Below are 55,410 nucleotides of genomic sequence, written 5' to 3' on the forward strand. Positions count from 1 at the left end.
TGCAACAAATGTGGGAGCCGGCGTTGCCGGCGATGCGCCGCGCGGGCGGCGCTCGGTCTCAAGAGCGCTGCAAGGATCAAGGTATGCACCTGTCAGCCCTGACCCGGTATCCCGGCAGACACCTTGCGGCCACCATGATCCAAAAGACAAGCTACCCACCCTCAAACCCGCTCAGCCATGGCCGCCAGCGCCACCGACATGGCCGCAGTGCGGGTCTCCACCCCGAGCTTGATGTAGACATGCTCCAGGTGCTTGTTCACCGTGCGCGGGCTGAGCTGGAGGATGTCGGCGATATCCTTGTTGGTCTTGCCGCAGGACACCCAGCGCAGCACCTCGACTTCACGCTCGGTGAGCTGGAAGCGCCGCGACAGCGTGCCGTAGGCCGGGGCATGGTCCAGGCCGATGGGCTGCGACGCCTGTCGCGCCGCCTGCAGGATGCGCGCGGTACGCAGGTGCGAGGCGACCCGGGCGAGCACTTCCGCGCAGTGGATCGGCTTGGTGACGTAGTCGATGGCGCCGGCCTCGAAGCCCTGCACCACATGTTCGCTGTCGGTCAACGCAGTCATGAACAGCACCGGAATATCGGCGGTGTCGGGCTGCTGCTTGATCCGCCGGCAGGTTTCGAAGCCATCGAGCCCGGGCATCATCGCGTCGAGCAGGATCAGGTCGGGGCGCCTGCGTTGCAGGCGGGTCAGCGCGCTGTGCCCGTCCAGCGCCACCAGGACCATGTAGCCCGCCGCGTCGAGGGCGTCGGAGAGCAGCGCGAGGTTGTCCGGGGTGTCGTCGACGATCAGGATCACGCCGTTGTCAGCGGGTGAGGTCAGGGCGCTCATTGAGGGCCTCCTTCAGTTGCAGGCTGAGTTCATCCAGGCGGAAGCCCTTGGCCAGGCTGCGCAGCCTGGCGATAAATGCGGCGCTGTCGCCAGCGTCGCGTTCGAGCAGGTCGAGCTTGTGCTGGATGCCGCGCATGTAGCCAAGCCCGCACAGTTCGTAGAGTTCTTCGAGGTCCTTGCGCGGCGGCAGCGTTCCGGTCGGCGGACTGGGCGCGAGGCTCAACGGACGGCGCTGCCACTGCAGGCACAGATGACGGGCGAGCAGGTCGAGCAGTTGCTGCAGGTGCACGGGCTTGGCCAGGTAGTCGTGCTCCATGGTCGGCAGGTCGCCGTCCTTGTCGTCGGTAAAGGCATTGGCGTTGGCCGACAGGACGATCACCGGTGCTCGCGACAGGGCGTTGCGGCGAATCAGGCGCAGGGTCTGCCAGCCGTCCATGTCGGGCATCGACAGGTCCATCAGGATCAGGTCCGGATGGTGCAGGGACACCTGGCGGATGGCTTCCTGGCCGTTGGCCGCTTCGAGCATGTCGAAGCCCAGCGGGCCGAGCAGCCCGGCGATGACCTTGCGGTGCTCGATATGGTCGTCCACCACCAGGATGCGCTGGCGCTCGCCTTCGTAGCCCACCACGTCATGATCGACCGCGATGACCGCCTTGGGCACCCGCACTTCGGAGAGGAACAGGCGTACCTGAAAGCGCGTGCCTTCGCCGAGCTGGCTGCTGACCGAGAGTGCCCCGCCCATCAACGCGGTGAGCATTCGGGTGATGGTCAGGCCCAGGCCCACGCCCTTGTCCTGGCGGTCCAGGCCACCGCGTTCGAAGGGCTGGAAGATCCGCTCGATCTGTTCCGGGGCGATGCCGATGCCGCTGTCGATTACTTCGAAGATCGCCGTTTCGCGGCGGTAGCTGACCCGCAGGCAGACCTCGCCGCTGTCGGTGAAGTTGACCGCGTTGCCGAGCAGGTTGATGAGGATCTGCCGCACGCGCTTTTCGTCGCCACGCACCACCGCCGGCATGCGCCCGACCAGGTCCAGGCGAAAGTCCAGGCCCTTTTCCCGGGCGGTGCCGGCGAACATCTGCTCCAGGTCGTTCAGGAACTGCTGCAGAAGGATCTCCGACGGTTCCAGGCGCAGCTTGCCGGCTTCGATCTTGGCCACGTCGAGCAGCCCGTCGATCAGCGACAGCAGATGCGAGCTGCTGCGCAGGATGGTCGCCAGCGGGTCCTGGTGCTGGGGCGGCGTGGCCGGGTCGCGCTGGAGGATCTGGGTGAAGCCGAGGATGCTGTTGAGCGGCGTGCGCAGCTCATGGGACAGGCCGGTGACATAGCGGCTCTTCGCGGCGTTGGCCGCTTCCGAGGCTTCCTTGGCTTCCTGCAGGGCCTGGTCGGTCTTGTCGTGGGCCTCGATTTCCTGGATCAGCAACTGGGTCTGGCGTTCCGACTCCTCCAGCGCCACCCGGCGGCTTTCCCGGGTCAACACCACCCACCAGGCGAGCACCCCGGCGAACACGCAGAAGGTCAGGAACGCCTTGAGGAAGGCCAGCAACAGCGTGCGATGGGCCTCTGGCGACTGATCGATGAGGCCGTGGGCGACCTGGCTGTAGATCAGCGCCAGCGCGCCGGACAGGGCCAGGACCAGGATCGCCAACAGTCCCAGGTATTGCGCCAGGCGCGTATGCAGGTAGCGCCGGGGCAGGCGCGGCAACAGGCGGCCGAGCAGATCCTCGAACTGCATCGACAGGCGCGCCCGTTGTTTGCACTGGTCGCCACAGCGCGCATCCAGCGAGCAGCACAGCGAACAGATCGGCGAGCGATAGGCCGGGCACCAGGCCATGTCAGCGGTCTCGAAGGCGTTGTTGCACAAGCCGCATTGCAGGTTGACCTGGGCCCCCTGGGGGAACAGCAAGGCGTCGGGACTGCTGCGGGCGATGTAATAGCGGCCACGGGTCAGCCAGGCGATCAGCGGCGCCACGACCAATGCGATAAGCAGCGAGACCAGGGGCGGCGCCGCCTGGGCCAGTTCGCCGAACAGGCCGAAATGGGCGCCGAACGCCACCAGCGAGGCGATGCACATGGCACCGACGCCGACCGGATTGATGTCGTACAGGTGCGCACGCTTGAACTCGATATGCCGCGGCGACAGCCCCAGCGGCTTGTTGATCACCAGGTCGGCCACCAGCGTGCCGATCCAGGCGATGGCGATATTGGCGTACAGCCCCAGCACCTCTTCGATCGCCTCGAACACCCCCAGCTCCATCAGTACCAGGGCGATGATCACGTTGAATACCAGCCAGACCACCCGCCCTGGATGGCTGTGGGTGACCCGGGCGAAGAAGTTCGACCAGGCCAGCGAGCCGGCGTAGGCGTTGGTCAGGTTGATCTTGATCTGGGAAATGATGACGAACAGGGTCATCGCCGCCAGCGCCCATTCCGGCGAGGCAAACACATAGCGGAAGGCGACCAGGTACATCTGCGTAGGCTCGATGGCCTTGTCGATGGGGACTTCGTGCTGCAGGGCGAGAAAGGCCAGGAAGGCGCCGGCCATGATCTTCACCGCGCCGGGAATGATCCAGCCGGGGCCGGCCATCAGCAGCGCCGCCCACCAGCGCTTGCGATTGGCGGCGGTTTTTTCCGGGAGAAAGCGCAGGTAGTCGACCTGTTCACCGATCTGGGTCACCAATGACAGCGCCACGCTGAAGGCTGCACCAAACAGCAGCAGGTTGAAGGTGCCGCCTTCGCCCTCGCGGCCGGCAAAGCCGGTCAGATCGCTCAGCACCCCGGGGTTCTTGCAGATCACGAACACGTAGGGCACCAGCAGCAGGGTCAGCCACAGCGGTTGCGACCACATCTGCAGGCGGTTGATCAGGGTGATGCCGTAGGCCACCAGCGGGATCACCACCACCGAGCAGATGACATAGGCCAGGGCCAGGGGAATGCGGAAATAGAGCTCCAGGGCCAGGGCCATGATCGCCGCTTCGAGGGCGAAGAACAGGAAGGTGAAGCTGGCGTAGATCAGCGAGGTGATGGTCGAGCCGATATAGCCGAACCCGGCGCCGCGGGTCAGCAGGTCCATGTCGACGCCGTAGCGGGCGGCGTAGTAGCTGATCGGAAGGCCGGTGAGGAAGATCACCAGCGCGGCGGCGACGATCGCCCACAGGGTGTTGTTGAAGCCGTAGCTCATCACCAGCGCACCGCCGATCGCCTCCAGGGCCAGGAACGACACAGCGCCCAGCGCGGTATTGGCGATGCGCAGCTCGGACCACTTGCGAAACGCCTTGGGCGCGAAGCGCAGGGCGTAGTCCTCCATGGTCTCGTCGGCGACCAGGCTGTTGTAGTCGCGGCGGATCTTGACGATGCGTTGGGAGCCTGAAGGTCGCACGGGGGCCGATTCCTGGGGAGCTGTGGGTGGTCGAAGCAGCAACATCCATGCCCGAGGCTGTCCATCCTGGCCTCATCGCTGGCAAGCCAGCTCCCACAAGGACCGCGTCGAGCCTCACTCTTGTGGCTGTCCCGGGACCCTGTGGGAGCCGGCATTGCCGGCGATGAGGCCATCAGCCTCGACATCGATCTTTCGGGTCTGTGTTGTTCTTGCCGACCTCATCGCTGGCAATGCCAGCTCCCACAGGTTCTGTGCCTGGCCTGGCGCCTGCGGTCGGCCGGGATCCCTGTGGGAGTCGGCTTGCCGACGATGAGGCCGGTAGTCATCTCACGGGCGCCAGCATGCCTCGGCGCGCCCGTTCTGGCGCTACGTCAAATGACGTATGCCGTTACGTCATGCTGCGTATACCCCCGATCCGACACCGACTTCATGCTGGTCCCGACTCGCAACAAGGCGCCGCCAGAGCGCTGCCGAGAACGACGACCTACTCAGGAGCCGGAACCATGGATTCACCACAGACCGCTGTAAAACGCTTTCTCCCTCGACGGCTGGGCCTGGGCGCTGCGGCGCTTTCATTGATCGCCGCCAGCGTGTTCGGGCAAATGGCCGTCGCCGACGAGGCCAACACTACCGGCCTGGCGGTGACCGCGACGGAAGTAACGGTCGGCCAGCTGCACTCGGCGACCGGCACCATGGCCATTTCCGAAACCGGTTCGATCCAGGCCGAGCGCCTGGCCATCGAGCAGATCAACGCCGCCGGCGGGGTGCTCGGCCGGCAGATCAAGGTGATCCAGGAAGACGGCGCTTCCGACTGGCCAACCTTCGCCGAAAAGGCCCGCAAGCTGCTGGCCGGCGACAAGGTGGCGGCGGTTTTCGGCTGCTGGACCTCGGCCTCGCGCAAGGCGGTGCTGCCGGTGTTCGAGAAGGAAAACGGCCTGCTCTACTACCCGACCTTCTATGAAGGCCTGGAACAGTCGAAGAACGTCATCTACACCGGCCAGGAGGCCACCCAGCAGATCCTCGCCGGCCTCGACTGGATCGCCAAGGAGAAGGGCGCCAAGACCTTCTACCTGATCGGCTCGGACTACATCTGGCCGCGCACCTCGATGAAGATCGCCCGCAAGCACATCGAGAACGTGCTGCACGGCACGGTGGTCGGCGAAGACTACTACCCGTTGGGCAACACCCAGTTCGGCTCGCTGATCAACAAGGTCAAGCTGAAGAAACCCGATGTGGTCTTCGCCGCCGTGGTCGGTGGCTCCAACGTCGCCTTCTACAAGCAGATGAAGTCGGCCGGGGTGACCGCCGCCAAGCAGAACCTGCTGACCCTGTCGGTGACCGAGGACGAACTGCTCGGCATCGGTGGCGAGAACATGGAGGGCTTCTACGCCTCGATGAAGTACTTCCAGAGCCTGGACAACCCCAACAACAAGGCCTTCGTCGAGGCGTTCAAGGCCAAGTACGGCAAGGACGCGGTGATGGGCGACGTGACCCAGGCCGCCTATCTCGGCCCGTGGCTGTGGAAGGCGGCGGTGGAGAAGGCCGGCAGCTTCGATATCGACAAGGTGGTCGCGGCTTCGCCTGGCATCGAGCTGACCACTGCCCCCGAAGGCTACGTCAAGGTCCACGACAACCATCACCTGTGGAGCAAGACGCGCATCGGCGAAGTCCAGGCCAACGGCCAGTTCAAGGTGATCCACGAGTCGGACCTGATCGAACCCAATCCTTTCCCCAAGGGCTACCAGTAAGCGCAACGACGAGCTTCAGGCGCGCGGCTTGCGCCTGAAGCCTCTTGCCTCCACCACATCCCCGAGGAGGGACCACCATGCAATGGCTATCTGATTTCGGTGCCATCGCCGCCATGCAGGGGTTCAACGGCCTGTCCGTATTCTGCGTGCTCCTGCTCATGGCCCTGGGACTGGCGATCATTTTCGGCCAGATGGGCGTGATCAACATGGCCCACGGTGAATTCCTCACCATTGGCGCCTACACCACCTACGTGCTGTCGACCCTGGTCAAGAACTACCTGCCGTCGATGCAGCCGTACTACTTTTTCTTCGCCATCGCACTGTCGTTCCTGGTGGCGGCGGCCATCGGCTGGGTCGTCGAGCGGGTGATGATCAGCCGCCTGTACCAGCGTCCGCTGGATACCCTGCTGGCTACCTGGGGCCTGTCGCTGGTGATGCAGCAGGCCTTTCGCTCGATCTTCGGCGCCCGCGAGGTCAGCGCCACGCCGCCGGACTGGCTGATGGGTGCGGTGAACCTGACCGACACCATCGAGATCCCGCGCAACGGCCTGTTCGTCATGGCCCTGACCGTGCTGCTGACCGGCACCATCTTCCTGATGCTGTACCGCACCCGCTGGGGCCTGCAGGTGCGCGCCACGGTGCAGAACCGGGTCATGAGCCGCGCCGTCGGCATCAATACCCGCCAGGTCGACCGCATGACCTTCGCCCTCGGCTGTGGTGTGGCCGGGGTGGCCGGGGCGGCCTTCACCACCATCGGCTCGACCGGGCCCACCGCCGGTTCGCTGTACATCGTCGACACCTTCCTCACCGTGGTCTTCGGCGGCGCGCAAAGCCTGCTTGGCACCATCGCCTCGGCCTTCGCCATTGCCCAGACCCAGTCGGTCTCGGAGTTCTTCATGAGCGGTTCGATGGCCAAGGTGCTGACCCTGTCGACGGTGATCCTGATCCTGTTGATGCGCCCGCAAGGGTTGTTCTCCAGCAAAGTTCGCAAATAGGGGCGCGCAGATGAACGCATTGGACAAACTCATGGGCGGGCGCCAGGGCACTGTCGGCCTGCTGATCCTCGCCGCGCTGATCCTGGTGGTGTTTCCGCTTGTGCTCGACGCCTTTCGCCTGAACATGGTCGGCAAGTACCTGACCTACGCCTTCGTCGCCGTGGGCCTGGTGCTGTGCTGGGGTTATGGCGGCATTCTCAGCCTGGGCCAGGGGGTGTTCTTCGGCCTCGGCGGCTACTGCATGGCGATGTTCCTCAAGCTGGAAGCCAGCGATCCGGAGAGCACGAAGATCCAGTCGACCCCGGGCATTCCGGATTTCATGGACTGGAACCAGCTCACCGAGCTGCCGGCGTTGTGGGTGCCGTTCCACAGTTTCGGCTTCACCCTGTTCGCCGTGGTGGCGGTGCCGGTGATCCTGGCGCTGGTGATCGGCGCGGCCTTGTTCAAGCGCAGGGTAGGGGACGTGTACTTCTCCATCGTCACCCAGGCCATCGCCCTGATCCTCACCGTGCTGATCATCGGCCAGCAGGGTCTGACCGGCGGGGTCAACGGCATCACCGACCTCAAGACCCTGCTCGGCTGGGACATCCGCGGCGACGGCGCCAAGTTGTTGCTGTATTTCGTCAACGCCGCGCTGCTGCTGGGCTGCATCCTGATTGGCAAGTTCATCCTTGCCTCCAAGCTCGGCCGCTTGCTGATGGCCATGCGCGACAAGGAAGAGCGGGTACGTTTTTCCGGCTATGACGTGGCCAGCTTCAAGATCTTCGTCTATTGCGTCGCCGCCGGCTTCTCGGCCATTGGCGGGGCGATGTTCGCCTTGCAGGTCGGCTTCATGTCGCCGTCCTTCGTCGGCATCGTGCCGTCGATCGAAATGGTGATCTTCGCCGCAGTCGGCGGGCGCATGTCGCTGCTCGGCGCGGTATACGGCGCGCTGCTGGTCAACTACGGCAAGACCTACTTTTCCGAATCCTTCCCGGAACTGTGGCTGTACCTGATGGGCGGGCTGTTCATCGTCGTGGTCATGTACTTCCCCAACGGCCTCGCCGGCTTGTGGGAAAGCCATGGGCGCAAATGGCTGGCGGCGTTCGCCAAGCGGCCGCAACCCGCTGTCGCAGCGGTACCTGCCAAGCCTGCGGCGCAGCCCGTCGCCAAGGTCGACAGCCCTTCCACCCACAACTCGCTGGAGACCCAGCCATGACTGCTACCGCTGGCTTCCATATGCCCAAGCCGGTACTGGCCATCGAGGGCCTGACCGTGTCCTTCGACGGTTTCAAGGCCGTGGACAACCTCAACCTGTACATCGACCGCAACGAAGTGCGTGTGGTCATCGGCCCCAACGGCGCGGGCAAGACCACCGTGCTCGACCTGATCTGCGGCAAGACCCGCGCCACCGGCGGCAGCATCCAGTTCAAGGACCGCGAGCTGACCCGCATGAAGGAGTACGACATCGTCCGCGCCGGGGTCGGGCGCAAGTTCCAGACCCCGTCGATCTACGACAACCTCAGCGTGTTCGAGAACCTCGAGATGTCCTTTCCCAAGGGACGCACGGTGTTCGGTGCGCTGTTCTTCCAGCGCAGCCGCGAGGTGACGGCGCGGGTCGACGAGGTGGCGGCGCAGATCTTCCTTGCCGATCTGCTGCAACAGCAGGCCGGGCTGCTGTCCCACGGCCAGAAGCAGTGGCTGGAGATCGGCATGTTGCTGATGCAGGACCCGGAGCTGCTGATGCTCGACGAGCCAGTGGCCGGCATGAGCGTCAGCGAGCGGGCGCAGACCGCCGAGTTGCTCAAGCGCATCAGCCAGGGCCGTTCGGTGCTGGTGATCGAGCACGACATGGAGTTCGTCAAGAGCATCGCCCACAAGGTCACGGTGCTGCACCAGGGCAAGGTGCTGGCCGAAGGCAGCATGGAGTCGGTGCAGAGCAACCCGAAAGTCATCGAAGTCTATCTCGGCCACTGAGGAGCAGCGCATGTTCACCATCAACCAGCTGGCCTGCGGTTATGGCCAGAGCCAGATCCTGCATGACCTCGACCTGGCCGTGGAAAAGCAGGAAATCGTCGCGGTCATGGGCCGCAACGGCATGGGCAAGACCACCCTGTTCAAGAGCCTGATGGGCATCCTGCCGCAGTGGCACGGCCAGGTGGCGGTCGACGGCGTCGAGGTCTCGGCCATGGAGACCCATGCCCGGGTCGAGCACGGCATGGCCTATGTGCCCCAGGGGCGGATGATCTTCCCGTCGATGACCGTTCTGGAAAACATCCAGACCGGCCTGCCGGCGTCGGCCCGGGGCAAGGTGCCGGAAGACCTCTACGCGCTGTTCCCGGTGCTGTTCGACATGCGCGGACGGCGCGGCGGCAACCTGTCTGGCGGCCAGCAACAGCAACTGGCGATCGCCCGGGCGCTGGCCACCAACCCCAAGGTGCTGCTGCTCGACGAGCCTACCGAGGGCATCCAGCCGTCGATCATCAAGGACATCGCCCGCACCCTCAAGGAGATCCGCAGCCTGCGCAACCTGACCATCGTGGTCTCGGAGCAGGTGCTGTCGTTCACCCTGGAAATCGCCGACCGCTTCCTGGTGATCGAGAAGGGCCGCTTCGTCATCGAGGAAACCCGGGCCAATGTCGACGAGGCCAGCATCAGTCGCTACCTGTCCGTCTAGCCAGCCCCTCTTACCGCAGCAACAGATCGATCCTCTCAACCAAGGAGAACACCCCATGACCGACGTGCTGATCAAAGTCGACCTCAACCAGCCTGCCACCGAGAACGAGCAGGTGCACAACCGCTGGCACCCGGACATCCCGATGGCCTGCTGGGTCAAGCCGGGCGACGACTTTATCCTGGAAACCTACGACTGGACCGCCGGTGCCATCAAGAACGACGACGATGCCAGCGACGTACGCGATGTCGACCTGTCCACCGTGCACTACCTGTCCGGCCCGGTCGGTGTGCACGGCGCCGAGCCTGGTGACCTGCTGGTGGTCGACCTGCTCGACATCGGCGCCCGGGCCGACTCGCAATGGGGTTTCAACGGCTTCTTCTCGCGGCAGAACGGCGGCGGCTTCCTCACCGATCACTTCCCTTCGGCACAGAAGGCGATCTGGGACTTCAAGGGCATGATGACCAGCTCCCGGCACATTCCCGGGGTCGAGTTCGCCGGCCTGATCCACCCCGGCCTGATCGGCTGCCTGCCGGACCACAAGATGCTCGCCGACTGGAACCGCCGCGAGCAGGAACTGATCGATACCGAACCGGGCCGGGTGCCGCCACTGGCCAACCCGCCGTTTGCCAAGACCGCGCACATGGGCAAGCTCAAGGGCCCGGAGCGCGATATGGCCGCGGCCACCGGCGCCCGCACCGTGCCGCCGCGCGAGCACGGCGGCAACTGCGATATCAAGGACCTGTCGCGGGGTTCGAAAGTGTTCTTCCCGGTGTATGTCGACGGCGCCGGGCTGTCGGTGGGCGACCTGCACTTCAGCCAGGGCGATGGTGAGATCACCTTCTGCGGCGCTATTGAAATGGCTGGCTGGGTGCATATGCGCGTCGAACTGATCAAGGGCGGCATGGCCAAGTACGGCATCAAGAACCCGGTGTTCAAGCCCAGCCCGATCGTGCCCAACTACAACAACTACCTGATCTTCGAAGGCATCTCGGTGGACGAGGCCGGGCAGCAGCACTACCTGGACGTCAACGTCGCCTACCGTCAGGCCTGCCTCAACGCCATCAACTACATGACCAAGTTCGGCTACTCGCCGGCCCAGGGCTACGCCTTGCTCGGCTCGGCGCCGGTGCAGGGGCATATCAGTGGCGTGGTCGACATTCCCAACGCTTGCGCGACCTTGTGGTTGCCGACGGAGATCTTCAAGTTCGATATCAACCCGAGTGCCAGTGGTCCGACGAAATTCATCGATGGCAGTGTCGATCTGCCGCTTGCGCCGGATAAGTAAGGAGTCTTGGGCCCGCTTTGTGGCCCTTCGCGAGCGCAATACCGTGGGAGCGAGCTCGCTCGCGAAGGGCTGCAAAGCAGCCCCAATGGCCATTCCGCTGAATATGAGGACTCCAACATGCCGATGTACGAATACGAATGCCCCCATTGCGGCGACTTCACCGCCTTGCGGCCCATGGCGCAGAGCGCGTTGCCTTGTGAATGTCCGGAGTGTGGCGCCGAGGCCATGCGGGTGATTCTCTCCGCGCCGGGGCTGGCGACCCTGGCCGGCAATACCCGCAAGGCCATCGCGGCCAACGAGCAAAGTGCTCATGCGCCGAAGACCCTTGGTGAGTATCAGGAGAGCCGTCGGCATCCAAGCGGCTGCGGGTGCTGTGGGCCGAGCAAGCAGCAGGAACCGACCAAGGCCAATCCCCATGCCTTGAAAGGCAAGGCGGCGGGGCGGCCGTGGATGATCAGTCATTGAGAATTTGGCGGATGCTGTTCTAGTTCCCGCCCCACCAGTACTGCGCAGTCACACCACCATCCATAAGGAAGTCGCTGCCGGTAATGAAAGTGCCTTCCGGCCCCATCAGCAGCGCCGCGACAGCGGCGACTTCATCCGGCGTGCCTGCGCGCTTGGCCATGGAGGACTCGATCATGCTGCGGTACCCGGCGCCGCGCGGACCATCGAGTTCATCGCGAGCCAGCGGGGTGAGGATGATGCCCGGGCTGATGGTGTTGACGCGGGCACCACGCTTGCCCCAGCGCACGGCTTCTGCGGCGACGCGCAGGGCGTTGCCGCGCTTGGACAACTGGTAGGCGTTGAGCGGGTCGGTCACGTGCTCTGGTTGCAGCATCGGCAGCGCCAGCAGTTCTTCGACCGGCGTCAGGGCCAGGGCCTTGTCCTGCTCGGGCGTCAGTGCCGGCAAGCGGTGACCGGACTGCGAGGCGATGACCACCGCCGATCCTCCCTTGGCGATAACCGTGCCGAACAGCTCCAGCACCAGCGCGGTGCCGTACAGGTCTACCCGCAGGATGGCGGCCGGCGGTGCCTGCGAAGGGGAGACACCGGCGGCATGGATAACCCCGGTGATCTCGCCAAGGGCGGTGGCGCGTTCAACCAGGGCTTGAACCGAATCACGGGAGGACACATCGACCAGCGCCGTGCTGACTGCAAAGCCGGCGTCACCCAGCACTCTGGCCGAGGCGTCGAGGGTTGGCTGGCGAAGGTCCGCCAGCAGTACATGCTTGCCGGCGCTGACCCTGCGCGCGATTGCCTGGCCGATCGAGCCGGCGCCGATTACCACCGTTACCTCTGTCATGTGCGTCTCTCCCTTCGGGGTTGGACGATCACTCTAGGGCAGAGGCGGGCGGTTGATTAGCCGGTCAATCCTGAGTGTTGTCATGAGCACCATTCATGAATGTGTGGGTCAGCCAATGACTCAGGTCTTACCTCAGAAATCCTGGGAAGTCGGGCGCAGCACGATCTCATTGATGTCGACATCGGCCGGCTGCTCGATGGCAAAGGCGATGGCCCGGGCTACCGATTCTGCCGGGATGGCGTTCTTGTAGAACTCCGCAACGGCCTCTGCGCTGGCCTCATGACCGCTACCGAATTTCAGCTCGGAATCGACCGCGCCCGGCTCGATGGTGGTGGTGCGGATGCTGCGCCCGACCTCGTGGCGCAGACCGTCCGAGATGGCCCGTACTGCGTACTTGGTACCGCTGTAGACCGAACCGCCCGGGCTGAACACCTTGATGCCGGCCACCGATGAAATGTTGATGAAGTGACCGGAGCCTTGCTGCTGGAACACCGGCAGGGCTGCCGCGATGCCGTACATCACGCCCTTGATGTTGATGTCGATCATGCGGTCCCACTCGTCGACCCGCAGTTCGGCGATGGGCGCGATCGCCATCAGGCCGGCATTGTTGATCATCACGTCAACCCGGCCGAAGGTGTCCGTGGCGTGCTGGACAAGGGCGACCAGGTCTTCACGGCGGGTCACATCGACCACCTGGGCCGTGGCTTTACCGCCTGCGGTGGTGATTTCATCGACGATTGCCTTCAAGCGCTCCTCGCGACGTGCGGCGAGTACCACCGATGCGCCCAGGCTGGCCAGATGACGGGCGGTGGACTCGCCCAGGCCGCTGCTTGCACCGGTGATGACGACGACCTTGCCTTGGATACCATTGCTCATTTTCGTGACCTCGTTGGGGGGGATGGCGCCGATTATGAGTTGTCATTTCGTCACACTGAATGGAATATTCAGGATTTGAAAATTCCATAATTCGGAACAAAGCCATGCTAAACCGGCTGGAAATGATCAGGGTCTTCCTCGCAGTTGCCGACTGTTCGTCTTTTCGCGAGGCCGCGAACCATCTGGCGACATCGCCGCAGAAGGTCACCCGGGCGGTGCAGGAGCTCGAACGGCTGATGGGCGAGCCGCTGTTTCACCGCAGCACGCGGCAGATGAGGATCACCGACTTCGGCAAAAACCTCGCCCAGGAGGCCGCCGCTGTGGTGGACAGCTTCGATCAGTTGTTTGCCCGGGCAGATACCGCTGGTGACGCAGAGGTCAGCGGGCGGGTAGGGCTGACGGCACCCCGTGCGATCGGCAAGTTGTACCTGGCGCGTTTTCTGGCCGAATTGCGCCGGCAGCATCCCCGATTGAGCATCGATCTTTCGCTCGATGACGAGTTGACCGATTCGGTGGCCTCCAGGATCGATATCGGAATCAGGGTGGGGACCGTGCGTGATCGCCGGTTCGTCGCCAGAACTGTGGCGAATGTGCCGTTGGCGGTCGTCGCTCCGCCCGGGCTGATTGCCAGTGCCGGTGTGCCGTCGAACATCGAGGCGCTCAAGACGATGCCCTTGTCCTTGCTTCAGGACCGCAGATCCGGGCGTGGCTGGCCGTGGTATTTCCGCAATGAAGAAAGCTTCGTTCCCGAGCAGCCTGGCTTTATCTGCGATGACCCGGAAACGGAGCTGGAAATGGTGCTGCAGGGGAGTGTGTTTGCGCAGATGCCCTTGTATCTGGCGGAGCCGCATCTGTCCGAGGGCGCGCTGGTGGAAGTAATGGCCGAGTATGCGCCGCGGCCCCTTGACCTGGTTCTGTATCGGACGCGGTCCGGACCGGCGCCGCGGCGGGTGAGGGTGGTGTATGACTTTTTGCTGGGGAAGCTGGGGGATCGGGGGTTGTTTCCGGGTGGATTCTGATCCTCGTACCGCCAGCGTTCAGCCGATCACAGCCTGGAAATGGTGTCCTTCAGAAATTCGCAAAACCACAGTTGCGCAGAGCTGTCGCCACTGTGTTCATGCCAGTGCAGGCTCACTTCGAATTCCGGAACGGTAAAGGGCAGATCCATGGTCTTCAGGCCATTGCGTTCGGCGTACACCTTGGCTACCCGTTCCGGCAGGGTGACCAGCAGGTCGCTGGACGAGATGATCTCCGGCAACACGCTGAAGTGCGGTACCCGCAAGCTGACGGTGCGTGCGATTCCGGCCTCTCGCAGACGATCCTCGACGAAATGGTGTCCGGTACCTGCCGACACCACCACATGCCGTTCGTTGACGAATTGCTCCATCGACACGCTCTCGCCGATGCGCGGGTGGTCGTCCCGCACCATGCAGACATAGCGCTCGATGAACATCAGTTCGCATTTGGCCTGGACCGGCAGGTAACTGCGATTGCACACCGCAGCGTCGATCTTGCCGGTGCGTAGCCACTCATCCATGCGATCGATCTCGATCTGGATGACCTCAAGTTCAACCAGCGGTGCCTTTGCCTGCAAGCCACGCAGAATGTGTGGCAGGAAGAACACCTCGCCCAGGTCCGAGAGCGCCAGGCGGAAGCGGCGGGTGGAGTTTTCCGGCTCGAATCGGCGGGTCAGCGCCACGGCACGTTCGATATCGGTCAACGAGGAACGGAAGGCGGCGTAGAGCTGCGAGGCGAGTACGGTGGGTTGCATGCCGTCGCGGGTGCGCTTGAACAGCGGGTCTCCCCATTGATCACGCAGGCGGGACAGGGCATAGCTGACCGAGGGCTGGGTGACATGCAGGCGCTCGGCCGCGCCGCTGACGCTGCCGGTTTCGTAAATGGTCACGAAGACCCGGACAAGGTTGAGATCGATCATGATTTAAATAGATGTGGTTTATTCTGGTTTCGAAAATATATCTATTTGATCTATCAAGCAACTGTCCATAACGTGGTACTCGATGGGGCTGACAGCCATGCCCCGCACAAAACAACAACAAGAGTACATGCCATGCAACGCATCAACGCTGTCGATATTCTCGACACCGCGAAGCTCAGTCGCTTCCATTTTCTGCTCGTATTCTGGTGCTCGTTCATCATGCTGTTCGATGGCTATGACCTGGTCATCTACGGCTCGGTGCTGCCGCACCTGATGACCGAGTGGAACCTGACGCCCTCCGAGGCAGGGATGCTGGGGTCCAGCTCCATGCTGGGGATGATGTTCGGCGCGGTTGCCCTGGGCACCACCGCTGACCGTTTCGGGCGCCGGCCGATCATCCTGTTCTGTGTCGCGCTGTTCAGCGTGGCGGCGTTCATCAACGCCTTTGCCTTCGATGCGACGACCTTTGGCATCTGTCGCTTCCTCACCGGGGTCGGGCTGGGCGGAGTGGTACCGAACCTGGTGACCATCCTCAAGGAAATGGCCCCCACCCAGTACCGTAATCGCCTGATCAACCTGATGCTCAGCTTCTTTGCTGTCGGCGGGCTGTTGTCGGCACTGGCGGGGATGTACTTGATTCCGCTGCTCGGCTGGCACTCGCCGTTCTACATCGCCGGCCTGTCGTTGCTGTGCCTGCCATTGCTGTACAAGACCCTTCCCGAGTCGGTGGCTTACCTTGTCCACCGCGACCGCCAGGAGGAGGTGGGCAGACTGCTGCAGGTGATCAATCCGGCACACCGGCCCGTCGGTCAAGTGCGCTACACGGTCGAGTCGGTGACCAATACCGCAGGAACTTCGCTGTCGTCGCTGTTCAGTGATGCCCGCGCTGTCGCGACGCTGATGGTCTGGATCGCGTTCGGCATGTGCATGCTGATGGTCTACGGACTCAACACCTGGTTGCCGAAACTCATGAACAGTGGCGGTTATCCGCTGGGATCGAGCATCGCCTTCCTGCTGGTAATGAATATCGGCGCCCTGGTCGGCCAACTGGCGAGCGGATTTGTCGCTGACCGTTGGGGCTGCAAGCCAACCTTGCTGCTGTTTTTCGCACTCTCTGCCGTATCCATCTCCCTGCTTGGCGTGCGGCCAGGCCCGGTGACCCTGTACCTGATACTGCTGGTGGCTGGCGGCGCCACGGTGGGCTGCCTGTCGGTGGTGCACACCCTGGCAGCGGATATCTACCCGGCCAATGCCCGTTCCACCGGGGTGAGCATGGCCGCGGCTGTCGGTCGCTGTGGTGCGGTTACCGGGCCGTTGCTCGGAGGGTATCTGCTCAGCCTGAGCCTGCCCTTCGAACAGAACTTCCTGCTGTTCGCCTTGCCTGGGGTGGTGGCAGTCATCGCCGTACTGCTGATCTCCCGACAGCACGCCGGCCAGGCTGAAGCCGGCGCCCGGGTCAAGCAAAGCGCCTGAACCTTCTCGCAATACCCGGCCAGGTTTGAAAGCTCGCCTGGAACCGGTCTTCGGCGTGGCGCCCGCGTCACGCCTTTTTTATCCCTGCAGGTTGGTTTGTCGCCGCATTCGCGGTGCGTCCGCCTGCGCTCGAAAAACGCGCAAACAACAATAATTCGGAGTGGATAGCATGATGACTATCGGTCGTTTCGGCTGGGCGGTGACAGGTTTGGCTGCGGTAATTTCCCCAGCGGGCCATGCGGATGCAATCAAGGACAGCCACCTGACGCTGGGCCTGCGCAACTTCTATTACGACCGTGACTTCAAGCAGACCGATGCCCCGAAATCCCGGGTGGGTAGCTGGAGCCAGGGTTTCGATCTGCAGTTCAAGTCGGGTTACACCGACGGCACAGTGCAATTCGGCCTGGACGCTTCCGGTCAATATGCCTACCGCCTTGATGGCGGAGGTGGGCGCGGGCCGGACACCGTGCTGCCCTATGACGACAGCAAGGGCAAGCCGGTACGCGATTACGGTCGTGCCGGCGTGACCGCGAAGATCAAGGTTTCGAGCACCGAAATGAAGATAGGCGAACATCGGCCCATGCTGCCGGTCGCTTTCTACGACGACTCCCGCCAGTTGGTCACCACCTTCGAAGGCGCGACGATCGAATCGAAAGAGTGGGCGAAGCTGACGCTCAACGCCGGCCGCTTCTGGAAAATCGCCACTCGCGAATCGTCGGACCGGGAGGATATCTACCTGTTCGGTCATCCACCGAGCCAGACCAGCGACGGGCTCAACTTTGCCGGTGCACGCTACGATTTCACGCCCGCCTTCAACACCACCTACTATTTCGGCCAGCTCGAGGATATCTACCGGCAGCACTATGCGGCGGCGGCCTACACCTGGGATATCGGTGGCGGGTACAGCCTCAAGAGCGATGTGCGCTATTACGACACCCGTAACGAAGGCGCCAGCCGCTCGGGCGATTTCGACAACCGTTCGCTGGGGCTGATGACCGCGCTGCGCAAAGGCGGGCATACCTTCACCCTGGCCTACCAACGGATGAGTGGTGATGACGCCTTCCCGCTGCTCAACGGCTATGCGCCGCAGCCGTTCCTGGTCAACTGGTCGACCATCGCCTTCTACAAGGCCGGCGAACGTTCCTGGCAAGCCCGCTACGACTACGACTTCGCAGCGCTAGGCGTACCCGGCTTCAAGGTCATGACCCGTTATCTGCGGGGCACCGATATCGACCGGGGAGCAGGCCAGCCGGACAACGTGGAAAGCGAGACCAACTTCATCCTGTCGTATGTCGTGCAAAGCGGCCCGCTGCAGGGCCTGGGGTTCGAGGGGCGCAACATCAAGGTGAAGACGCGCTACGGCGCCGATTTCGACGAGAACCGGCTGATCACCAGTTACACCTGGAAGTTCTGGTAAACGGTAGGGAGCGGGTTCGGCCCGCTCCCGTCCGCTGGAGGATCAAACTAGATATTGCTCGATTGCCTTTTCCCTCCAGACAATGCCTGCACCCGGCAGATCCGGGATCACTGCATTGCCCTCCACAAACTGCAACGTCGGCTCGATCACGTTGCCCGCAAGATCCAGTCGCTCAAGCCAATGGGCCACAGGCGTAGCTGCCAACAGGTGGGCGCTGAATTCCTGGAACAGGTGGCTGGACATCGGTACCCCGAACTGCTGCGCCAGGGCGCTTGCCCGCAGCCAGCCCGTCACACCGCCGATCTTCATCACATCCGGCATGGCCAGGCGACTGGCGCCTGCGCTCAAGGCCTTGAACATCTCTTCCGGACCCAGCCAGTTCTCGCCCATCTGCAGCGGAATATCCAGCGCAGCCTGGATACGCTGGTGGCCAGCGTAGTCGTGTTGCAGCGTCGGTTCTTCGATCCAGGCGACACCCAGCTCCTGCAATGCCTGCCCGCGTTTGATTGCGGCGGGCACATCCAGGCTCTGGTTGTAGTCGACCATGATCTGCACGTCATTGCCGACAGCGTTGCGGATGCTGCTTACCACCGCCAGGTCCTGCTCCAGGGTCGGGTAGCCAATCTTGGTTTTCACTCCGCCGAACCCGGCCCGGGCGGCTTCGACAGCCCGTTCGGTCGCCAGCTTTTCACCATCCAGGCTGTGGCTGTCGTAGCTGCGGATCGGGCGCGGACTGGCGCCGAGCAGGCGTACCAGCGGCAGTCCGTGTGCCTTGGCCAGGGCGTCCCAGGCGGCCATGTCGAGGCCGGCTGACGCCATGCGGATCAGTCCCGTGTACCCGGCCAGGCAAAACCGCTTGGCCAGCATGGCCTCCAGGTCCAGCGGTGCCAGCGGCTGCTTGACGATCAGTTGCGCCATATCGTCGAGCAGTTGCTTCAGCGCTTTCAGCGCCACCGGGGTGTAGGCGAACAGATAGGCGTGGCCGGTCACGCCGGCGCTGGTACCCAGGTCGATCAGCACCAGGGGGGCCGTGCCCACCGTGCCTACCGCGGTGTGCACCGGATAGGTCAGCGGGACGTTGACCGCGCGGGTACGCAGGCCGGTAATCAGCAGATCGCTCATGCAGGTGTTCCTTGGGGTCGAAGTGAAGCCGCGGGGAAGGGCAGCGCGCCTCCCGCAGGCTGGAGAAAGGCCGGGGAGAGCGAAGCGACGTTCGGGCAGCCGATCTGTGCCAGGGTGCGATCGATATCGGCCTTGAGCAGTTGCAGTACGTCGTTGACGCCTGTTTCGCCGCGGGCAGCCAGGCCATACAGCGTGGCGCGGCCGAGCAATACCGCCTCTGCCCCCAGGGCCAGCGCCTTGACGATGTCGGAGCCGCGGCGGAAGCCGCTGTCGATCAACACCGGTTTACCCGTCCGGGTCACCGACTCGGCGAGAACTTCCATCGGTGAGATCGCACAGTCGAGCTGGCGGCCACCATGGTTGGACAGGATCACACCGTCAGCGCCTTCGGCGATGCAGCGTTGGGCATCGTCCGCGCTGAGCAGTCCCTTGATCAGCAACTTGTGCGGCCACAGGTCGCGCAGCCAGCGCAGTGCCTGCCAGTCGAAACCCGCGTCCATCTGCCGGCTCATCAGGGCGGCCTGCAGTTCAAGGCTGGAGGTCTGGCTGCTGACGAAGTTGGCCAGTTGCGGCATGCCATGGCGCAGCAGGTCGAGTGACCAGCGCGGATGCAGGCAGCCATCGAGCACGACACCCGGCGTATAGCTCATCGGCATCTTGAAGCGGTTGCGCAGGTCACGCTCGCGGTAGCCGTTGACCGCAACATCGGTGGTCAGTACCAGGCTGGTATAGCCCGCATGCAGCGCCTTGAGGACCATGTCGCGGGCGATTTCACGATGGATCACATAGAGCTGAAACCACAATTCACCGTCGCACTGGCGCGCCAGATCCTCGATCGAAAGGTTCGAGGCGGTCGACAGCACGAAGGGAATGCCGGCGTTGCTTGCTGCCTTCGCCAGGACCAGGTCGCCACTGGGCCAGAGGGCACCGTTGAGGCCGGTTGGCCCGATCACAAGCGGTAGCGCCTGGGTTTTGCCGAGCACCTGCGTGGTGAGTGTGCGCTGGCTGACGTCGACCAGCCGCTGAGGTTTGAAGCGCCACTGCTCGAACACCGAGCGGTTGTGCTTGATGCCGTGTTCGTCCTCGGCGCCACCTTCGAGATAGTCGAACACCATGCGGGGCAGGCGTTTGCGGGCCAGTCGCCGGTAATCCTCGACGCTGAACAGATTCTGTTTGCTCATGACCCGGCCCTCACTGCTCGGGGCCGGTGGTGCTGACTTCGATCAGCACCGGGCTGCTGCAGGCCAGCGCTTCTTCGAGCGCCCCTCGCAGTGCCTCGACACCCTGTGCCCTGATTGCCTTGACACCGTAACCCTGGGCCAGCGCGCAGAAGTCGATCCCGGGAACATCCAGCCCGGGGACGTTCTCGGCCTGGAGCACCCCGGCAAACCAGCGCAGTGCGCCGTAGGTGCCATTGTTCATGATCACGAAGATCGCCGGGATGTTGTACTGCGCGGCCGTCCACAGGGCACTGATGCTGTAGTTGGCGGAGCCGTCGCCAATGACGGCAATGACCTGGCGGCCGGGTTCGGCCAACTGGACTCCGACGGCTGCCGGCATGGCGAAACCAAGGCCGCCGGCGGCGCAGAAGTAGTAGCTGCCAGGATGGCGCATGTTCAGCCGCTGCCACATCAGCGCGGTGGTCGACGTCGACTCATTGAGGAATACGGCATCGTCCGGCGCCATTTCGTTCAGCAGGTCGAACACGCTTTCCGGTCGCAGCGCTCCGCTGGCCTGCTCCACGGTGTCCGGTCGGGGCAGGGCAACGGGTAGTGGTTGTTGCCGTTCGCCGACAGCGCAGGCCAGCGCGGCGGCCATGGCACCGATATCGGCAACGATCGCATCACCCATGGGCGCTCGCGCCGCTTCGAGCGGGTCGCAGGTTACCGAAACCAGGCGCGTGCCAGCCTTCAGGTACTGGCCTGGATCGTACTGGTGGTAGCGGAACACCGGAGCGCCCAGCACCAGGACCAGGTCATGGCCCTCCAGCAACTGGGAGATGGCGGCGATTCCAGCGGGCAGCAGGCCCCTGAAGCAGGCATGTCGAGTGGGGAAGGGGCAGCGTGGCGCCGAGGGCGCTATCCATACCGGTGCTTTCAGGCGTTCGGCCAGGGTCACGCAATCAGCGTTCGCCCGCGCCGCATCGACATCCGGCCCCAGCACGATCACCGGGTTGCTGGCATGGGTGAGGGCATCAGCCAACTCGCGCATTTCTACGTCGTTGACCCGTACCGCCGTGCTCACCTTGCGCTCGAACAGGTGGTGCGACTGCGGGTCCGCGTCCCGGTCCCAATCATCGTAGGGCACGGAAAGGTACACCGGACCTTGCGGCGCCATGCTCGCCATATGAATCGCCCGGCTCACCGCATGGGGCACCTCGGCGGCACTGGCCGGTTCGTAGCTCCACTTCACCAGGGGGCGGGGCAGGTTGGTCGCATCGACATTGGTCAGCAGCGCCTCGACACCGATCATCGCCCTGGTCTGCTGGCCGGCCGTGACGATCAGCGGCGAGTGGGAGTTCCAGGCATTGCTCAGTGCGCCCATCGCGTTGCCCGTACCTGCTGCCGAATGCAGGTTGATGAACGCCGGTTTGCGGCTGGCCTGGGCATAGCCATCGGCGATACCGACGACCACCGCTTCCTGCAGCGCGAGGATGTAGCGGAAGTCGTCCGGGAAGTTCTTCAGGAAAGGCAGTTCATTGGAGCCGGGGTTGCCGAAGACGGTGTCGATACCCTGGTGGCGCAGGAGTTCGTAGGTGGTGCTGTGGACCGAAGCCATGGCGAGTTATCTCTTACCAAATGATGAAACCCACGATAAGATTGGCCAATAAATAGATCAAATAGATATAAGTTAAAACTATTTATAGATAGTGTTTATTTTTGTGCTGTTTTGCCAACCACGAAGAGAGGTTCTTGACCATGAACTACCTGTCCCCGGTACAAATCGACGCACTGTTCGCCGCGCAAAAAGCCTTCTTCGCCAGCCGAGCGACCAGCGATCTCGACTACCGCAAGCGGGCATTGGAAAAGCTGCGTGATGCCGTGCTGGACAATCGCGATCTGCTGTATCCGGCATTGGCGGCGGACCTGGGCAAAGCCCGCGAGACCGTCGACCTTGCGGAAATCGGCGAAGTCCTTCACGAGATCGAGTTCGCCCTGGCGCATTTGGACGAATGGGCGGCTCCGCAGGCGGTTCCCACGCCGGAGCTGATCGCACCGTCCGAGTGCTACATCGTCCAGGAGCCCTATGGCGTCACCTATATCATCGGACCGTTCAATTACCCGGTGAACCTGACCCTGACGCCACTGATCGGTGCCATCGTCGGGGGCAATACCTGCATCATCAAGCCGTCAGAGACCACACCGGAAACCTCGGCCGTCGTCGAGAAAATCATTGCCGAAGCCTTTGCACCCGAATACGTAGCGGTGGTGCAGGGTGGGCGGGAAGAGAACACCCATCTACTCAGACTGCCTTTCGATTTCATTTTCTTCACCGGTAGCCCGAGCGTCGGCAAGGTGGTGATGAGGGCTGCGGCAGAGCACCTGACGCCGGTGGTACTGGAGTTGGGCGGCAAATGCCCGTTGCTGGTACTGCCTGATGCCGACCTGGAGCAGGCGGTGGATCAATTGATGTTCGGCAAGTTCATCAACAGTGGCCAGACCTGCATTGCGCCGGATTATCTCTATGTGCACAGCAGCGTCCGGCAGGCGCTGGTGTCGCGGCTGGTCGAGCGTGTACAGCGTGAGCTGCCGGAGGTGGACGCCACCGGCAAACTGGTGACCGCCCGCCAGGTTTCCCGACTGATCGGCTTGCTGGAGCAAAGTCGCGGCAAGGTTCTGGTCGGTGCCCAGGCGGACATCGAGAAACGCGCGTTCAGCGCGACGGTAGTGGATGGCGTCGACTGGGATGACGCGTTGATGGCGGAAGAACTGTTCGGGCCGATCCTGCCGGTGCTGGAATTCGAGAATGAGGATGTGGCTGTCGACCTGATCAACCGGTACCACCCGAAACCGTTGGCGGTCTATGTCTTCAGCAAGGATGTGCAAAGAGCCAAGGGAATTATCGACAGGATTCAGTCAGGTGATGCACAGGTCAACGGCGTGATGGTGCATGCGTTTTCGCCGTATTTGCCCTTTGGCGGGATTGGTGCTTCAGGGATGGGGGATTACCACGGGCATTTCAGCTACCTGACGTTTACCCATAAGAAGTCGGTCCGGATTGTTCCCTAGCGGCCTCGGACGCCTGGACGCGGTGCGGAATGCAACGGGGGCTGATGGACGCCCCCGACCGATCCAGGCAAGGTCTTCAGTCTTTAAAAATCGAAGGTAAGTCCGGCATAGAGGGCTCGACCGTCGCCCGGTGAATGCAGAGCGGCGTCAGCCCCGTCAGGGTCATACCAGACGTACTCGTAGTAACGGTTGGTCAGGTTTTTCAGTTGCAGATCCACGCTCATGGTTTCGCTGAGCTTGTAGGTTGCGCCCAGGTTAATCAGCACGTAGCCGCCATAGGTGCCCTGGGTGTTCTCGCGTTCAAGGTAGTAGTTGGTCTGGCCGTTCGCCCAGGCTGTGAGTTGCAGCGCCGGAGTGGCCTGGTAGCTGATACCGCTGTTCCACAGGTGGTGCGGTACGTGATCGATTTCCTTGCCCTTGCTGCCCGGTAGTGTGCTGCTGGGCTCGAGGATTTTCGAGTATTGCCAGGAATAGGACATCCACACCTCCGTGCGCTCGTCCGGGTGCAGGTTGAGCTGCAGGTCGTAGCCCCAGCGCCGGGTCTCGCCGACGTTGTCGGATTCTCCGCTCGGATCATTGAGGCGGCGGCTGACCTCACCGCTCGCATCCTGGCGCCAGTAGGCCACGCGGCCATCGATCCAGCTGGCCGGGGTGAACTTGACGCCGGTCTCCCAGCCTTCGTTGATCGAAGGGGCGAGGTCCTCGTTGCGTGGCGGTACTTTGTAGGACGCGGCCCCGGTGCCCACCTGGAAGGTGCGGCCCCAGTTCGCATAGACACTGGCGAACTTCCAGGGCGAATAGACGATGCTGAGCTTGGGCTGCTTGATCAGCCCGTAGTCGTTGATGTCGTAATCCTGCCCGGTCATCCGGTTGGTGAAGTCGCCACTGATCCTGTCGACGCGCCAGGCCGGGACGATCTTCAGCGACTCGACCGGCTCGATTTCGGCCTGCACATAGGCGCCGACCGTGTTGAAGGCGAAGTCCTGGTCGCGGGTCTGCGCCTGGCGTACCCGCTGCAGGGTGCGATAGCGCTCGCTGCGGTTTTCCTGCTTCTGCAGATCGCTGCCGCCTTCCAGGGCGAAGGCATGCAGCCAGTCGACCTGGGGTCGCCAGGTCAGGGAGGTGATGGCGCCGTACTGGTCCTCGTAGGTGTCGCGCTCCTGCTGCGCGCTGGTGCGCCAGTACTGCGTCCAGCGACGATCGTCGAAGGTGTTGAGGTAGGTCTTGGCCGACCACGACAAGGTGTCGGCAAGATCGGTATCGAAATGCAGGCTGACCTGGTTCATCCGCCGGGTGCCCTTGTCCGTGGCGTTGTAGTCATTGGTCATGCGCGGGTGGTGGCGGGCGTCGTCCTCGGTGAGATAGCCGGCCTCCTGGGCTTCGGACTCGTAGTGGCGGGCGATCAGGCCCAGGCGGAAGCTGCCATCGTCGGGTGTGTAGAACCACTTGCCGCCGAAGCTGTAGCGTTCGGTGTCGGCATGGTCGCGGTAACCATCGATCTGCTGGCGGGCGAGGAAGTAGTTCTGCGTCCAGTTGCTGGTCTCGATGCCTTTGGCCAACTGCACTTCGCGGGCGTTGAAGCTGCCGTAGCGCAGGCGGACCTTGTTGTAGTCGCCGCCGGTGCGGGTGTTGATGTTGACGTTGCCGGCGATGTTGTTCAGGCCGTAGCGCGGGTCGCTGGTGCCGCGTACTACCTCGATGCTGTCGATGTCCATGGGGAACACCGAGTCGATGAAGGGCATGTTGCCGTCGTTGGTGTTGCTGGGGATGCCGTCGATCAGCAGTTTCACGGCATTGACTTCACCTTCGCCGTTGAAGCCGCGAAACGACAGCTTGCCGGAGGTGGTGCCCTGGTTGAACTCGGTGAGCATGACGCCCGGCGCACGGCGGAACAGCTCCCAGCTGTAGGCCACGGGCATCTTTTCGACGATGTCGCCGCCGAGGATGTCCACCGAGCTCAGGACACTGCTGGTGGCCAACGGGCCGGTGCTGCTACCACTGACGGTGACGGCGCCAAGCGTCAGGGTGGAGTTATCGCTGGACAGTGTTTCGGCTACGGCCTGGGACAACGGGCTCAGGCTGGAAACACAGGCAAGGGCAAACGCGGGCAATACAGCGCGTGCGGTACTACGGAACGCAGGCATGGACAAAGCTTCCTGGCAGAAAAGTCGGGCACGGTCATCACGCGCGTTGTGCACGGGACCGCCGGCGAACATCAGTGATTGCCGTGTCCGGCATCCTTGTCGACCTTGACCGTGCCCTGGAACAGCGCGAACTGCTTGACCCGTTCTGCTGGCTGGCTCGCTTCGGCGTTGCGCACGGCCTGGCTCAGTCAAGTGGCGTCGGCTTCGCCCAGTCCTGCGCTCCGCAGGGTGGCCGGGTTGAGCAAGGAGTCGCCAGTGCACAGCACCACGCGCCAGCCGTTTGGCCCCTTGCGCAAAAGGGCACGGCCACCGCGCTTGTCCTGCAACCAGCCGGCAACGGCGTGGTCACCTTCGACAGTAATCGGGCCGACATCCAGCGGGGCGTCGGGGCGCTCGAAACTGTGCTGCAGCAGTTGCTGGATGTTCTGTTGCTCGGTGGACGTGTCAGCGACAGCCAACAGCGGGCTGCATGCCAGTAGCAGAGCAAAAATCGGTGCTTTCATCAGTCTGTTCCTTTGCAAGGCTGCCGGCGGGAAGCCGGCAGCGTCCGGTTTCGGGCTCAGAAGCCCATCTTCACACCCAGTTGCGCCGAGGTACCGGGCATCGGGTAGTTGGTACGGTAGGCATAGTCACGGTCGAACAGGTTCTCGACGGCCACGAACACCTCACCGACCTTGCCTAGCGCTGGCACGGCGTAGCCGACCCGCATGTTGACCACGGTGAAGCTATCGACCCTGGAGAAATTGCTGGTACCGGCGTTGCGTTCTTCAGCCAGTACGTACATGTCCTTCTGGTACTGCGCATCGGCGGAGAGGCGCCATTGGCCGATCTCGTAGGTGGTGCCCAGTGACAGTGCCTTCTGGGGCGCGTAGGGCAGGGTCTTCAGAGACGGATCAAGCCAGGTGAAGCCGACGAAGCTGCTCCAGTTGCTGGTCCAGCGCTGCTGCCAGGTGGCTTCGGCGCCCTTTACGCTGTAGTCGCCCAGGTTGATGTACGACGGTCGCGACACTGCCGGAGGGAAGGCGAACAGGTAGCGGTCCTGCAGCTTGTCCTTGAACACCGCCAGGTCCAGGGTGGTGTTGTCGATCGGGTTGAAGCGCACACCCAGTTCCTGATGGTCGACCTTCTCCGGTTTCAGGTCTTTCCAGGTGTCGCCCAAGGCCGGTATGAGAGTCGACATCACTGCGGCTTCGAGGCCCGGATAGTTGATGCCGCGCGAGGCGTTGGCGCGGAACTCGACATTCTCCGATGACAGCAGCAGCCCGGCGTGAGGCGCGGCCGCGCTTTCGAAGACATTGTGAGCGTAGGTGCGCACGCCGGCCGAGGGCGTCAGTGTCCAGCGGTCATCGATGACAAAGGCATGGCTGAGGGCTACATGCGGCGAGGTCACGCGCAGGGTCGGTGCAGCGAACTTCGCCGGCACTGCCGGCGCGACGCGCTTGAAGTGCACCTCGCCCTTGCTCTCGTCGATGTCCAGGCCCAGGGCGACCTCACCGCCTTGCCAGGGGTGCAGTCGTTCTTCCCAGCGCAGGCCTTGCAGGGTGAAGTCGCTGATGGTGTCGCCGTCCAGCCCGGCCTGGTCAAGTGCCGCGCCCCGGCCTTCATTGTGGTAGACCTTGAGGCTGCCAGTGCCCCAGTCGTGGTCGTGGTTCAAGGACAACGAAGCCAAGGTTCCCCGCGTGTTGAACTCACCGTTCTTTGTGTCCGGCAGACCTTTCTGCCCGGGGTCTGACACCTGGTTGTTGGCGTGCAGCACCAGTAATCCCGTGCTCCAGTTGTCGCTCAGGCGATAGCCAAGTCGCGCCATGCCATTGTTCAGGCGACCGTCGCCATCGCTACGGTCACCCTCGGAGCGAGCTGCGCCCTGGGCCAGCAGGTAGTCGAAGTTGCCTTCTCGGCCGATGAGACTGGCTTGCTCGGTGGCGGTACGGAAACTGCCGCCAGTCAGTTGCAGCTCGCCCTGCTGGTTATCGCCCTGTTCGGCCACCTTGGGCGTCAGGTCGATGGCGGCAAAGGTGTTGCCGAATTTCTGCGGTTGCGGTCCCTTGTAGACACTGATGCTCTGCATCCCATTGATCGGCAGCAGGTCCAGCAGGGGATGGCCCCATACCCCCATGTAGAAGGGTACGCCGTCGATGTAGGTCTTGATCTCGCTGCCCGGACGGCTGGCCCCCATGCCTCGGATGTAGACCGCGCCACCCTCGGCACCGCCGAACGAACCCACCGGGTTGAAGCGTGAAACAACCACTCCTGGGGTTCTGCGCAACGCGGAAGACAGATCGAGGGCATTGAGGTCGCGGATCTGCTCCTGGCCCACCACGGTGGTCAGGCTGGCGAAGCTGTCGACGCTGTTCTGGTCGATGACCGAGGTTCCCACCACAGGTGTTGCGGCAAGCTCAAGGGTGCTGGTCTCGGCCAGCGTGACGCTACTGGACAGGGCAAGGACTGCAGCGCAGCCGATGGTTCTGTTGTTCATTCTCTGGGTATTTCCTGATGCGTTAAGTCAAGGCAAGCCAGCCTCGCGCACAGGCCGGCATCTCCATGTGCATGGAGCCGGTGCGCGGGATGGCGATGGGACTGAATCAGGTCAGGGCAGGGGAGGCACGGGGGTTGGCCTGCGGCCAGAAGCGACGGGGCCAGTTGTCGGGTGCGTCAGGCAGGAGTGTGTGAACGACGTGGCAGGCAATCGGCAGGTCGGGCAGCAGAGGCGTGAAGGCAAGGCCTGTATGACTGCACAACGGGCAATCCAGCGTGGTGCCAGTCGCCAGGCTGTCGCCAGACCACTGCTCGAAGCTGATGGGGCCGGCAGTTGCTCCGGAATGGCTGCAGAAGGCGCCACCCAGGCCATTGAGGGTCAGGCCGATCGCCTGGCCGTGCCCGAGGCCACAGTGCAGCACGGTGAACAGCAGACTGGCGTAGAGAATCCAGGCGAATGAGCGGCGATGTCCTGCGCTTTGATGCATATCCTTTGCTCGATGACCGCCTCGATGTGGGGCGAAGGCCGATTCTAGCAATGCTTATCGTTTGTGTCTGGTGCGCCATGCCGAGCTCGCACGGATGAGCTGCTTTGGCAGGCAGCGGGTCAGGGCGGCCGTTTTGCTGTCTGGCCGATGAGTGGGCAACCCGTGCTTTTTTACGCTTTCTTTATGCCCGGAACAAAAAGATGGGCCGATACTGGCGCAGCTTTTCCAAGCCCTCCGAATTCCTGCCTGCACTCAGCATTTACGCAATGCTGACGAGACGTTATCTGTGAGCCAGACCGCAACTGCTGAAAATCAATCCCACGCCGGCAAGAGTTCCGGCATCGGCCTGCTGGTCGCTGCTGTTGGCGTGGTCTACGGCGACATCGGCACCAGTCCGCTGTACACCCTCAAGGAAGTGTTCAACGGCCATTTTGGCGTGCAAGCCAACATAGAAGGGGTGCTGGGCATCCTTTCGCTGGTGTTCTGGTCTTTGATCTGGGTGGTGTCGGTCAAGTACGTGCTGTTCATCCTGCGCGCCAGCAACCAGGGCGAGGGCGGCATCATGGCCCTGACCGCGCTGGCCAGGCGAGCGGCGCGGCCATATCCGCTGCTGGGCAGGGTGCTGGTGCTGCTGGGGCTGTTCGGTGCTGCGCTGTTCTACGGCGATAGCATGATCACCCCGGCGATTTCCGTGCTGTCGGCGGTCGAAGGCCTGCAACTGGGTATCGATGGCATCGATCACTGGGTGGTGCCGATCTCGGTGGTGGTCCTGGTGGGGTTGTTCGTGATCCAGAAACACGGCACGGCGCGCATCGGCATCCTGTTCGGGCCGGTGATGGTGGTGTGGTTCGTGGTGCTGGGCGCGCTGGGCATCCATGGCATCGCCCAGCGGCCCGAAGTGCTGCAGGCGCTGAGTCCGGCCTGGGCCGTGCACTTCTTCGTCGCTCATCCCGGCGTGGGCGTCGCCATCCTGGGCGCGGTGGTGCTGGCATTGACCGGTGCCGAAGCGCTGTACGCCGATATGGGCCATTTCGGCCGCAAGCCGATTTCCCGTGCCTGGTTCATGCTGGTACTGCCGGGCCTGGTGCTCAATTACTTCGGCCAGGGCGCATTGATCCTCAACGACCCGACGGCGGTGCGCAGTCCGTTCTACCTGCTGGCTCCCGGCTGGGCGTTGCTGCCGATGGTCGCGCTGGCCACCCTTGCGACCATCATTGCCTCGCAGGCGGTGATTTCCGGTGCGTTCTCGCTGACCCGCCAGGCCATCCAGCTCGGCTATGTACCGCGCATGTTCATCCAGCACACGTCCAGCGAAGAGCAGGGACAGATCTATATCGGCACGGTCAACTGGGCGTTGATGGTGGGGGTGGTGCTGCTGGTGATCGGTTTCGAGTCGTCCAGTGCGCTGGCCGCCGCGTACGGTGTGGCGGTGACCGGGACCATGCTGATCACCACGCTGCTGGCCTCGGCGGTGGTGTTGCTGTTGTGGAAGGCGCCGCGCTGGTGGGCGATTCCACTGTTGTTGGGCTTCCTGCTCGTGGATAGCCTGTACTTTGCTGCCAATGCACCGAAGATCCTGCAGGGCGGGGCCTTCCCGGTGATCGCCGGCCTGGCGCTGTTCGTGCTGATGACCACCTGGAAGCGCGGGCGCAGCATTGTCGTCGAGCGGCTGGATGAGTCGGCACTGCCGCTGCCGTTGTTCATCAGCAGCGTCCAGTCACAGCCTCCGCATCGGGTGCAAGGCACGGCGGTGTTTCTTACCGCCCGTACCGATGCAGTACCCCATGCCTTGCTGCACAACCTGCTGCACAACCAGGTTTTGCATGAGCAGGTAGTGTTGTTGACGGTGGTGTCGGAGGATTCGCCGCGGGTCAGTGCAGGCAAGCGCTTCGAAGTCGAAGCATTCGGCGGCGGGTTCTTCAGGGTCAGCCTGCACTTCGGTTTCATGGAGGAGCCAGACGTACCGCTTGCCCTCAGCCAGAGCAGCACTGCGGAACTGGACTTCAGCCCCATGCGCACCACCTACTTCCTCAGCCGGGAAACCGTGGTGCCGACCAAGCGGATCGGTATGGCCAAATGGCGCGAGCACCTGTTCGCCTTCCTGCTGAAGAACGCCAACAGCAACCTCAAGTACTTCAAGCTGCCGCTCAATCGGGTGATCGAACTGGGGACCCAGGTCGAGATGTGACGCTGGCCTGCGGTGCGCACCACCCATGAAAACCTGCAACCAGGACATAGCTTCAGGGCGGTGCGGCATGAGCTGGTCAGTCAGCTTTCAGTTGGCGGATATTGGCAGCTTTTCTGATATTTATTGCGCCCCAGGACAGCCCGATGGTTGCTGCAATGACCGAGCCGGTGAGCACACCGAGCTTGGCGGCCCCCAGTGAGCCCGGGTCGACGAAGGCGAGATTGGCGATAAAGATCGACATGGTGAAACCGATACCCGCCAGCAGGCCGATCAATGTGATGCCGCCCCAGGTGACACCCTTCGGCAACGCACACCAGCCCAGGCGCACCACTAGCCAGCTGATACCGACAACACCCAGGGGCTTGCCCAGAACGAGTGCCAGGGTGACAGCGACCATCACCTGGTATGGCCCCTCGGACGACAGGTCCACCCCGGATAATCCGACCCCGGCATTGGCCAGGGCGAACACCGGCATGATCACGAAGGCTACCCAGGGATGCAGTGCACTTTGCACGCGCACTACCGGCGGTACCAGTTCCCGCTGGGCAAGCCGCAGGCGTTTGAGCGGGTCGATCAGGTCGCTGCTGTTTTGCTCTGGCGCTTTTACGCTGCCGAGCAGGTCGTTGGTGAAGCGTTTGATGGCTTCTATCGGGCGCTCGCCCATGGGCGTCGAGTGAACGGGGGTCATGAGTCCGAGCAGGACACCGGCCAGTGTCGGGTGGGCGCCGGTCATCAGCACACCGAGCCAGGTGATGGCTCCTGGAATCACGTACGCGTAGGCCGAGCCGATGCCGATCTTCTGCAATCCGACAACCAGCAGGATGCCGATGGCTGCCACAGCAAAGCCTGTGTAATCGAGGCCGCCGGAATAGAAGAGGGCGATGATCAGCACCGCGATGATGTCGTCGATGATCGCCAGCGCCAGCAAGAAAATACGCACGTTGGATGGAATCGATTTGCCAAGCAAGGCAAGCACGCCAACGGCGAAGGCGATGTCAGTGGCAGTGGGGACCGCCCAGCCGTTCTGATCTTGCGGTGCATTAACGAACGCGAGGTAGATCAGGGCGGGTACAGCCACACCTCCAACGGCCGCTGCCAGGGGCAGGGTGGCCTGGCGAAGACTGGCCAGCGCGCCTTCGTGGATTTCTCGACGAATCTCCATGCCAACCACCAGGAAGAAGATGGTCATCAGGCCGTCGTTGATCCAGAAATGCAGGGATTGGGAGAAGACCATCGACCCCAGGCCGAAGGTCAATGGGGTGTGCCAGAGCGCATCGTAGCTTTCGGCTATTGAAGAGTTTGCCCATGCGAGCGCAGCCAGGGCGGCGATCAACAGCACGACACCACTGACGGCTTCGATATGCAGGAAGCGCTCGAACGTGGCGAATGCACGTTGGGCGAGTTGCTGGGGACGGGGCAGTTCTACTTTTTGCATAGGCGCAAGTACTCCCGCAAGGCGGCCCGACCTGCGCTGTTCTTTAACCTGCGTTACTGCGTTTTGCAGCTAGCACCCGGGGGGAAGTCTATCACCCATGCCTGATCTTGAGGCGCTTGCTGTGTAGCTCGATTTCAACCTCGGTTTCAAGGCGCGTCACGGCACCGTGAAGAAGAAACGCGGTTGATCTCTAGGGAGAGTACAAATGTATCCCTTCAGGTTGGAGGCATGTTGGCTGCATCAGCCTGCGCGGCGAATAAGGCTGATGGCTAATGGCTGCTACGTCGATTAGGATTCTGCTTTCGTTTCAGACAGGGAGTCACTGCACATGGAGCTTTTAGCAATAGTCGCCGGCATCACAGCTTGTGTGTTTCTCGTACAGAGCATCAGGGCGAGGCGGGTGGTTGGCCAACTGAGGAGGGAGCTCGAGGCTAGGCAAAACGATCTCAGGTCCACCGAGGAGAAATCTGCGGCGCTGAACGCCAAACTGCTGCAAACCTTGAGTGAATTGGAGCGATTTAGAGAAGTGCTCGACGCCGAAGCAGAAGCCGCGAGAATCCTTGGCGAGACCCGAGCAGAGCGGAACCAGCTTCTCCAGCAGGCGCAGGCCAAATTAACTGAGGCCGAGAGTTGCTTAAAGCAAGCCATTGCAGCCGCAGAAGCCGAAAAAATCCAAATACTCAGTAAGGGCAGAGCAGAGCGCGATCAGCTACTGCAGCAGGCTCAGTCGAAAGTCAGCCAGGCCGAGAGCCGCTTGCAGCAGGCTGTGGCAGATGCAGACAAGATCATTGCCGATGCACAGACGCGGGCTCAGCAGGTCGCTGGCGATGCTTTGGCCGCTATGGGTAAGGCCAGACACTACGCCGATGCTGCACAAGCCATGAAGAACGTTGTTGAAGGTTATGGCGATGCTTACATCGTGCCGACCTACAACCTTCTGGATGACCTCGCCGAGGAGTTCGGTTTCACCGAAGCTGGCCAGAAGCTCAAGGCAGCCCGTGATCACATATGGTTAAAGCGGGAAGGGCTGCAGCTTGCGACTATGTCGAGGCTAATCGTCGCGATACGGCTGTACGCTTTATCGTAGATGCCTTTAACGGCAAGGTGGACTCCATCCTCACCCGTTCCAAAGCCGACAATCACGGGAAGCTGGAGCAGGAGATCCGCGATGCTGCCGCACTGGTTAATCTCAACGGTGCGTCATTCCGGAATGCGCGAATCACTGAAGAGTACGTGAACGCTCGTCTGGAGGAGCTGCGATGGGCAGTGACTGCAAAACTCCTCAAAGACCAAGAACGTGAAGAGCAACGCCAACTGCGTGAGCAAATCCGAGAGGAAGAGAAGGCTCGACGCGAGTTCGAGCGCGCGATCAAGGACGCTGCAAAGGAAGAGGCCGCCTTGCGCAAAGCGCTGGAGAAAGCCCAGGAACAGGTGGCCGCGGCCAGCGCCGCTGAGCGTGCAGACTTCGAGGCTCGACTGGCGCTGCTGCAGGAGCAACTCCAGGCGGCTGAGGACAAGAACCAGCGAGCGCTCTCTATGGCCCAGCAGACGCGTGCGGGCCATGTCTACATCATCTCCAACATCGGCTCGTTCGGTGAGCAGGTCTTTAAAATAGGCATGACTCGTCGCCTTGAGCCCCTGGATCGGGTTCGGGAACTCGGTGACGCAAGCGTTCCGTTCGAGTTCGATGTCCATGCCATGATCTTCAGCGACGACGCACCTGGGCTTGAGAAGCAGCTACATCGCCACTTTTTGCGGGAGCAGGTGAACAAGGTCAACCCGCGCAAGGAATTCTTCCGTATCGGTTTGCCTGCTATCCGAGCTGAGCTTGAGCAGCTCGGTGTTGAGACGCAGTGGACGATGAGCGCTAAGGCGATCGAATACAGAGAGACCCAACGCATCGAGCAACAGATCATCGAGAGCCCCGCGATTGCTGCGGAGTGGACGCGCCATCAGATAGAAGCTGAGGAAGCCATCGAGCACGCGGAGGAAGAGGCTTTGGCTTCGGCCTAAGCTACACCGAGCCGCAGGTATGCTTCGTCGAGATTGGCGCACTGGCCGGGGCGATGTTGGAGAGCGGATTGTGTTTGTCTTGTGACGCTGGAAGCTGGTGTGCTGACTGCAGGGCGGGCAGCGCATCAGCGTTATGTGAACGATCTGTGGTCTGGATGATTCATGATGTCAGCGTTTCCAAATTAACGGACACCACCTCGACCGCTGATGCACATAGACTTTTGTACGAAAAGATTTTCTTATGCTGGAAAATCAACTCGATTTTCCAGCATAAGAAAATTTCCAGCACATAAAAATTACACATCAAAAACAATAGCTTATCATGGATTTATTTTCAAAAATTTGATTTTTGTCCGGGGCGAGCTATACCTTCGATTTTCAGCTGTCATTGGGGACGATCATGAACCCAGACCCACGCCTACCCCCTGAGTCTTTGGCTGAACCGAGACAGCCCACCCCGACGAACAAAGGCTTTCGTATAAGCGGTCGCCCTTCAGGCTGTTCTCAGGACAGACACTGGAAAACTTACATGCAACAAGGCAGTACTTTCAAATGATCAAGGTAGGCAGCCTGGTTGTCCTGAAAGGCCAGGATTCAGGCGTTTATATAGTCGAGGGGGTTGTTGATCGAAGCGATCGAGTGGAGATTCGTTCATTTGAATCAAATGCAACGGTGTATGCTGACATCAATAACCTAATCGAGATCAGTCGCAGTGACCTGCTTAAATTGCAAGAGCTGGTGAACGAGCGAGCTATAGAGGCCGATGACGACCGCTCGGATGACCCCATTACTGCGGCGCAGTGGGCTCTCGCGCAAGTCCGATTCAATGCATACAAAAAATTTGCTACTGGAGAACTTAAGACGAAGGAAGATGTATGCGCCGAACTGAAAATTGGACGAAGCTCTTTCTATACATTTCTTGAACAGTATGATGAAGATCTCGGCGTCGAATGCATGCTTGTTAATCCCAAAGGTCGAAAAAAAGGCAGCACTCTTCTGTCTGAAGAGCAGGAAGATGCGATTCTGTTTTGCTACAACAAGTATGCGTTAGAAGGATGGACTTTGAGCTACCTGTACACCAAGTTACAGGCAGAGTCCCACAGCCGCAAGATCACCTGCCCCTCGATGTCGGCCATGCGCAAACGGATAATGCGCATAGATCCAAAGGACAGGACTGCCCGTCGCGAAGGAAAATACACCGCTGATGACATGTTTGTTCGGCGTAAGAATCGCCGAATAACGCGCGCCCTCCAGGAGGTGCAACTTGATCACACCTTGGCGGATATCTTCTTACGCTCGGAAAAAGATGGGAAGCCTATTGGGCGTCCATACTTTTCACTTGCTGTCTGTACCTGCACTGGGGTAGTCCTAGGTTTTCATCTCTCATTCGACCCCCCAAGCTCTAGGACGGTTTCGAATCTCTTGCTGCATGCATTAATGCCAAAAACCGAATTTATGCAAGAGCTTGGGCTTGGAGGACTGGTGTATCCGTATTATGGAAAGCCAGAAGTGATTTTTACCGACAACGCTAAGGAGTTCCGCGCCAAATCATTTCGTCGCGCATGCGCCAAATGGGATATCGATGTAAAGTACCGCACTTCCAAGCAGGCGGGCGGTAAAGTCGAGCGGACATTCGGGACTCTTAACACTAAGTTCATCCACCTGCAACGCGGGACGACTTGCTCGCATCCTAAACGCACACGTGACTTCGACCCAGCTAAAGATTCGGTAATGACATATAGAGAATTTCTTATCGAATTGACCAAAGCTATCTGTCAGCACAACGAAACGACAAACTACAAAGGTAAGTCACCGGCGCGGAATTGGAACGAATACTACACCGATGAGAACGGGCGGCCTCTGTTGCCAGAAATGATCATGAATGCGAAGCGTTTTGCACTTGAAATTCTACCTGAGCGTACGGTCACTTGCACTAATTGCTACGCAGAGTATCGGGGCATTCAGTACGATATTGGCGAAGCCCAAGATCACACTCGCCGTAAACTTCTTGTTAAACCGGATGCACTGAATATCCGCACGCTCAACGCCTATTTGTCTGCCAAAGACGAATGGATAGAACTGGTAGCCATTGATGAAGACATACTGCCACGCACCATGACGGAATACTTGCTTCAGCAGAAGCTTCTTGAGCAACCTGGCCATCTCAGTCCGGAAGGCATCAAGGCCACGCAATTGCTCAACGAAGGTCATGGGGTCAACGAAACGAAGTACCGGCGCGCTCAAGAAGCGGGGTGCATCGACACGCAGTACCACTCCCGTAGTGAGCGCCCTCCGAGGGCCCAGAAGACTTATCAAAGACGCGATTTCACCAAGCGTGCACCGGCGATGCAAGGGGAGAGCTAGATGAATCATCTGAGCGACGCTGCTCGTAAGTTCATGGATAAATCTGACGAGGAACGTGTCCAGGCATGCCATAGAAAAATTTTCATGAACAGACCTGAAATAATCAAGACCTATGGCATGGTCTCAGATTTGATTGCGGCTGAGCGCTCAGACAGTAACATTGGACTCGCCATCGTGGGCCCGCCAGGTGCTGGTAAGACGACGATTGGTAAGAGGATCCGAGATGTTTTTGTGGATTCTCCTTATGGCAAAATTTTGTATATAGACCTATCAAAATATGCAGAAGATATGGATCTACGTGCCATTCTGCATCGTGAGTTAGGTGTGGTCAAAACGCCGCGTAACCCCTACGCCACCTACGATAATGTCAAAGAAGCGTGTCGCTTGATCCGTGAGAAAGGAATCGTAGCGGTGATCTTCGATGAGTCGCACGACATTGGGCGTGCTGTAAGCGCCAGGCGAGCTGAAGCCAATCTAACGGCGCTCAGGTCATTCTCCAATGGTGACTATGGACTTACCGTGATTTTAATTGGCATCCAAAAGTTATTCAAGGTGCTGGGCCCGGATCCACAGCTGTCTAGTCGGTTCGCGATCCGAAGAGTCACTATTGAGGATTGGATTCCAGACAGTGAAGTATTGGGAACTTTTCTTACGGGATTCGTGAGCCATTTGCCCTTAAAGAAAGAGTCTATCGTAGACAGCGTGCATTTCATGGCTGCAGTAGTCAGATTGCGGAAAAACACCCGGGCAATTACTGATTTGCTACGAGCATGTGCCATCGAGGCCATACGCAACGGACAAGAGTGCATCACGCTAGAGCTTTTCGAGTCATTGCATTACGACTTCCTCGGCCGATTAACCGAGGAAGATACCGTCCTAGAGCCTGAGACCGGGGGTGGGCCTGCCGAAAGCACCCAGATCGCCCTTAAGTCACGCCGGCGTAAACCAGCGAAGCCCAAGCGCACATCGGCATCCAAGTCATCGAAAAGCAATGAGCGCGTTCCGGCAAACACTGTAGGCTCTGCTGAGACCGACCGGCCGAAACTCAGTGACCAAGAGGAGTCTCTCTAAGATGCTTTTGGAACGTTTTCCGCCAAACCTGCGGGTAGGACTATGCTCGCCATCGTTTTGTGCCACAAAGGGCCTTGGAGGTAGCGTTGGGGCGATTTCCGAAGTGGATCTCTTCGTCCAGCAATGAATCAGTGCTTCTTCGCTGCCTCAATATCGTCCAGGGCTCGCTTGCTCAATCGGTAGCAAGGTGTCCCGCAGCCACCCTTGGCCGGGAGCAGCATTGGTCACCAGCGCGTTCAGTCGATCCTGACTCAAGTCAGGTGGCCGATGAAGCGTCACTGATTCAAGCTACTACTCAAGTGATCCTGCTTTCTGGCGACGCAGGTTGCGGTATGAGCGCGCTCAGTCATCAACTGGCTCGAAGACTTTGCAGACAAAGCGTCAAAACCCTGGAGCTGCCCGATGTGCTTGCGCAGCCATCGCCTACGCTGACAGATGGAATAGTTGAAGCTTTGGGTCTCCCACCCCAGACATTGGCACGCCAGAAATATGAAATCGAAAATATCTGCAGAGCTACGTTCAAGCTACGGCAGATCCAAGTGACCATAGTAAATGACGTGCAGTCGTACATGAGGCGCCCGTACAGTAATGCGTCACCTCCTGTGACCCAAATTGCTCACTTCATTTCTTCAGGCATATCAGAGTTCGTTTACTTGTGCGCAACGACCAAATGCGGGAAAGTTTTAGCTGAAGGCTTGCAGCGTGAAGGTGTCTCGTACGTCAGAATTCAGGTTGAGAGGATGCCCTTTGGGTCGCCTTACATTGAGTTCGTCCGTGATATTCTAAAACGTCTCACTGGACTTGATGAGATGCCAGAATCACTACCGTCGGAGGTGCATGAGCTGGCTGATGGACTAGTCGGCGTCACCATGCAGCACATGCTGTGTTTGGTAGGCCCGAGTAGGGCTTTGATGGGCCGTTCTGTAGCTCTGAAGCAAGCCTGGTTTGAAAAATTTAGCAGCCCAGTCTGTGATGAAACATTCTCCTCGTGGCTTATGCGAAATAGTTTCAACAGGAACGTATGGTCGGTCACTGGTAGAGAGTTGGACGCCTGCCGGCAAGCGGCCAGAATGATAGGCGGCGGTGACGTAGATCGGGCCTCGGAATTAGTCGCAGCAGGCAAGGTGTTGCCACAACTGCTTACTATCCGGAAGCTTGCAACCACATTCCGACTTAGCGATACAAGGGTTTTGTCGAGTCACTATTTGTTAACATACTGCCCTCAGTGCCTGGCTGATGATGTGGCGTGCGGTCGCCTACCTTCGTGGCGTAAGCAATGGCGGCAGTACGGGTACTGCATATGTGATAAACATGAAACGCCAGTGATCCTCTCCGTGCTGCAGCATCCTAAACCAGATCCATTTTTTAGGGCCTGGGAAGCTTATTGTGAATACGTTCAGTCGCCATTTTTTAGGTTGAAGCGTCGACTGGTGAGTGGCACGCTTTCTGCTGAGCAGCTGATGATAAGAGAGAAAAAATTAGCGTTGTTAATTCTGCGTGTACAACGCTGGATCGCAAACCAGGTGCTCTCAGGAAAATTTTCTCGGCTGACGCAATCAGGGGCACGTTTTTTACTAAACGTTCTGTTGCATGAGCCGATTCCGAAACGATCGCAGGGCGGGTTCGCTAGGGCCTATTTTGACTCACGCGATTTGGCTCACGTGTTCTACACGTCGAATCGAAGCTTAGGTGACCTCCATGGTTTCTATTTGAGTGCCAGCCCTCGGCAGACCTTGCTAGCCTACCTGCTGATTGGAATAGCCTATGATGTGGTTAGTCACTCCGAAGCTATCTTCATCAAAGGTGTCATGGAAATCTCAAAGGCTGACTTTCCCACTTGCCGCTCCGAGATTTCATTCGCTGCGAGCACAATGTTTCTGCCTGAGCACTGGGCTGGGATAAAGCATGCGGCGCGGCGAGACCTATCTTTCGATGATCTGTCGCAGATAGATTGGATTTTTAGTTACAAGCCAAATCTCAAATAATCGGCACGCAGCTGAGATACCGTGTCGCATGGGTGCTGTCCTGTGCCCATTAGGCTTATTGGAATAAGGGATTTAAGAAGCTGAGTACCTAGACTGATTTAAGGGGGCGTTTTGATAGATTTATCGCCATCCGTACATCGATTTTTGCCGTATGTTTAGGCCTTTATTGAGAAAAAAAGGTCAGCTATACTGAGCTCGTAGTGATAGGTAATGAGGTTAGGCAGCCATGACTAAGCTATTGAATCGCAAGGATTTAGAGCGAGAGTTGGCCGAGGCGAAGCTTAAGCTTGCGCAGCAGAGCGAGGAGCTGGACTCCCTCCGGGGGCGTATTGAGTCGGCAAGGGCTAGAGACTTCTTTGAAAAGTTCTATGCGATTGCTGACCGATATGGATTCAGCGCTGTAGAAGCACGCGGAATCTTATTGAGTGATAGCGCTCAAATTTCGGATGAGCAATGGGGTGTTCGACAAAAGCAAGTTTCTGAGTCATTATCTAACTCGCTTGAGGACTTGTTTAAATTTGCCTTTACTGGAGAAATAGGGCAAGTCGCACTGCGTAAAGCACTGGACTCTGGATTGGCCAAGCACAGTCAACAAGGTGTGGAAGAGAGTGCCTAATGTTTTCGCCACCTGATGCCAAGGATTCGCTGATGCTCGTGGCTTTGGTTGGGTGATGGATAGTTTGGTGTTGGGTGGTTAAGGAGAGATAAGTGACATCTGTGATTTTACGGCCCAAAACTAAAGAATACCTTGAAGGGCTTAAGGAGGTCATGGACGGATCTGCGCTTGCTCTTAGGGATGGGTATAAATATCTATTCCTTAGTGAAGTTATCCATTTGCTCACGGCATATGATTATTCGCTTGAAGATGTCCGTAATATCTTGAGTGGGCAGTCACCATCCTATCAGTACCGCCCTTTCAAAAAGAAAGGTATGAATGGCGATTCGGCTCGCTTGGATTCTGGAGGCAACAACGCTGTGAAGACGGCAACACGCAGAGAAAAGAAGTACCGGAACCCTCACACCGGAGAAACTATCTCCCTACGAAGCGCCAAGAATAAAGTCCTAAAGCTTTGGCAGGAGGAGTACGGAGCGGAAGCCGTTGAGCAGTGGAGGGTGGGCTAAATCATGCTTTCCTGCAGCAGGGCGTCAATTGGGATTTATGTCGATGGTCTCAAAATCTTTTGAAGTGTCCAGACTACCATAAATGGTTACTTCAAAAGGTTACTACAGCGAAGATTAGGCCTTCTACTCCCTCCACATCGTGTACACCGTCGATTTTGCAAGACCCAGCAACACCGCGGTCTCATCCTGCTTCTGCGTTTTTTCCTCAGCTTTGCACTGAGACATGCCGGTCGATTGGCTGCGCCTGACCGAAGCCCGACTTTCTGGATCAAGTCATACCATCTTTTTCACATGCTTGCTAATGGCCTGCCTGCTCACACCGAGCCGTCGAGCAATCTCAGCCTGGCTCAGCCCCTGATCGATGAGCTCCTTGATCTCTACATTTAGCTCTCTAGCCGCAGCAGCCACCGGGTGGGGAGCGTCGGCCGGTTGCGAGGGAATTTCACTGGTCAGCAGCCCATTCGCGCTGAGGTCACTCGCCAAGTGTTCAAGCACCTGCTGGGGCGTTTGACCTCTGTCGGCAGCGTAAGCCAGCAGCAAGAGAGTTAGAGGATCGACCTCCAGCGCTTCGGCAAGGGAATGACTAACGTCGAGCGTTACCGAGCGTGAACCTGCCTCCAGCCGGCTGATGTACGAGCGATCGGTAGCGTGGCCCAACGCCTGCTGAGAGGCCTCTCGTCGGGTGCGCAAGAATTTTAGAGCAGAGGCGTAAGCGGTTCGGAGCGACATAAGCGTTTCCGTGGAAACGGAACGATATGCGGAATTTGCTTTGTCATACGCAAATGCCTATAGTCACATTGGTTGACGCTGTGTGCGCTGCTTGCCGGCGCGCGACGATCCAAGCAGGCGCTCCCAATATACGTATAAACCGAATTTCAGCTCGGACATGCGGTGAATAGGGTTAGTGCTCTGCAAGCCACACCCCTGCAGCAAGGCCAAACCACCAGCCCATGAAAGTCCTCATCTACTCAGACCTGCACAACGAATTCGACCGCTTCATTCCCCCAGATGTGTCGGCGGATGTGGTCGTGCTCGCCGGCGACATCGATCTCCAAGCACGAGGTGTTTTGTGGGCAAACGAGACCTTCAGAGCTCCAGTCGTGTACTGCGCTGGGAATCATGAGTGCTACAAGGGGCATATCGATCGAACAATCGAGAAGATGCGAGCGGCAGCGGCACCTCACGTTCACGTGCTTGAAAACGAGTCGTGGGTCTTCGGGAATGTCAGATTCTTGGTGGGTACTGCGTGGACGGACTTTTCGGCCACGGGCGATACGGTCGCCGCATCCATGACCTGCGGCCGGGTGATGAACGACTTCAAAATGATCAGGGCCGACTCGAATTACCGGCGCTTGCGGCCGGCCGACCTCATTGCCAAGAATCACGCCACGCGGGGGTTTCTTAACCAGGAGTTGAGCCGGCCATTCGCGGGGAAAACAGTTGTCGTCACTCACCATGCGCCATTGGCTGAGGTGGTAGGCGATGAGCACGATGGGCATGTCAGCGCCGCGTACTACAACAGATGGCACGCATTGGTGGAACAGGCCGATTACTGGGCGTTCGGCCATACCCACTTCTCCATCGACACTGTCCTGGGTGGATGCCGTCTGCTGTCAAACCAGCGTGGTTATCCAGGTGAGGACTGCGGATTTGATCCGTTCAAATTAATCGAAATCAATTGAGGGAAGGTGAGTAGCGTGAGTGCTTGTGAATTGATCGGACTTCCACCGCTAGTTGTCCAGGCAGCCGGCATCGATTGGGGAGTCACGGTTGACGCGTACCTCATGGACGCGGCCCGCGTAGGTGATCGCATCACGGCAATGGTCTATTGCGATCTGTCGGGCGTCAGTAGCGATGGCATGACCGTTGTGACGCCGGAACTCCGCATGGTGAAGGAGGAGGGTGGTTTCACCTTGGTGCAGAGCATCACTGGCCTCGATCATTACGTGATTGTCTCCGAGCTATCGGAGCGTTCTCACATTGGTGCGTGACCCGTCACTACCCGCTCGCATGGTTGATTGAAAGTCTGGCTGAGCTTTCACCTCGAAAACCTGTGAGCCTGTTACCTGAAGAAGCCAGCCAAGACCCGCGATATTTAACGGTTAAACCAGTTCTTCCCGCTCGGTGAGCACACGCCTGCTCACCAGGCTCCTCAGCGCATGCATTACTCAAGGAAAGATATGTCCGACCTCAAAAAGATGACCCTCACGGTCAAGAACTATCATCTCAAGGCGAGCGGTGATATCGACGCAATCTATGAGCAGGTACGTTGCGAAAATAGTGAGGGCAACACATTTCATTTTAAAGAAGTTGCAATGTTGGCCTACTTAAAGCGCCATGGTGCTATCGTGACTGACAGTCCGAGAACTTGGTATTTTAAACATTTGAGCAAAAAGTCAATTGTTCTCGTGGCTTTTGAAAAGGGTAACGGAAAGGTCGAGTATGACCTAGATCATATGCGGTTGGTCGCTAGATCAAGCGTTCTGAAGGGTATTGTGTTTGGGCTTGCGGCGATCCCTGCGGGTCTGATCATCGCGACCGCCACGTACGGAGTCGGGCTCTTGTTCATCCCTGTCTGCTTTTTCTACAGCTATAGAAGCCTGTTCAAAATCCCCAAAATGCTTCGTCGTAAGACGCTGGTAGACGACCTGGCCACTCACGGCGTTGTCGTTCGTTAGCCATCGGCGGCTACCTGGCTGGCCTGTCGCAGGTCGCCAGGTTCAGGCTTATGGCCACGGCCATCGGGATCAGCGCTACCTGAGCGGTATCGTAAAACCTCAATCGAGATGATCAAAGGTCTATCGAGGATGACGGATGAGAGAGCTGAAAATCATCGCGCCCTGCGCTCATTGGTCATTGTCTGGATGGAGTGATCAGCATCGCTGTTTTAGGAGCCGATACAACCAGATCGCGATGATTGCGCTGCAGGTATTCGGAAATTCGAAGATCGCGCAAGACTGGCTTGAGAGGCCTGTGCGTGGGCTAGGCTGTCGAGCCCCCTGCAGCCTGCTGTGCACGCTTTCAGGGTATGACGAGATTTATGACCTACTCATGCGTCTTGACCATGGCATCTTCACCTGAGCGTTATCTCTGATCGGCACCTGGTCTGCCTAACCTCAAGAGATCGATCATAGCCGTCCTCCGCCGCAGCCGCACTACAGCCGCTTGCATGCCTGCTGCCATCATAGTGATGTCAACTCCAGCGCTTGGTGGTAGTCTCCCTGCATTTCAAAGCCTCCGCTGCTGGACGGCCTCGCTTTTGACGGCCACAGCAGCCCCGCATGCAGCCCTTCGCTGAGGCTGGGATGCCGGGGCAGGGGGTGCTAACGAACGGGAGCGAGGGATGGCACGGAGAACGTTTTTTTTCCTTCCATTATCAGGAAGACGTGTGGCGATGCTGGAATGTCAGGAATTGCCTGGTGGTCAGCAAGGATCAAGAAGCCCAGGGCTTCTTTGATGGCAGTGTATTCGAGGCCTCCAAGAAGGAAGGCGATGAAGCGCTGAAGACCTTCCTTCGCAACGGTCTCAACAACACTTCTGTAACGTGCGTACTCGCCGGCCAGTACACCGCCGGCAGGCGGTGGGTGCGGTACGAGATCGTGCGCAGTGTCCTGAAGGGGAACGGGCTGCTCACCGTTGATATCCATGGTGTGAGAAACAACGACAAGCAGCTCGGGGTGAAAGGTACGAATCCTCTGGATCAGGTTGGGCTGTATCTCTCCAACGGTAAAATTCTCTTCGCGGAGGTCAAGGGCGGAAAGTGGGTGAGGTATGAGGATTACACCCTTGCCATTCCGGCCGCTGATCTGTGGTTCGATGCTCCTACCAGCAACACGGTAGTCCCCCTTTCCAAGCACTGCATGAGATACGACTTCGCTGCTCAAAATGGCAGGGACAACATCGCTGGCTGGATCGAAACGGCGGCTGGGCTGGCTGGCCGTTAGAAATGCACTCCTAGCCGTGTTGGCTCACAGCAATCGACATTTCAGATCACTCAGGTATTTCACATGGCAGTTATACAGCGCCTGGCCGGCGTCAGGATCCACCTGTCCGGATCAAATAAAGAATCGAAACCAGAGATTGCTGCTTTCGTACAGAAGCTCGCAGCTAAGGTCTTCAGCGAAGGGGGCTCCATTGTCCATGGAAGCCATCCCACATTCACTGCGCCACTGCAGAAGGCAGCAACAGACTTCATCGAAGCAGGTGGTAGCAAAGGTGCGCTTACGCTAGTTCGAGCGAAGAGCTTCTCGACCGACCAGTACACCGCTGAAATTGAAGCGCAGAGAGCATTTGCTTCTGTAGAAATTGTGCCTGCAGATAATAGCGATGGCACCGCAGCAGACGGTCTGACCCCCATGCGAGACTGGATGGCGGATCGTTCTGACGTCGTTGTCTGCGTGGGAGGCGCTTGGTGGGACGTCAACAAAGCAAAAGCGGGCGTTCCCAATGAGCTTGATGCAATGCTTGAGCTCGGTAAGCCCGGTTTTGTTGTGGCTGGCTTCGGCGGGGCAATCGCAGGCTACCTCAAAGAAGACCCTTCGTTGCTATCACGCCTGCGCAACGGCTTGCCGGAGGCAGTCAATAAGGTTATTGCCGAAAGCACGTCTGCAGACCAGGTTGTGGATCTAATTGTCGAACAGCTGAAAAACCTGCCACTTACCCGGCGGAATGTTTCGCGGGGTCGGAATTTCCGTATCTTGGCCCTGGACGGAGGCGGGCTCAGAGGCACCTTCACAGCCGCAGTCTTGGCCAAGTGGGACGATATGCTGAAGGCCGGCGGTGGGAACGACCTGATCTCGCACTTCGATCTGGTGGCCGGTACATCCACGGGCGCGATCCTGGCCATTGGGCTGGCATTGGGCTTGAAGCCAGGTCAAATTCTTGAGTTTTACCAGACGAAGGGGCCGAAAATTTTCCCCAAGAACCGGGCCCTACGGCACTGGGTCTTTTCCAAGCATGACTCCGCGACACTGAAGGAGTTACTCACTGAGGTTTACGGCGAAAAAACGCTGGCCGGGGATTCCCTTTGCCGCTTGGTGATCCCTACGGTGAAGGCCAAGCACGGTCACGCAGAAGCTATTGTCACACCGCATAGCCCAGATCGTACGGCTTATAGAGATATAACAGCCGTGGAGGCTGCGCTGGCCTCTTCTGCGGCGCCCACCTACTTTGATGAGGCCGAATTCAATGGCGCTGTCGCGCTGGAGACTTTCCTGGATGGTGGTGTCTGGGCTAATAACCCCATTCTGCCAGCCCTGGCTGAAGCGGTTCGTTACCTGAAGGTACCTTTGGATAGGATCGATGTTCTGAGCGTCGGTACGCTCACCAGCGAAAGCGATTTTAGTACTCGGTTCCTAAACGGCAAGGCAGGTTGGGCGCTTCACAGCACAGATCTCTTTTTCGCCGCCCAGGAGCATGGCGCTTTGGCGTTGGCGGATAGCTTCCTCGGCCCGACCCGGCACCTGCGTGTCAACGAGCAGACCCCTGTAGAAATCAAGCTTGATGACACCGAAGCCATCCAGGATATGGCGCAACGGGGCAATGAGGCCGGCAAAAAGCACTTTGCTGAGGTGCGTTCCAGGTTCTTCGACGGCCAGCATGTTGATCCGTGGGAGCGGTTCTGAGTGGGCATGGGCACTGAGAGGTTGACCCTCCCGGTGTCCATTTGATTATTGGCGCTTAATGAGTCCGGTAGCGGGGCTGTCATGTCATTCATCTATCAGCTAGCTGTCTTGGGAACACCCTCGGCAGCGCAAATTTCTGAGCTTGAAAGCGCTGTAGCAGATGCGGTTTCCATGTTTGGCTTGAAGCTAGGCCAGGAAATCGGCTGGGAAATCGTTCCAGCCGCCTTCACCCCCCACCAGCAACGATCAGCTGCTGTAGTGTTTTTTGGCGGGGTGGGCGCGGATCATCCTAGCTTACCAAGCTTGCTGCGAGGTGGTGTTCCTGTCGTCCCGGTCGTGTCCGACCTGGGCCGAGTCGCGACTGAAGTCCCAGAAATCCTGCGCCCGCTGAACTGCTTGTCTTACGCCAGTGGTGGGGCGAAACGAGTCGCCGCGGCTCTGCTGGAATGCGCAGGCTTGCTTCCAAAGCAGAGACGGGTATTTGTCAGCTATCGGCGAGACGAGGCTAGGCAGGCTGCGTTGCAGATGTTCGATGCGCTTTCTGCCAGGCATTTCGACGTGTTCCTGGATACCCACAGCATTGCGCCGGCCGAAGACTTTCAGACCATGCTGTGGCATCGGCTTTGCGACTCTGACGTGTTATTGATGCTCGATACGCCTGACTACTTCAACAGTCGATGGACATCGGCCGAGTTCGGGAGGGCGCTTGCAAAGGGCATCAGCGTGCTTCGAGTAGGATGGCCCGAAGCTCAGCGTTCCGCGCGCTTGGCTACCGCAAGCCTTGCTGAGCTCGATGCGAGTGAGCTGGATGTCGCATCTGGAAGGATTACTGACCACGCGATTGACCGGATTTGTCTCCAGCTTGAAGGAGTCCGCAGCAAGAGCCATGCGGTGCGAACCGTTAACCTGGTGAGCAATCTGCGAATCGGCATCGAGTCCATTGGTGGCGAGGTGATTGGCATGGGAGCCGGGCGCGGGATTCAGGTACGTCTGCCTGATGATCGGATGGTCGTGGTTTACCCAACGGTGGGCGTGCCGACCTCCACGACTATGCACGAAGCTTCAATGAACTCTCCTGAGGGATCTGTGGCCATACTCTATGACCATGTAGGCCTGCATCCGCAGTGGCTGAGTCATTTGGACTGGCTCGGCCAGCACATCCAGGCGACCCGATGGGTTAAGGCCTGCGAAGCGGGCTGGCAATTTGCAGACTGGAGTGCATAGAAATGGGTGCGATTTTCCTTTCAGCCAGTATCCCTGTAGTCGGCAGGGGGCGGTATTACGAGACCGCTGATCCATTCCTGATCCAGTGCGCCGTTCGTGAGATGGCCATTGCTACCGTTCGCAAGCACAAGATTGTCTGGGGTGGCCATCCTGCCATTACCCCGATGATTTGGAGTATCTGCAAAGACTTAGGGGTTGAATACACAGAGTCTGTTGTTTTGTATCAAAGCCGCTTTTTTGAAGGTCGCTATCCTGAGGAAAACCAGCGGTTTGACAATGTGGTTTATACCGATCCGGTACCCGATGACATGCCCGCCAGCTTGAAACTGATGCGCGAGCAGATGCTCTCTAGGGAAGATCTGATCGGAGCGGTGTTCATTGGTGGGATGGAAGGAGTTGAGGTCGAGTACGATCTTTTCAGGCAGTTCAATCCAGGTGCTTTCATTCTTCCGGTTGCCGCGCCAGGAGGTGCAGCGCTGAACCTTGCTCGCGATAAAGGATATTTCACTGGATCCGAGCTTGATGACATAGACTTCGCATCGCTATTCAACCGATTTTTGCCTGCTCATTAATGGTGGGTAAACCTCCAGGCAAGCATACCTGGTAACGCCTATGCCGTGGGTAGCTCTCGATCCTGTCAGCGAATTACCTACGGAAGAATCGGCATCTAGTTAGCGGTAACAAGGAAGTCGTTTCCATATAAGTGGCGCATCGATATTGCGCACGGGGCGAAAGGTTTTAGTGAAGGAGTATTGATGTATTTAGGGTTTGAGCTAGAGGACTTCAATTCACTTGTCGCTGTATCGCGGCAGGAGGTTGAAGATTATAAAGCGAGCGCTGGCGGGCTAAATATCAACAAGCTCTCAAATGCCATTGTTGCACAGCTGGAAGGCAAGGACGTTTTAGGCGCTAAAGAACTTGCTCAAATCCTATTCCCTTCTGGCCACGCCCACATTTTTCTCTCTCACTCCCATGGTGATGAAGAAAATGCCATAAAATTCGCCATTGCGATGGAGAAGAGGGGTGTCGAGGTGTTCATCGACTCTTGTGTTTGGGGAAGCGTTGGTGAGCTTTTGGATGCCGTGAATGAGCAGTACTCAGAATCTGAAATCGTCGGCGATCAGAAATATTACTCGCACAGGAAATGTGATGAGGCTGCAGCGGCAGCTTACGTCATGTTGATTACTGAGCTTCACAGGATGATCGATCGGACTGAATGCTTCGTCTTCTTGAATACCAATAAATCTGTCCCCCTGAAAAGTGCTGGTCGAAATCAAACCTTGTCACCTTGGATTTACTCCGAGCTTTCATTCAGCGCGCAGGTTCGTAGCAAAGCTCCCCGCAGAGAACGCCTCCCCAAATCTGAGCATTTTTTTGCAGATGAGATTTGCCTGGGGGAGGCACCTTGTAGCCCCAAATCTGCCGCGTTCGGATTCGATATTCCTACCGACCACCTGCCTAAAGTCAGTGGTAGAGAACTGATGGATCATTTTGAGCGTGTGAGCTATAAGGGCGGCTTCTATCTCGACTCCCTCTATTACGCTTACGATCTCGAAGATGAGTTCTCTGAAAGGTCAGATGAAAGTGCATAGGCATGTGGTCACCGGGGAGCGCGGAGGCATGGCAGATGCCAATCGCTCACTCTTGGCGACCGGCCTCAATATTCGCTTAACTTGATGACGGATGATCGGCTAAAGTGTGCCATGAGTCACATTTTTGTGCTGAGATAGATTGGAACGTGAGCAATGGACTGCGATCAACTGCTGGACGACCTATGTCGCTATGTGGCTGCTGAGCCTGGGTCACTGGAGGCCGCAGTTCAGGAGCTGTTTGAGGGGCTAGCAAGGGGCAATGAGCTGGTTGCGATCAGTGCACATCTGCGGTCGAGCGAATACTCAGCCTTGAGATCGGTGATCAGAGAAGTCTCAGCGCGCCCAGGCGCTTTTCTGAAAGTCCAGGGGCGACTCAAAAGGCTCGGGCTGGAGCGGCAAATCCAAGGTTCCGAACTCTCGTCAAAAAAAACCAGGAACAAGGATGCGCTTCTTAGGGAGCTCAACGCCCTTGTGGCCGCTTCCGACCTTCCAGCAGCAGAGCGTTTGCTGCTCGACACCCTCGAAGATGGCCAAGACCCTGATTACCTGATGTTACTGGGCCGAGTCTTCACGCTTCAGCACCGTCCGGTTGAGGGTGCCAAGGCGATGCAAACAGCCGATGCTATCCGGCGTCAACAAAGGGCATTCTCCCTCGGCTACTCGTCTAGCCAAGACGATCAACTGAGCGAAGAAGACTTAGAGTTCTTCCAGGTAAACGCCCGCCAGTTTGCGCCATTAGAGATGGACGCTGACGAACCGCAACCCGTGCGTCAAGGCGAAGTCTTGCCCCTGGCCACAGCGTTCAATCCAAGTACTGAAGTACGCAGCACTGGAAGCGGAGCACCGCCGCATCGAGCGGGCGTCCCAAAAGAACCCAAGCGCAGGCTCAGCCTGAATCCATCGAAAGTTGTTAAGCCCGATCTCAAGCCAGATAGCGAAGACGTTGCTCAGATCCGTGTTGTCAGCGAGCCTTCACGATCATTTACCGCGCCACTCAACGCTTCTGACCCGACAGCAACGGTGAGCTGGCCTAATGATCCCGAGGAATTTGATTCTCAAGCTGACGCAGAGTTTTCTCATGGCTCATCGAGGGATCTCTTAACCGATGCTTCAGTGCCCGGCGATTTTGTGGCCTCTCGCGACCAGGATGCTTTTCACCTCGACCCAATCGATGGCATCGATGAGCTCATGATGCCGGATGTCGAATCCTACGCGGAATACTCCAGCTTTGACGCGAACGCCGCGGACGACTTCTCCGATTTGGCCCTCTTTGACTCAGAAGGAGAGCTTGAAGGCATTCTGCCGGCCAGCGGTGTATACCATGCTGATCCGGAAGATGAGTTCGCGATCTATGACTTCGATGCAGACTCGCTGCTGGAAGACGATGACTTTAAGGTTGAACCCAGAGAAGCGGCATCGGAGTATCAGCTAACCCGCGAGGAGCGTGCGCTGCAGAAGGCCGTTGCGCTCATAGTTAAATATGACTGGCCTCACGCCACGCGTTTTCTTATTCAACGGATTTTCGTGATGAGCGGGTGGGGTGCCACCAGGCTTGCTTTGGAGCGAGCGATTGATGAGGGACTGACGCCAGAGGAGCTCGTCCTAGCTGCTCACATCAAGGTGATCTGGGCAGATAATGACCTGTATTGGATCGCTTTCGACAGCACTGGCAGTACCCGCTTGTCCTACCACGCCCTCTCATGGCGTACAGCGCTGCTGATTGTCCGATCATTTGAGTCGATTCCGCAGGTGGAGGAGATCGATGTCCTGTTGGAGCAGCTGTTCGAGTACTGGTATGAAAACCCGACGCTTCGGCGTGTCTTCAAGGCTTTCGCTAGATACCTCTGGTATCGCTTTGGTGATCTGGACGCTGTCCTTTCACCAAGCGTCTGCTGGGACTTCGATTCACCTCATAGGTGGCCGACAGAAGAGTCCAGCGACCTCGGCGTCCCAGATGATCTAGGAATTCAGGAGCTCCAGAAGCTTCGGTCATACGGCGTACCTCACATAAAAGACCCTCAAGTGCCTGGCTGCTACTTCAGTGACCTTCCTATCAAGTCGGAAGCGGAGGAGGTCGCTCGGGTGGAAAGGCAGGACAGTGATCAGCCAGCAGAATCAACCACTGGCAACGTCGAAAGCACCGACCACGCGGCAGATCTGTCCCTCGCGGAGCTCACACCCCAAACCACCTTTGAATTTACAGAGCAGCAATGCTCGGCATCCACACTCGACTCGTCGATCGAACCTTCTTCCCAATCGCTAAGTGTCAGCTGATCGGACTCACAGGGAATACTGAATGAAACCGCTAAGACTTTCTCACGTACAGGGCTGTTTGGTGAAGCGGGTGACCCCGGGCGGTCACGAGGTTTTTGGCGCAGTCAAGATGGCGATTGCTGAGAGTGGAGAGATCCAGGTGCGCTGGTCTGGGTCAGATCGACCAAGTTTCGTTGATGCTGCCACCGTGAGTTCAGGTTTTCAGAATGGCCAAGACGTGTTGGACTGCACTCCTGGTACGGGTGTGCGCTCTCTAGGTCAGGGCGTAATCATGCAGCAACGAAATCTGGCTGGTAGCGAGCAGGCTCTAGTGGACTTTCCAGAGCGAAGAGAACGGCACTGGCTACCTTATCAGTACCTGCGTTATGTCAGAGCGGTGAAACACCGGTTTGTGCAAGCACAACATGGTCAAGAGCCGGACGCCGAGCGTCTCAGGTTGCGGATGCTCGCGCACGCTATCAAGGTATGGAACGAGAACACGGGATCCCTCTCGCACTTAGAAATCGACCCGCTGCCACATCAAATCAATTTGGTGCACCACATCCTGGCATCGAACAACCTGAGCTGGCTGATCGCAGATGATGTGGGCTTGGGCAAAACCATCGAAACAGGGATGCTGCTTCACGCCCTGATCCAGCGAAACCGTGTGAAGCGTATCCTCCTGATCACGCCGGCCGGCTTAACCAAGCAATGGCAGGATGAGCTGTACTACAAGTTCAAGCTCGAAGACTTCGAGATCTATCACGAGGATTTCGTCGTCAATGAGCCGCGTCAGTGGAAGATGCACGACTGTGTAATTGGCTCGCTGGATCGCCTCAAACAACCTGATCACCTCGAAAGCTTGCTTCAGGCAGAACCTTGGGATCTAGTCATTTTCGACGAAGGTCACCGGCTCAGTCGGCGACAGTATGGCCTGAATTTTGACAGCTCTGAGCGATACGACCTTGCCAAAGCGCTCCGGAGCCGCACACAGCACATGCTGCTTCTGAGCGCCACGCCTCACCAGGGCATGCAGGACAAATTCGTAGCGTTGCTTGAGTTGCTCCGTCCGGAAAGACGGCAGGAGCTTATGATGCTCAGCCTCAAGCCTGACATCTTGCGCGACATGATTTACCGCAACCACAAAGCGGACGTCACCGACGCAGACGGGCAATTCATCTTCCAAGGAAAGAGCACCTCCGCGCTCAAGGTGCCCAGCAGTCCGGAATCGATTGATTTCGACCAGACCCTTCAGGCCTATCTACGTAAGGGCTACGCCGCAGGCGAAGCCCTGGGGCGGACGGGAAACGCTATTGGGTTTGTTATGACCGTCTACCGCAAGCTCGCAGTGTCTAGTGCAGCTGCGATCCATCAGGCTCTCCAGAATCGCCTCCAGCGATTGCTGGATGTTCATGCTCAAGAGAGTGTATTCAGCGAACCCACCGATCAGCGTTATGTCGGTGAGTGGGAAGAGCAGGTAAATGGCGAGGCAGAAGAGTTTTTCGCTGGCGAAATCCAACTAATCCGTCAGCTCATTGAAGACGCCGCATCGCTGATGGCCAATGATTTAAAGCTCACCGTGTTCATTGACAACGTAATCTCGTCAATTGATGAGGAGACCCCAGGTGAGAAGGTACTGATCTTTACCGAGTACCGTACGACGCAGCGCTATCTAAGAGACGCCCTGGCCGCCCGATTTGGTGACGGTAAGGTTGCACTCATCAATGGCTCCATGCAGCACGCTGAGCGCCGTGAGGCTATTGCTCAGTTCGAGGCTCAGGGTCGATTTCTTATCTCCACCGAGGCAGGTGGCGAAGGTATCAACCTGCAGAGACACTGCCACATCATGGTCAACTATGACCTGCCATGGAACCCGATGCGCCTCGTCCAACGGATCGGTAGGTTGTATCGGTATGGCCAAAAGTCGAAGGTCGTAGTGTTCAACATCCAGCAATCGGACAGCCTCGATCAGGACATCGTGGACTTGATGTACGAGCGGATCGACAGCGTTGTGCGCGACCTGGCGCAGGTGCAGAAGCACGAATTCAACGAGCGGCTGAAGGATGAAATCCTTGGCGAGGTAGCGGATCTTGTCGACGTGGAGGACATTCTTCAGCAGGCAACGAAGTTAGGGATCGAGCGCACCAGCGAGCGTATTGATGCGGCATTGGAGGAGGCCAGGAGGGCTGCTGAAAAACAGAGGGAGATTTTTGCCCATGCTGCTACGAACGATGCCAATGAATTGGGAGATCAGGTGGCAATCACCATTGATCATCTCCAGAGCTTCGTCACTGGGATGTTTGATCAATTAGGGGTTGAGGTTTCTATACCCACTAACGAGCCTCGCCTCCTGCGGATCCGCCTGCCTGAATTGGTGATGCAGGAGCTGGGACTCAGCAAAAAAGCCTCTTCGCGCATGGACGTCACAGTAGATAGGGCGCTGGCCGCTCGCCGTTCTGACGCCCGAATGTTGGACTTGACCTCATCGCTGATGCAGTACCTTCTGGCCAAAGCATGCCTGTACGACTTCGGTGGCTTGGTAGGATCTGTTTGCGCGCCAAGCTTGGGTGAGGGCAGCGGTGCACTGTTTGGTGCCATGTTGCGGTGGCAAGGGCCGCAAGGTAATCGCGTGCGTCAGGAGTTTGTGACCATCCTGGCGGGACAGGAGGGAACCAAGGTCAACTCTGGAGTTGTCAGTGGCTGGCTGATGCAGCCGGCGCATTTCAGTGCGCAGATGGCTTCTGTTGATTCGTCACGTGCGCTTTATGATGCCGCTAACAAGGTAGCGATCCAGCGCCTGTCGGAGTTGAGTAACCAATACCTGATCCCCGAAAGCCTCGATTGGGCTGGAGCAGCCTGGACGTTTTCTGACTGAGGGTCTGGCAAGCATTTCGCCTAAGAGAGTCAGAAGGTGGCAGCTCGACAAGTCAGCGTTCAGCTGCCCATGAGACACGGCTTGCTCATATGTCCCACGTCTCGGGTGAGAGTAACTACACGAGGTTGAGGTGATCGAAACAGTCCGTGGTGTTAGCGTTTGTTTGAGCTCGGCATCCGCCTGAGCACTGGACAAAAGAAAGGGGACTTTGGTGTCAAAAAACAAGCCGTTGGTAGCAGTCGCGGTTGCGACTTTTGCCATAGCTACAAGCGTATTTGCACATGATCGCGTAGAGCCGTCTGGTGATGCTTCGTGGCTGCAATTGAGCAGTGAGAGCTTGCTGCATGGTACGACAGGGCAAGCCCATGTCGTTGTGCGTAACGGTAGTCAACAGGCGAGCCTTGATGCCCCATATGAGGTGGTTCGTGCTGGCGTTGGGGGTGGAACCATTAAGCTCAGAACGAGTTGCGGTCTCATGTCATTTCAGTTCGTAGGGGCAACCCAAACAGTCTCCGGCTCCACGTTAGGAAACCCCGACGTACAACTGCTTGGCAGAAAAGCAGGGGTGTCTCGATGCGGGTTAGGAGAGCGCATCAATCTAGGTTGGCATCTAGTGGCCAAGGGGCAGAACGAGGGCTAATGATACCTAGGGTTTTAGGCAACACTGGCCCCGTTGGCTCACACGTTGGCTAAGCCCTTGCAAGTGAATGCTGGCGAGGGCTATCGAGACGCCGAGTTCTACAATCACTCTCCAGGCTAGAGGCGGTTTGATTCAATGCTTGTCTGGTAAACTCTTCGCTTTTTGCGGTGTGTTTACGGATGACAATGGAATGGCACCCTTCATTCTTGTCGCGGCTGTTCAGAAAGGCGGCACCCTGGCGTCTGCGGATTGAGAATGATGAGCTCAGCGTGACGTTGAGTGATCAGACGTATCCGATACCCCTCGAAGCGTTCTCATCGGTGCGCTTTCACCGTGGTCTGTTGTGGACGAATGTCACTGTGTGGATTGGCCATGAGGTGCGCCTCGTTGGGCTGACCAGCTCCGCACGAAACGCACTGGATCATCAGCTTCGTGTTGTGACCAGTAAGCAACATTTCCGCGTTCTCTACTCCAAAATCATCGACTGGTTGAAAGAGGTTGACCAGGTAATGGTGACTGCAGACTCCGAGCATCGCTGGCTGACCCACGATATGCAGGAGGAGCTTCTCTCCAAAAAGAACGCGTTGGCAATTGATGCTGCAAAGCTCAATGAGCGTAACCGGCCAGCAAACACACCTTTCTGACCCCACCGCCAAAGGCGATGGTGT

45 protein-coding genes are annotated in these 55,410 nt (G+C 59.1%); 31 read left to right on the top strand and 14 right to left on the bottom strand.

The genetic code is table 11. The annotated features are described in order from the left end of the window. Positions 1 to 161: 161 nt before the first annotated feature. A complete protein-coding gene (locus ACODSK_RS19955) occupies positions 162 to 833 on the bottom strand; it encodes a response regulator (protein WP_489018501.1) in 672 nt (223 codons plus the stop codon). Next, positions 808 to 4,209 (bottom strand): ATP-binding protein, encoded by a 3,402-nt coding sequence (locus tag ACODSK_RS19960; protein WP_489018502.1) that lies wholly within the window; start codon positions 4,207 to 4,209, stop codon positions 808 to 810. The genes ACODSK_RS19955 and ACODSK_RS19960 overlap by 26 nt, the downstream gene beginning before the upstream one ends. A 503-nt stretch (positions 4,210 to 4,712) precedes the next feature. Here ACODSK_RS19960 and urtA point away from each other — a divergent pair. From urtA to ACODSK_RS19995, 7 genes are all read left to right on the top strand, one after another. Next, on the top strand, positions 4,713 to 5,957 hold the full coding sequence (gene urtA / locus ACODSK_RS19965; RefSeq protein WP_489018504.1) for an urea ABC transporter substrate-binding protein: 1,245 nt from the start codon (positions 4,713 to 4,715) through the stop codon (positions 5,955 to 5,957). A 77-nt stretch (positions 5,958 to 6,034) separates the two neighbouring features. Then, positions 6,035 to 6,952, top strand: a complete 918-nt coding sequence (gene urtB / locus ACODSK_RS19970) for an urea ABC transporter permease subunit UrtB (protein WP_489018506.1) — start codon at positions 6,035 to 6,037, stop codon at positions 6,950 to 6,952. 10 nt (positions 6,953 to 6,962) lie between these two features. After that, positions 6,963 to 8,150 carry an urea ABC transporter permease subunit UrtC gene (gene urtC, locus ACODSK_RS19975; protein WP_489018508.1) on the top strand — a complete coding sequence of 396 codons (1,188 nt, stop codon included), beginning with the start codon at positions 6,963 to 6,965 and terminating at the stop codon, positions 8,148 to 8,150. Further along, a complete protein-coding gene (gene urtD / locus ACODSK_RS19980) occupies positions 8,147 to 8,908 on the top strand; it encodes an urea ABC transporter ATP-binding protein UrtD (protein WP_489018510.1) in 762 nt (253 codons plus the stop codon). Before urtC ends, urtD begins: the two co-directional genes overlap by 4 nt. Before the next feature lie 10 nt (positions 8,909 to 8,918). Then, the gene (gene urtE / locus ACODSK_RS19985) at positions 8,919 to 9,608 is read left to right on the top strand and encodes an urea ABC transporter ATP-binding subunit UrtE (protein ID WP_489018512.1); all 690 of its coding nucleotides are present in this window, start codon (positions 8,919 to 8,921) and stop codon (positions 9,606 to 9,608) included. Positions 9,609 to 9,663: 55 nt separating this feature from the next. Continuing rightward, positions 9,664 to 10,893, top strand: coding sequence for a formamidase (fmdA, locus tag ACODSK_RS19990; RefSeq protein ID WP_489018514.1), 1,230 nt, complete (start codon positions 9,664 to 9,666; stop codon positions 10,891 to 10,893). A 117-nt stretch (positions 10,894 to 11,010) separates the two neighbouring features. Then, on the top strand, positions 11,011 to 11,358 hold the full coding sequence (locus ACODSK_RS19995; RefSeq protein WP_489018516.1) for an FmdB family zinc ribbon protein: 348 nt from the start codon (positions 11,011 to 11,013) through the stop codon (positions 11,356 to 11,358). 19 nt (positions 11,359 to 11,377) lie between these two features. Here ACODSK_RS19995 and ACODSK_RS20000 read toward each other — a convergent pair whose 3' ends face one another. Continuing rightward, positions 11,378 to 12,196, bottom strand: a complete 819-nt coding sequence (locus ACODSK_RS20000; protein WP_489018518.1) for an SDR family oxidoreductase — start codon at positions 12,194 to 12,196, stop codon at positions 11,378 to 11,380. A 132-nt stretch (positions 12,197 to 12,328) separates the two neighbouring features. After that, on the bottom strand, positions 12,329 to 13,072 hold the full coding sequence (locus tag ACODSK_RS20005) for an SDR family oxidoreductase (RefSeq protein WP_489018520.1): 744 nt from the start codon (positions 13,070 to 13,072) through the stop codon (positions 12,329 to 12,331). A gap of 104 nt (positions 13,073 to 13,176) precedes the next feature. Here ACODSK_RS20005 and ACODSK_RS20010 point away from each other — a divergent pair, with 104 nt between their 5' ends. Then, positions 13,177 to 14,091 carry a LysR family transcriptional regulator gene (locus ACODSK_RS20010; protein WP_489018522.1) on the top strand — a complete coding sequence of 305 codons (915 nt, stop codon included), beginning with the start codon at positions 13,177 to 13,179 and terminating at the stop codon, positions 14,089 to 14,091. Positions 14,092 to 14,117: 26 nt separating this feature from the next. On the opposite strand, the gene ACODSK_RS20015 is transcribed toward ACODSK_RS20010, so the two are convergent. Further along, complete coding sequence (locus ACODSK_RS20015; protein WP_489018524.1) at positions 14,118 to 15,008, bottom strand: LysR family transcriptional regulator; 891 nt, start codon at positions 15,006 to 15,008, stop codon at positions 14,118 to 14,120. A 132-nt stretch (positions 15,009 to 15,140) separates the two neighbouring features. On the opposite strand from ACODSK_RS20015, the gene ACODSK_RS20020 reads away from it, so the two are divergent. After that, positions 15,141 to 16,481 (top strand): MFS transporter, encoded by a 1,341-nt coding sequence (locus tag ACODSK_RS20020; RefSeq protein ID WP_489018526.1) that lies wholly within the window; start codon positions 15,141 to 15,143, stop codon positions 16,479 to 16,481. Between the two features lie 169 nt (positions 16,482 to 16,650). Beyond that, entirely contained in the window at positions 16,651 to 17,898 is a 1,248-nt protein-coding gene (locus ACODSK_RS20025) for an OprD family porin (RefSeq protein WP_489018528.1), read from the top strand. A gap of 42 nt (positions 17,899 to 17,940) precedes the next feature. Here the strand turns inward: ACODSK_RS20025 and ACODSK_RS20030 are convergent, their stop codons facing one another. The 3 genes from ACODSK_RS20030 to mdlC are packed head-to-tail and all read right to left on the bottom strand — an operon-like array spanning position 17,941 to position 21,798. Continuing rightward, on the bottom strand, positions 17,941 to 19,020 hold the full coding sequence (locus tag ACODSK_RS20030; RefSeq protein WP_489018530.1) for an enolase C-terminal domain-like protein: 1,080 nt from the start codon (positions 19,018 to 19,020) through the stop codon (positions 17,941 to 17,943). After that, entirely contained in the window at positions 19,017 to 20,201 is a 1,185-nt protein-coding gene (locus ACODSK_RS20035; protein ID WP_489018532.1) for an alpha-hydroxy-acid oxidizing protein, read from the bottom strand. The genes ACODSK_RS20030 and ACODSK_RS20035 overlap by 4 nt, the downstream gene beginning before the upstream one ends. Positions 20,202 to 20,211: 10 nt before the next feature. Beyond that, the gene (mdlC, locus tag ACODSK_RS20040) at positions 20,212 to 21,798 is read right to left on the bottom strand and encodes a benzoylformate decarboxylase (protein ID WP_489018534.1); all 1,587 of its coding nucleotides are present in this window, start codon (positions 21,796 to 21,798) and stop codon (positions 20,212 to 20,214) included. Between the two features lie 134 nt (positions 21,799 to 21,932). On the opposite strand from mdlC, the gene mdlD reads away from it, so the two are divergent. Continuing rightward, the gene (mdlD, locus tag ACODSK_RS20045) at positions 21,933 to 23,249 is read left to right on the top strand and encodes an NAD(P)-dependent benzaldehyde dehydrogenase MdlD (protein WP_489018536.1); all 1,317 of its coding nucleotides are present in this window, start codon (positions 21,933 to 21,935) and stop codon (positions 23,247 to 23,249) included. Positions 23,250 to 23,332: 83 nt separating this feature from the next. On the opposite strand, the gene ACODSK_RS20050 is transcribed toward mdlD, so the two are convergent. From ACODSK_RS20050 to ACODSK_RS20065, 4 genes are all read right to left on the bottom strand, one after another. Next, complete coding sequence (locus tag ACODSK_RS20050) at positions 23,333 to 25,393, bottom strand: TonB-dependent receptor (RefSeq protein WP_489018538.1); 2,061 nt, start codon at positions 25,391 to 25,393, stop codon at positions 23,333 to 23,335. Positions 25,394 to 25,581: 188 nt separating this feature from the next. Next, on the bottom strand, positions 25,582 to 25,896 hold the full coding sequence (locus ACODSK_RS20055) for a copper uptake system-associated protein (RefSeq protein ID WP_489018539.1): 315 nt from the start codon (positions 25,894 to 25,896) through the stop codon (positions 25,582 to 25,584). 56 nt (positions 25,897 to 25,952) lie between these two features. Then, positions 25,953 to 27,869 carry a TonB-dependent receptor gene (locus tag ACODSK_RS20060; protein ID WP_489018540.1) on the bottom strand — a complete coding sequence of 639 codons (1,917 nt, stop codon included), beginning with the start codon at positions 27,867 to 27,869 and terminating at the stop codon, positions 25,953 to 25,955. Between the two features lie 106 nt (positions 27,870 to 27,975). Further along, entirely contained in the window at positions 27,976 to 28,356 is a 381-nt protein-coding gene (locus tag ACODSK_RS20065) for a DUF2946 family protein (protein ID WP_489018542.1), read from the bottom strand. Positions 28,357 to 28,642: 286 nt separating this feature from the next. Between ACODSK_RS20065 and ACODSK_RS20070 the strand changes: the two genes are divergently transcribed. After that, positions 28,643 to 30,544: a potassium transporter Kup gene (locus ACODSK_RS20070; RefSeq protein ID WP_489018543.1), complete on the top strand. Its 1,902-nt coding sequence runs from the start codon at positions 28,643 to 28,645 to the stop codon at positions 30,542 to 30,544. Between the two features lie 76 nt (positions 30,545 to 30,620). Here ACODSK_RS20070 and nhaA read toward each other — a convergent pair whose 3' ends face one another. Then, positions 30,621 to 31,979, bottom strand: coding sequence for a Na+/H+ antiporter NhaA (nhaA, locus tag ACODSK_RS20075; protein ID WP_489018544.1), 1,359 nt, complete (start codon positions 31,977 to 31,979; stop codon positions 30,621 to 30,623). Positions 31,980 to 32,307: 328 nt separating this feature from the next. On the opposite strand from nhaA, the gene ACODSK_RS20080 reads away from it, so the two are divergent. The 7 genes from ACODSK_RS20080 to ACODSK_RS20110 all read left to right on the top strand — a co-directional run bounded on the left by ACODSK_RS20080 (position 32,308) and on the right by ACODSK_RS20110 (position 40,534). After that, on the top strand, positions 32,308 to 33,066 hold the full coding sequence (locus ACODSK_RS20080; protein WP_489018545.1) for a hypothetical protein: 759 nt from the start codon (positions 32,308 to 32,310) through the stop codon (positions 33,064 to 33,066). Beyond that, entirely contained in the window at positions 32,988 to 33,992 is a 1,005-nt protein-coding gene (locus ACODSK_RS20085; protein WP_489018547.1) for an SNIPE associated domain-containing protein, read from the top strand. The genes ACODSK_RS20080 and ACODSK_RS20085 overlap by 79 nt, the downstream gene beginning before the upstream one ends. Positions 33,993 to 34,544: 552 nt before the next feature. Beyond that, entirely contained in the window at positions 34,545 to 36,356 is a 1,812-nt protein-coding gene (locus tag ACODSK_RS20090; RefSeq protein WP_489018548.1) for a hypothetical protein, read from the top strand. After that, on the top strand, positions 36,357 to 37,427 hold the full coding sequence (locus ACODSK_RS20095; protein ID WP_489018550.1) for a TniB family NTP-binding protein: 1,071 nt from the start codon (positions 36,357 to 36,359) through the stop codon (positions 37,425 to 37,427). Between the two features lie 260 nt (positions 37,428 to 37,687). Continuing rightward, on the top strand, positions 37,688 to 39,412 hold the full coding sequence (locus ACODSK_RS20100; protein ID WP_489018552.1) for a TniQ family protein: 1,725 nt from the start codon (positions 37,688 to 37,690) through the stop codon (positions 39,410 to 39,412). Between the two features lie 226 nt (positions 39,413 to 39,638). Continuing rightward, a complete protein-coding gene (locus ACODSK_RS20105) occupies positions 39,639 to 40,028 on the top strand; it encodes a hypothetical protein (RefSeq protein WP_489018554.1) in 390 nt (129 codons plus the stop codon). A gap of 92 nt (positions 40,029 to 40,120) precedes the next feature. Next, positions 40,121 to 40,534, top strand: a complete 414-nt coding sequence (locus tag ACODSK_RS20110) for a DNA binding protein (protein WP_489018555.1) — start codon at positions 40,121 to 40,123, stop codon at positions 40,532 to 40,534. 273 nt (positions 40,535 to 40,807) lie between these two features. On the opposite strand, the gene ACODSK_RS20115 is transcribed toward ACODSK_RS20110, so the two are convergent. After that, complete coding sequence (locus tag ACODSK_RS20115; protein ID WP_489018557.1) at positions 40,808 to 41,263, bottom strand: helix-turn-helix domain-containing protein; 456 nt, start codon at positions 41,261 to 41,263, stop codon at positions 40,808 to 40,810. Positions 41,264 to 41,484: 221 nt separating this feature from the next. On the opposite strand from ACODSK_RS20115, the gene ACODSK_RS20120 reads away from it, so the two are divergent. From ACODSK_RS20120 to ACODSK_RS20175, 12 genes are all read left to right on the top strand, one after another. Beyond that, positions 41,485 to 42,216: a metallophosphoesterase gene (locus tag ACODSK_RS20120; RefSeq protein WP_489018559.1), complete on the top strand. Its 732-nt coding sequence runs from the start codon at positions 41,485 to 41,487 to the stop codon at positions 42,214 to 42,216. Between the two features lie 15 nt (positions 42,217 to 42,231). Continuing rightward, positions 42,232 to 42,525 (top strand): hypothetical protein, encoded by a 294-nt coding sequence (locus tag ACODSK_RS20125; protein WP_489018561.1) that lies wholly within the window; start codon positions 42,232 to 42,234, stop codon positions 42,523 to 42,525. A gap of 189 nt (positions 42,526 to 42,714) precedes the next feature. Beyond that, entirely contained in the window at positions 42,715 to 43,212 is a 498-nt protein-coding gene (locus ACODSK_RS20130; RefSeq protein WP_489018563.1) for a hypothetical protein, read from the top strand. Between the two features lie 235 nt (positions 43,213 to 43,447). Further along, on the top strand, positions 43,448 to 43,615 hold the full coding sequence (locus ACODSK_RS20135) for an antitoxin Xre/MbcA/ParS toxin-binding domain-containing protein (protein ID WP_256676691.1): 168 nt from the start codon (positions 43,448 to 43,450) through the stop codon (positions 43,613 to 43,615). A 224-nt stretch (positions 43,616 to 43,839) separates the two neighbouring features. Continuing rightward, positions 43,840 to 44,478 (top strand): TIR domain-containing protein, encoded by a 639-nt coding sequence (locus ACODSK_RS20140; protein WP_489018576.1) that lies wholly within the window; start codon positions 43,840 to 43,842, stop codon positions 44,476 to 44,478. A 63-nt stretch (positions 44,479 to 44,541) separates the two neighbouring features. Continuing rightward, positions 44,542 to 46,158 (top strand): CBASS cGAMP-activated phospholipase, encoded by a 1,617-nt coding sequence (locus ACODSK_RS20145; RefSeq protein ID WP_489018565.1) that lies wholly within the window; start codon positions 44,542 to 44,544, stop codon positions 46,156 to 46,158. An 81-nt stretch (positions 46,159 to 46,239) separates the two neighbouring features. Beyond that, positions 46,240 to 47,382 carry a Thoeris type III anti-phage system protein ThcB4 gene (thcB4, locus tag ACODSK_RS20150; RefSeq protein ID WP_489018567.1) on the top strand — a complete coding sequence of 381 codons (1,143 nt, stop codon included), beginning with the start codon at positions 46,240 to 46,242 and terminating at the stop codon, positions 47,380 to 47,382. A gap of 2 nt (positions 47,383 to 47,384) precedes the next feature. Next, the gene (thcA, locus tag ACODSK_RS20155) at positions 47,385 to 47,954 is read left to right on the top strand and encodes a Thoeris type III anti-phage system protein ThcA (protein ID WP_489018569.1); all 570 of its coding nucleotides are present in this window, start codon (positions 47,385 to 47,387) and stop codon (positions 47,952 to 47,954) included. A 183-nt stretch (positions 47,955 to 48,137) separates the two neighbouring features. After that, the gene (locus tag ACODSK_RS20160) at positions 48,138 to 48,974 is read left to right on the top strand and encodes a hypothetical protein (RefSeq protein WP_489018571.1); all 837 of its coding nucleotides are present in this window, start codon (positions 48,138 to 48,140) and stop codon (positions 48,972 to 48,974) included. A gap of 153 nt (positions 48,975 to 49,127) precedes the next feature. Then, complete coding sequence (locus ACODSK_RS20165) at positions 49,128 to 51,248, top strand: hypothetical protein (protein ID WP_489018573.1); 2,121 nt, start codon at positions 49,128 to 49,130, stop codon at positions 51,246 to 51,248. Positions 51,249 to 51,690: 442 nt separating this feature from the next. Beyond that, positions 51,691 to 54,102 (top strand): helicase-related protein, encoded by a 2,412-nt coding sequence (locus ACODSK_RS20170; RefSeq protein WP_489018578.1) that lies wholly within the window; start codon positions 51,691 to 51,693, stop codon positions 54,100 to 54,102. A gap of 819 nt (positions 54,103 to 54,921) precedes the next feature. Then, positions 54,922 to 55,386 carry a hypothetical protein gene (locus tag ACODSK_RS20175; protein ID WP_489018574.1) on the top strand — a complete coding sequence of 155 codons (465 nt, stop codon included), beginning with the start codon at positions 54,922 to 54,924 and terminating at the stop codon, positions 55,384 to 55,386. Positions 55,387 to 55,410 lie beyond the last annotated feature (24 nt).

The sequence above is a fragment of the Pseudomonas sp. FG98 genome (assembly GCF_057808595.1).

Bases quoted from the DNA above. Each gene is read 5' to 3' on its own strand.
- ACODSK_RS19955 (WP_489018501.1), bottom strand. From the start codon at position 833: ATGAGCGCCCTGACCTCACCCGCTGACAACGGCGTGATCCTGATCGTC.
- urtA (WP_489018504.1), top strand. From the start codon at position 4,713: ATGGATTCACCACAGACCGCTGTAAAACGCTTTCTCCCTCGACGGCTG.
- urtB (WP_489018506.1), top strand. From the start codon at position 6,035: ATGCAATGGCTATCTGATTTCGGTGCCATCGCCGCCATGCAGGGGTTC.
- urtC (WP_489018508.1), top strand. From the start codon at position 6,963: ATGAACGCATTGGACAAACTCATGGGCGGGCGCCAGGGCACTGTCGGC.
- urtD (WP_489018510.1), top strand. From the start codon at position 8,147: ATGACTGCTACCGCTGGCTTCCATATGCCCAAGCCGGTACTGGCCATC.
- urtE (WP_489018512.1), top strand. From the start codon at position 8,919: ATGTTCACCATCAACCAGCTGGCCTGCGGTTATGGCCAGAGCCAGATC.
- fmdA (WP_489018514.1), top strand. From the start codon at position 9,664: ATGACCGACGTGCTGATCAAAGTCGACCTCAACCAGCCTGCCACCGAG.
- ACODSK_RS19995 (WP_489018516.1), top strand. From the start codon at position 11,011: ATGCCGATGTACGAATACGAATGCCCCCATTGCGGCGACTTCACCGCC.
- ACODSK_RS20000 (WP_489018518.1), bottom strand. From the start codon at position 12,196: ATGACAGAGGTAACGGTGGTAATCGGCGCCGGCTCGATCGGCCAGGCA.
- ACODSK_RS20005 (WP_489018520.1), bottom strand. From the start codon at position 13,072: ATGAGCAATGGTATCCAAGGCAAGGTCGTCGTCATCACCGGTGCAAGC.
- ACODSK_RS20010 (WP_489018522.1), top strand. From the start codon at position 13,177: ATGCTAAACCGGCTGGAAATGATCAGGGTCTTCCTCGCAGTTGCCGAC.
- ACODSK_RS20015 (WP_489018524.1), bottom strand. From the start codon at position 15,008: ATGATCGATCTCAACCTTGTCCGGGTCTTCGTGACCATTTACGAAACC.
- ACODSK_RS20020 (WP_489018526.1), top strand. From the start codon at position 15,141: ATGCAACGCATCAACGCTGTCGATATTCTCGACACCGCGAAGCTCAGT.
- ACODSK_RS20025 (WP_489018528.1), top strand. From the start codon at position 16,651: ATGATGACTATCGGTCGTTTCGGCTGGGCGGTGACAGGTTTGGCTGCG.
- ACODSK_RS20030 (WP_489018530.1), bottom strand. From the start codon at position 19,020: ATGAGCGATCTGCTGATTACCGGCCTGCGTACCCGCGCGGTCAACGTC.
- ACODSK_RS20035 (WP_489018532.1), bottom strand. From the start codon at position 20,201: ATGAGCAAACAGAATCTGTTCAGCGTCGAGGATTACCGGCGACTGGCC.
- mdlC (WP_489018534.1), bottom strand. From the start codon at position 21,798: ATGGCTTCGGTCCACAGCACCACCTACGAACTCCTGCGCCACCAGGGT.
- ACODSK_RS20050 (WP_489018538.1), bottom strand. From the start codon at position 25,393: ATGCCTGCGTTCCGTAGTACCGCACGCGCTGTATTGCCCGCGTTTGCC.
- ACODSK_RS20055 (WP_489018539.1), bottom strand. From the start codon at position 25,896: ATGAAAGCACCGATTTTTGCTCTGCTACTGGCATGCAGCCCGCTGTTG.
- ACODSK_RS20060 (WP_489018540.1), bottom strand. From the start codon at position 27,869: ATGAACAACAGAACCATCGGCTGCGCTGCAGTCCTTGCCCTGTCCAGT.
- ACODSK_RS20065 (WP_489018542.1), bottom strand. From the start codon at position 28,356: ATGCATCAAAGCGCAGGACATCGCCGCTCATTCGCCTGGATTCTCTAC.
- nhaA (WP_489018544.1), bottom strand. From the start codon at position 31,979: ATGCAAAAAGTAGAACTGCCCCGTCCCCAGCAACTCGCCCAACGTGCA.
- ACODSK_RS20080 (WP_489018545.1), top strand. From the start codon at position 32,308: ATGGAGCTTTTAGCAATAGTCGCCGGCATCACAGCTTGTGTGTTTCTC.
- ACODSK_RS20085 (WP_489018547.1), top strand. From the start codon at position 32,988: ATGGTTAAAGCGGGAAGGGCTGCAGCTTGCGACTATGTCGAGGCTAAT.
- ACODSK_RS20090 (WP_489018548.1), top strand. From the start codon at position 34,545: ATGATCAAGGTAGGCAGCCTGGTTGTCCTGAAAGGCCAGGATTCAGGC.
- ACODSK_RS20095 (WP_489018550.1), top strand. From the start codon at position 36,357: ATGAATCATCTGAGCGACGCTGCTCGTAAGTTCATGGATAAATCTGAC.
- ACODSK_RS20105 (WP_489018554.1), top strand. From the start codon at position 39,639: ATGACTAAGCTATTGAATCGCAAGGATTTAGAGCGAGAGTTGGCCGAG.
- ACODSK_RS20115 (WP_489018557.1), bottom strand. From the start codon at position 41,263: ATGTCGCTCCGAACCGCTTACGCCTCTGCTCTAAAATTCTTGCGCACC.
- ACODSK_RS20120 (WP_489018559.1), top strand. From the start codon at position 41,485: ATGAAAGTCCTCATCTACTCAGACCTGCACAACGAATTCGACCGCTTC.
- ACODSK_RS20130 (WP_489018563.1), top strand. From the start codon at position 42,715: ATGTCCGACCTCAAAAAGATGACCCTCACGGTCAAGAACTATCATCTC.
- ACODSK_RS20135 (WP_256676691.1), top strand. From the start codon at position 43,448: ATGATTGCGCTGCAGGTATTCGGAAATTCGAAGATCGCGCAAGACTGG.
- ACODSK_RS20140 (WP_489018576.1), top strand. From the start codon at position 43,840: ATGCCGGGGCAGGGGGTGCTAACGAACGGGAGCGAGGGATGGCACGGA.
- ACODSK_RS20145 (WP_489018565.1), top strand. From the start codon at position 44,542: ATGGCAGTTATACAGCGCCTGGCCGGCGTCAGGATCCACCTGTCCGGA.
- thcB4 (WP_489018567.1), top strand. From the start codon at position 46,240: ATGTCATTCATCTATCAGCTAGCTGTCTTGGGAACACCCTCGGCAGCG.
- thcA (WP_489018569.1), top strand. From the start codon at position 47,385: ATGGGTGCGATTTTCCTTTCAGCCAGTATCCCTGTAGTCGGCAGGGGG.
- ACODSK_RS20160 (WP_489018571.1), top strand. From the start codon at position 48,138: ATGTATTTAGGGTTTGAGCTAGAGGACTTCAATTCACTTGTCGCTGTA.
- ACODSK_RS20165 (WP_489018573.1), top strand. From the start codon at position 49,128: ATGGACTGCGATCAACTGCTGGACGACCTATGTCGCTATGTGGCTGCT.
- ACODSK_RS20170 (WP_489018578.1), top strand. From the start codon at position 51,691: ATGCTCGCGCACGCTATCAAGGTATGGAACGAGAACACGGGATCCCTC.
- ACODSK_RS20175 (WP_489018574.1), top strand. From the start codon at position 54,922: ATGACAATGGAATGGCACCCTTCATTCTTGTCGCGGCTGTTCAGAAAG.